The 46,841-nt window shown below is 72.4% G+C and carries 42 protein-coding genes and 3 pseudogenes; 24 read left to right on the top strand and 21 right to left on the bottom strand.

The window, feature by feature from the left end; genetic code table 11:
* Positions 1–66: 66 nt before the first annotated feature.
* The 7 genes from ACFWR9_RS22875 to ACFWR9_RS22845 all read right to left on the bottom strand — a co-directional run bounded on the left by ACFWR9_RS22875 (position 67) and on the right by ACFWR9_RS22845 (position 7,332).
* The gene (locus ACFWR9_RS22875; protein WP_383845125.1) at positions 67–1,005 is read right to left on the bottom strand and encodes a TauD/TfdA dioxygenase family protein; all 939 of its coding nucleotides are present in this window, start codon (positions 1,003–1,005) and stop codon (positions 67–69) included.
* A 302-nt stretch (positions 1,006–1,307) separates the two neighbouring features.
* Positions 1,308–2,150 carry a class II glutamine amidotransferase gene (locus ACFWR9_RS22870; RefSeq protein WP_383845123.1) on the bottom strand — a complete coding sequence of 281 codons (843 nt, stop codon included), beginning with the start codon at positions 2,148–2,150 and terminating at the stop codon, positions 1,308–1,310.
* Positions 2,151–2,173: 23 nt separating this feature from the next.
* The gene (locus ACFWR9_RS22865) at positions 2,174–3,652 is read right to left on the bottom strand and encodes a glutamate-cysteine ligase family protein (RefSeq protein WP_383845121.1); all 1,479 of its coding nucleotides are present in this window, start codon (positions 3,650–3,652) and stop codon (positions 2,174–2,176) included.
* A 136-nt stretch (positions 3,653–3,788) separates the two neighbouring features.
* Positions 3,789–4,292, bottom strand: a complete 504-nt coding sequence (locus tag ACFWR9_RS22860; protein WP_383845119.1) for a peptidylprolyl isomerase — start codon at positions 4,290–4,292, stop codon at positions 3,789–3,791.
* A gap of 49 nt (positions 4,293–4,341) precedes the next feature.
* A complete protein-coding gene (gene gap, locus ACFWR9_RS22855) occupies positions 4,342–5,340 on the bottom strand; it encodes a type I glyceraldehyde-3-phosphate dehydrogenase (protein WP_383845117.1) in 999 nt (332 codons plus the stop codon).
* A 132-nt stretch (positions 5,341–5,472) separates the two neighbouring features.
* Positions 5,473–6,429 (bottom strand): GlxA family transcriptional regulator, encoded by a 957-nt coding sequence (locus tag ACFWR9_RS22850; RefSeq protein ID WP_383845115.1) that lies wholly within the window; start codon positions 6,427–6,429, stop codon positions 5,473–5,475.
* 30 nt (positions 6,430–6,459) lie between these two features.
* The gene (locus ACFWR9_RS22845) at positions 6,460–7,332 is read right to left on the bottom strand and encodes an SGNH/GDSL hydrolase family protein (RefSeq protein ID WP_383845113.1); all 873 of its coding nucleotides are present in this window, start codon (positions 7,330–7,332) and stop codon (positions 6,460–6,462) included.
* Positions 7,333–7,501: 169 nt separating this feature from the next.
* On the opposite strand from ACFWR9_RS22845, the gene ACFWR9_RS22840 reads away from it, so the two are divergent.
* The 4 genes and pseudogenes from ACFWR9_RS22840 to ACFWR9_RS22825 all read left to right on the top strand — a co-directional run bounded on the left by ACFWR9_RS22840 (position 7,502) and on the right by ACFWR9_RS22825 (position 11,546).
* Positions 7,502–7,972, top strand: coding sequence for a DUF2975 domain-containing protein (locus ACFWR9_RS22840; protein WP_383845111.1), 471 nt, complete (start codon positions 7,502–7,504; stop codon positions 7,970–7,972).
* Between the two features lie 137 nt (positions 7,973–8,109).
* A pseudogene (locus ACFWR9_RS22835) lies at positions 8,110–8,364 on the top strand (DUF4303 domain-containing protein); the annotation flags it as partial.
* A 94-nt stretch (positions 8,365–8,458) separates the two neighbouring features.
* The gene (gene htpG, locus ACFWR9_RS22830; protein WP_383845109.1) at positions 8,459–10,360 is read left to right on the top strand and encodes a molecular chaperone HtpG; all 1,902 of its coding nucleotides are present in this window, start codon (positions 8,459–8,461) and stop codon (positions 10,358–10,360) included.
* A gap of 265 nt (positions 10,361–10,625) precedes the next feature.
* On the top strand, positions 10,626–11,546 hold the full coding sequence (locus tag ACFWR9_RS22825; protein WP_383845107.1) for a YeeE/YedE thiosulfate transporter family protein: 921 nt from the start codon (positions 10,626–10,628) through the stop codon (positions 11,544–11,546).
* 48 nt (positions 11,547–11,594) lie between these two features.
* Here the strand turns inward: ACFWR9_RS22825 and ACFWR9_RS22820 are convergent, their stop codons facing one another.
* The 3 genes from ACFWR9_RS22820 to ACFWR9_RS22810 all read right to left on the bottom strand — a co-directional run bounded on the left by ACFWR9_RS22820 (position 11,595) and on the right by ACFWR9_RS22810 (position 14,037).
* A complete protein-coding gene (locus ACFWR9_RS22820) occupies positions 11,595–12,152 on the bottom strand; it encodes a TetR/AcrR family transcriptional regulator (protein WP_383845105.1) in 558 nt (185 codons plus the stop codon).
* Between the two features lie 10 nt (positions 12,153–12,162).
* Positions 12,163–12,744 carry a sugar O-acetyltransferase gene (locus tag ACFWR9_RS22815; protein ID WP_383845103.1) on the bottom strand — a complete coding sequence of 194 codons (582 nt, stop codon included), beginning with the start codon at positions 12,742–12,744 and terminating at the stop codon, positions 12,163–12,165.
* Between the two features lie 84 nt (positions 12,745–12,828).
* A complete protein-coding gene (locus ACFWR9_RS22810) occupies positions 12,829–14,037 on the bottom strand; it encodes an MFS transporter (protein WP_383845099.1) in 1,209 nt (402 codons plus the stop codon).
* A 139-nt stretch (positions 14,038–14,176) separates the two neighbouring features.
* Between ACFWR9_RS22810 and ACFWR9_RS22805 the strand changes: the two genes are divergently transcribed.
* Positions 14,177–14,827, top strand: coding sequence for a CatB-related O-acetyltransferase (locus ACFWR9_RS22805; protein ID WP_383845097.1), 651 nt, complete (start codon positions 14,177–14,179; stop codon positions 14,825–14,827).
* 14 nt (positions 14,828–14,841) lie between these two features.
* Here the strand turns inward: ACFWR9_RS22805 and ligA are convergent, their stop codons facing one another.
* On the bottom strand, positions 14,842–16,932 hold the full coding sequence (gene ligA / locus ACFWR9_RS22800) for an NAD-dependent DNA ligase LigA (protein ID WP_383845095.1): 2,091 nt from the start codon (positions 16,930–16,932) through the stop codon (positions 14,842–14,844).
* A 124-nt stretch (positions 16,933–17,056) separates the two neighbouring features.
* On the opposite strand from ligA, the pseudogene ACFWR9_RS22795 reads away from it, so the two are divergent.
* The 4 genes and pseudogenes from ACFWR9_RS22795 to ACFWR9_RS22780 form a co-directional block, all read left to right on the top strand.
* A pseudogene (locus tag ACFWR9_RS22795) lies at positions 17,057–17,311 on the top strand (ATP-dependent Clp protease ATP-binding subunit); the annotation flags it as partial.
* A 74-nt stretch (positions 17,312–17,385) separates the two neighbouring features.
* Complete coding sequence (locus ACFWR9_RS22790) at positions 17,386–17,904, top strand: SRPBCC family protein (RefSeq protein WP_383845093.1); 519 nt, start codon at positions 17,386–17,388, stop codon at positions 17,902–17,904.
* Between the two features lie 67 nt (positions 17,905–17,971).
* Positions 17,972–20,275 carry an FdhF/YdeP family oxidoreductase gene (locus ACFWR9_RS22785; protein WP_383845092.1) on the top strand — a complete coding sequence of 768 codons (2,304 nt, stop codon included), beginning with the start codon at positions 17,972–17,974 and terminating at the stop codon, positions 20,273–20,275.
* 137 nt (positions 20,276–20,412) lie between these two features.
* The gene (locus tag ACFWR9_RS22780) at positions 20,413–21,624 is read left to right on the top strand and encodes a Cmx/CmrA family chloramphenicol efflux MFS transporter (RefSeq protein ID WP_383845181.1); all 1,212 of its coding nucleotides are present in this window, start codon (positions 20,413–20,415) and stop codon (positions 21,622–21,624) included.
* Between the two features lie 22 nt (positions 21,625–21,646).
* On the opposite strand, the gene ACFWR9_RS22775 is transcribed toward ACFWR9_RS22780, so the two are convergent.
* The gene (locus tag ACFWR9_RS22775; RefSeq protein WP_383845090.1) at positions 21,647–22,684 is read right to left on the bottom strand and encodes a helix-turn-helix transcriptional regulator; all 1,038 of its coding nucleotides are present in this window, start codon (positions 22,682–22,684) and stop codon (positions 21,647–21,649) included.
* Positions 22,685–22,825: 141 nt separating this feature from the next.
* On the opposite strand from ACFWR9_RS22775, the gene ACFWR9_RS22770 reads away from it, so the two are divergent.
* Together ACFWR9_RS22770 and ACFWR9_RS22765 are read left to right on the top strand one after the other, a co-directional pair.
* Positions 22,826–23,248 (top strand): VOC family protein, encoded by a 423-nt coding sequence (locus ACFWR9_RS22770; RefSeq protein WP_383845088.1) that lies wholly within the window; start codon positions 22,826–22,828, stop codon positions 23,246–23,248.
* The gene (locus ACFWR9_RS22765; RefSeq protein WP_383845086.1) at positions 23,245–24,345 is read left to right on the top strand and encodes a winged helix DNA-binding domain-containing protein; all 1,101 of its coding nucleotides are present in this window, start codon (positions 23,245–23,247) and stop codon (positions 24,343–24,345) included. Before ACFWR9_RS22770 ends, ACFWR9_RS22765 begins: the two co-directional genes overlap by 4 nt.
* Positions 24,346–24,387: 42 nt before the next feature.
* Here ACFWR9_RS22765 and ACFWR9_RS22760 read toward each other — a convergent pair whose 3' ends face one another.
* On the bottom strand, positions 24,388–25,473 hold the full coding sequence (locus ACFWR9_RS22760; protein ID WP_383845084.1) for a MerR family transcriptional regulator: 1,086 nt from the start codon (positions 25,471–25,473) through the stop codon (positions 24,388–24,390).
* Between the two features lie 170 nt (positions 25,474–25,643).
* Between ACFWR9_RS22760 and ACFWR9_RS22755 the strand changes: the two genes are divergently transcribed.
* Together ACFWR9_RS22755 and ACFWR9_RS22750 are read left to right on the top strand one after the other, a co-directional pair.
* On the top strand, positions 25,644–26,093 hold the full coding sequence (locus ACFWR9_RS22755) for a hypothetical protein (RefSeq protein WP_383845082.1): 450 nt from the start codon (positions 25,644–25,646) through the stop codon (positions 26,091–26,093).
* Between the two features lie 238 nt (positions 26,094–26,331).
* Positions 26,332–28,551 carry an MMPL family transporter gene (locus ACFWR9_RS22750; RefSeq protein ID WP_383845080.1) on the top strand — a complete coding sequence of 740 codons (2,220 nt, stop codon included), beginning with the start codon at positions 26,332–26,334 and terminating at the stop codon, positions 28,549–28,551.
* A 74-nt stretch (positions 28,552–28,625) separates the two neighbouring features.
* Here the strand turns inward: ACFWR9_RS22750 and ACFWR9_RS22745 are convergent, their stop codons facing one another.
* Positions 28,626–29,939, bottom strand: a complete 1,314-nt coding sequence (locus ACFWR9_RS22745; RefSeq protein ID WP_383845078.1) for an aspartate aminotransferase family protein — start codon at positions 29,937–29,939, stop codon at positions 28,626–28,628.
* Between the two features lie 84 nt (positions 29,940–30,023).
* On the opposite strand from ACFWR9_RS22745, the gene ACFWR9_RS22740 reads away from it, so the two are divergent.
* Positions 30,024–30,965 carry a LysR substrate-binding domain-containing protein gene (locus ACFWR9_RS22740; protein WP_383845076.1) on the top strand — a complete coding sequence of 314 codons (942 nt, stop codon included), beginning with the start codon at positions 30,024–30,026 and terminating at the stop codon, positions 30,963–30,965.
* A 41-nt stretch (positions 30,966–31,006) separates the two neighbouring features.
* On the opposite strand, the gene ACFWR9_RS22735 is transcribed toward ACFWR9_RS22740, so the two are convergent.
* The 4 genes from ACFWR9_RS22735 to ACFWR9_RS22720 form a co-directional block, all read right to left on the bottom strand.
* Positions 31,007–31,738 (bottom strand): TetR/AcrR family transcriptional regulator, encoded by a 732-nt coding sequence (locus tag ACFWR9_RS22735; protein WP_383845075.1) that lies wholly within the window; start codon positions 31,736–31,738, stop codon positions 31,007–31,009.
* 91 nt (positions 31,739–31,829) lie between these two features.
* The gene (locus tag ACFWR9_RS22730) at positions 31,830–32,501 is read right to left on the bottom strand and encodes a CBS domain-containing protein (RefSeq protein WP_383845073.1); all 672 of its coding nucleotides are present in this window, start codon (positions 32,499–32,501) and stop codon (positions 31,830–31,832) included.
* 94 nt (positions 32,502–32,595) lie between these two features.
* Positions 32,596–34,659 (bottom strand): SpoIIE family protein phosphatase, encoded by a 2,064-nt coding sequence (locus tag ACFWR9_RS22725; protein WP_383845071.1) that lies wholly within the window; start codon positions 34,657–34,659, stop codon positions 32,596–32,598.
* A gap of 109 nt (positions 34,660–34,768) precedes the next feature.
* Positions 34,769–36,109 carry a family 43 glycosylhydrolase gene (locus tag ACFWR9_RS22720; protein ID WP_383845069.1) on the bottom strand — a complete coding sequence of 447 codons (1,341 nt, stop codon included), beginning with the start codon at positions 36,107–36,109 and terminating at the stop codon, positions 34,769–34,771.
* A gap of 203 nt (positions 36,110–36,312) precedes the next feature.
* On the opposite strand from ACFWR9_RS22720, the gene ACFWR9_RS22715 reads away from it, so the two are divergent.
* The 6 genes from ACFWR9_RS22715 to ACFWR9_RS22690 are packed head-to-tail and all read left to right on the top strand — an operon-like array spanning position 36,313 to position 42,760.
* Complete coding sequence (locus ACFWR9_RS22715) at positions 36,313–37,578, top strand: ROK family transcriptional regulator (RefSeq protein WP_383845067.1); 1,266 nt, start codon at positions 36,313–36,315, stop codon at positions 37,576–37,578.
* The gene (locus ACFWR9_RS22710) at positions 37,565–38,431 is read left to right on the top strand and encodes an ABC transporter permease (RefSeq protein WP_383845065.1); all 867 of its coding nucleotides are present in this window, start codon (positions 37,565–37,567) and stop codon (positions 38,429–38,431) included. Before ACFWR9_RS22715 ends, ACFWR9_RS22710 begins: the two co-directional genes overlap by 14 nt.
* A complete protein-coding gene (locus ACFWR9_RS22705; protein ID WP_383845063.1) occupies positions 38,428–39,240 on the top strand; it encodes an ABC transporter ATP-binding protein in 813 nt (270 codons plus the stop codon). Before ACFWR9_RS22710 ends, ACFWR9_RS22705 begins: the two co-directional genes overlap by 4 nt.
* A 20-nt stretch (positions 39,241–39,260) precedes the next feature.
* Entirely contained in the window at positions 39,261–40,262 is a 1,002-nt protein-coding gene (locus ACFWR9_RS22700; protein WP_383845061.1) for an aliphatic sulfonate ABC transporter substrate-binding protein, read from the top strand.
* Positions 40,259–41,767 carry a sulfatase-like hydrolase/transferase gene (locus ACFWR9_RS22695; RefSeq protein WP_383845059.1) on the top strand — a complete coding sequence of 503 codons (1,509 nt, stop codon included), beginning with the start codon at positions 40,259–40,261 and terminating at the stop codon, positions 41,765–41,767. Before ACFWR9_RS22700 ends, ACFWR9_RS22695 begins: the two co-directional genes overlap by 4 nt.
* A gap of 27 nt (positions 41,768–41,794) precedes the next feature.
* Positions 41,795–42,760, top strand: a complete 966-nt coding sequence (locus tag ACFWR9_RS22690) for a formylglycine-generating enzyme family protein (protein WP_383845057.1) — start codon at positions 41,795–41,797, stop codon at positions 42,758–42,760.
* On the opposite strand, the gene ACFWR9_RS22685 is transcribed toward ACFWR9_RS22690, so the two are convergent.
* Positions 42,757–43,278, bottom strand: coding sequence for a dihydrodipicolinate synthase family protein (locus ACFWR9_RS22685; RefSeq protein WP_383845179.1), 522 nt, complete (start codon positions 43,276–43,278; stop codon positions 42,757–42,759). The genes ACFWR9_RS22690 and ACFWR9_RS22685 overlap by 4 nt on opposite strands.
* Positions 43,279–43,293: 15 nt before the next feature.
* On the opposite strand from ACFWR9_RS22685, the gene ACFWR9_RS22680 reads away from it, so the two are divergent.
* The 4 genes from ACFWR9_RS22680 to ACFWR9_RS22665 all read left to right on the top strand — a co-directional run bounded on the left by ACFWR9_RS22680 (position 43,294) and on the right by ACFWR9_RS22665 (position 46,259).
* Positions 43,294–43,500, top strand: a complete 207-nt coding sequence (locus ACFWR9_RS22680; protein ID WP_383845187.1) for a hypothetical protein — start codon at positions 43,294–43,296, stop codon at positions 43,498–43,500.
* A gap of 83 nt (positions 43,501–43,583) precedes the next feature.
* The gene (locus tag ACFWR9_RS22675) at positions 43,584–44,510 is read left to right on the top strand and encodes an ABC transporter ATP-binding protein (RefSeq protein WP_383845178.1); all 927 of its coding nucleotides are present in this window, start codon (positions 43,584–43,586) and stop codon (positions 44,508–44,510) included.
* Complete coding sequence (locus ACFWR9_RS22670; protein WP_383845055.1) at positions 44,503–45,546, top strand: ABC transporter ATP-binding protein; 1,044 nt, start codon at positions 44,503–44,505, stop codon at positions 45,544–45,546. Before ACFWR9_RS22675 ends, ACFWR9_RS22670 begins: the two co-directional genes overlap by 8 nt.
* Positions 45,537–46,259, top strand: coding sequence for a sulfite exporter TauE/SafE family protein (locus tag ACFWR9_RS22665; protein ID WP_383845053.1), 723 nt, complete (start codon positions 45,537–45,539; stop codon positions 46,257–46,259). Before ACFWR9_RS22670 ends, ACFWR9_RS22665 begins: the two co-directional genes overlap by 10 nt.
* 16 nt (positions 46,260–46,275) lie before the next feature.
* Here the strand turns inward: ACFWR9_RS22665 and ACFWR9_RS22660 are convergent, their stop codons facing one another.
* Together ACFWR9_RS22660 and ACFWR9_RS22655 are read right to left on the bottom strand one after the other, a co-directional pair.
* Positions 46,276–46,620: a hypothetical protein gene (locus ACFWR9_RS22660; protein WP_383845176.1), complete on the bottom strand. Its 345-nt coding sequence runs from the start codon at positions 46,618–46,620 to the stop codon at positions 46,276–46,278.
* 127 nt (positions 46,621–46,747) lie between these two features.
* A pseudogene (locus ACFWR9_RS22655) lies at positions 46,748–46,841 on the bottom strand (hydrolase); the annotation flags it as partial.

Below are 46,841 nucleotides of genomic sequence, written 5' to 3'. Positions count from 1 at the left end.
TCTCGGGCGTTCGGCGCCGTGGGGGGGTGTGGGGGGCTGCGGGCTCCGCCCCCCCTTCCCCCTTTTTCAGAAGGGGCGGTCGCCCGCGATGGCGACGCGTTCGGCGACCCGGCGCTCGGATCCGTAGTCGCCCACGGCGTAGTGCTGGGTGGCCCGGTTGTCCCAGAAGGCGACGTCGCCCGCCTGCCAGCGGAAGCGCACCTGGTACTCGGGCACATGCGCCTGCTGGAAGAGGAAGCGCAGCAGCCGGTCGCTCTCGGCCCGGTCCATGCCGGTGATGCGGGTGGTGAACGACGTGTTCACGAACAGCATGCGCCGCCCCGTCTCGGGGTGGGTGCGCACGACGGGGTGCTCCACGGGCGGGAAGAGGTCCTGGTGCGGGGCCAGCCGCTCGGGCCCGTAGAACCTGGCGAACCCGGGGATGAAGTCGTGCACGGCGCGGGCGCCCTCGATGCGCTCCTTCACCTCCGGCGGCAGGTTGTCGTAGGCCGCCGCCATGTCCGCCCACATCGTGTCCCCGCCGAACGGGGGGACCTCGCGCAGCTGGAGCACGGCGCCGAGCGCGGGCCGCTCACGGAAGGTGACGTCGGTGTGCCACACGTTCTCGTACGTCGGCGTATCCCCGGCGCCCTTGTCGAACCGGACGACGTCCGCACTGGCACCGGCGGTGAGCAGGGGATTGGTCTCCAGCTCGCCCCAGCGTCCCGCGAAGTCCCGCTGCTCGCCCGAGGTGAGGTGCTGGGCGCGGAAGAAGAGCACCTTCCACTCCAGCAGGGCGCGGTTCAACTCCTCGCGCAGGGGGGCGCCGAGCGGGCGCGAGAGGTCGACGCCCCGGATCTCGGCGCCGATTGTGCGCGCCTGCGAAACGACCTCGAAGTGGTCGTAGGGCCGCTCCCGCCACCCCTCGGGCAGCCGGCGCAGGATGCGCCGGCCCTCGTACATTCCGTCCTCCGGGATGCGCGCTTCGCGCAGGACGGCGCTCGGGCCTGCGGCCGTGACAGTCATGGGAGTCCTCTCCTGGTGCGGTGGTCTGGGCGGTACCGGGCCATGGCGGTACGACGTCACCGCCCGATGGCCGGGAAAATGTGAGGGTTCCGGAGCGTTTCAGCGTTTCGCCGGAACATGTTTCGCCGGACGACGGACCGACAGGGCCCTGACGCGTCGCGCGTCGAGCCTTCGGTGCGGGGGCGGCCGTTATCGGCCGGAGCGCTCACAACCGGTTCGCTCGGGCACGCGGGGACACTCCGCCGTGGTGCCGAACCGGTATGTGGTCATGGCCCCGATTGTGTGATCTTTGGCCGTCCCTGTCAACGGTGCCGGACGGGCCGGGGCACGAACGGGAGCATGTCGTCGCCCTCGGGCCGGACCATGCCGTAGCTGCCCTCGGGCACCTTGTTCCAGACACCGGGCAGGTCGCCCAGGGGCTCCGAGACGATCAGGCGGGTCTCGTCGGACGCCTCCCGCAGGAACGGCAGGTCGGGATGGAGGGCGCGCAGGCTCTCCACCCGTGAGCTGTAGTAGAGCGACCGGGACTCGGCCTGGGTGGAGTAGCGGAACGCCCACAGGCGCCGCCCGTCGGTCACCGCGACGGTCATCTGCAACGGGTACTCCACCCCGTGCTCGTGACCGACCTCCTCCACCAGCCCCGCCATCCGCGCCACGGCCCCCGGCGGGTCCTCCTCCAGGCCGAAGGTGAGGGCCAGGAAGAACATCATCTCCGAGTCCGTCGACCCCTCGATGTCGGGGTAGAGACGCGGGTCGACGGCCAGCGCCAGTTCCCGGCGCAGCTTGTGGAAGTCGGCGATCGCGCCGTTGTGCATCCACATCCAGCGTCCGTGGCGGAACGGATGGCAGTTGGTCTGCTGAACCGCGCTGCCCGTCGACGCCCGGATGTGCGCGAAGAACAGCGGCGAGCGGACATGACCGGCGATCTCCCGCAGGTTTCGGTTGCTCCAGGCGGGCCCGATCTCCCGGACGATCGCGGGCGTCCGCATCTCGGGGCCGAACCAGCCGACGCCGAACCCGTCCCCGTTCGTCGTCTCCACGCCCATCCGGGAGTGCAGGCTCTGGTCGATCAGCGAGTGCTGCGGTTTGTAGAGGATCGTCTCGAGCAGCACGGGTGTCCCCGAGTAGGCGAGCCATCGGCACATCGTCCGCCGCCTCCCTGGCGTCGTCAGTCGACCGGCCAGGTGTGGACCGGGGCGTTGAGATGCATGTAGTCCATGTACTGCTGTGTCATGCGGCGCAGCGCCTCGTGGCGGCTCGGCCGGGCGGAGGCGTCGATGTGGTGGAACATCTCCTTCTGCCAGACCGCGCCGTTGCGGCCGGTGACGCACCGCTGCTCGATGATGCCGAGCAGCGGCTCCCGCCAGGCCGAGTCCATGCCGGACAGTTCCAGTCCCCGGTGCGCCAGCGGCAGCAGCCGCCGCAGCACCAGCTCGGGCACCGTCACCTCGCCCATGCCCGGCCAGTACAGGTAGGCCTCGATGCCGTGCCGGGCGGCGGTGTGCAGGTTGTCCTCGGCGACCGAGAAGGACATCCGCGACCACACCGGCCGCTCCTCCTCCACCAGGGCGCGGGTCAGGCCGTAGTAGAAGGCTCCGTTGGCGAGGGTGTCGGCCACGGTGGGACCGGCGGGCAGGACGCGGTTCTCCACCCGGACGTGCGGTTTGTCGTGGGCGACCGCGTAGACGGGCCGGTTCCAGCGGTAGATGGTGCCGTTGTGCAGGGTCAGCTCGCCCAGCTCGGGGACGTCGCCGCGGTCCAGTGTCTCGGCGGGTTTCTGCTCGTCGCAGAGCGGCAGCAGGGCCGGGAAGTAGCGGAGGTTCTCCTCGAAGAGGTCGAAGACGCTGTTGATCCACCGCTCCCCGAACCACACCCGGGGCCGCACCCCCTGTGCCTTGATCTCCTGCGGCCGGGTGTCGGTGGCCTGCTCGAACAGGGGGATACGGCTCTCGTGCCAGAGTTCCTTGCCGAGCAGGAAGGGCGAGTTCGCCGCCAGGGCGACCTGGACGCCGGCGATCGCCTGTGCCGCGTTCCAGTAGTCGGCGAACTCCTCGGGGGCCACCTGGAGGTGGAACTGCGTGCTGGTGCAGGCGGCCTCGGGCGTGATGGTGTCCGCGTAGGTGCGCAGGCGGTCGACGCCGTCCACCTCGATGTGCAGGTCCTCGCCCCGGGCCGCGAACACCTGGTCGTTGAGCAGCCGGTAGCGCGGGTTCTCCGACAGGGCCGCCTCGCCCACGTCGGACTGGCGCAGCGTGGGCAGGATGCCGACCATGATCAGGTGGGCGCCGACCGACTTGGCGCGGTCCTCGGCGTGGTTCAGAGCGGCCCGGATCTCGGTCTCCCAGGCGTCGGGGCCGCCCGCCGTCAGCCACCGGGGCGGGATGTTGATCTCCAGGTTGAAGCGGCCCAGCTCGGTGGCCCAGGCGGGGTCGGCGATCGCTTCGAGCGCGTCGCTGTTGCGCATCGCCGGTTCGCCCCGGTCGTCGACCAGGTTCAGCTCGATCTCCAGGCCCACCTGGGGCCGCTCGGTCTCGAACCGGGAATCGCGCAGCATCTGCGCGAAGGCCTCCAGGCACTCCTGCATCTTGATCCGGTACCGGCGGCGGTCCTCACGGGTGAAGACCACCGCCGGGACGTCCCGTCCCATCGGCCCTCCCGGGGTTGCCGTCCTCGGGCACCTCTCCACCCCAGCGTCGCACCACCCGGCCCACCCCACCAGACGGGGACGGGGCCCACCGCGCCGTACGCGGTGGGCCCCGTCCCTTCGGGTCTGCTGCGGACGATCAGCCCTCGAAGCGGCCGGACTCCCGCACGCTGATCTTCGCGGAGGTGCTGCCCGACGGGGACGAGCCGTAGGTCTCGATCCGGTCGACCAGGTCCGTGCCGTCCACGACCTTGCCGAAGACGACGTGCTTGCCGTCCAGCCAGGGGGTGGGGACGGTGGTGACGAAGAACTGCGAGCCGTTGGTGTTCGGGCCCGCGTTCGCCATGGAGAGAAGGTAGGGACCGGTGTGCTTCAGCTGGAAGTTCTCGTCCGCGAACTTCTCGCCGTAGATGCTCTTGCCCCCGGTGCCGTCGCCCCTGGTGAAGTCACCGCCCTGGAGCATGAACTGCGGGATCACGCGGTGGAACGGGGAGCCCGCGTAGCCGAAGCCGTGCTCGCCGGTGGCCAGCTCGATGAAGTTCTTGGCGGTCTTGGGGGTGACGTCCTCGAAGAGTTCGAAGACGATGCGGCCCGCATCCTGGCCGTCGATGTCGATGTCGAAGTAAATCTTGGAATTGCTCATCGCACCATTGTGACGTGCGAGGCCCCGTGATGCCGAACCGGCTTCCCCTTCAGCGTGTGGCGAGCAGTTCCAGCGTGTCGATCACGCGGTTCGAGAAGCCCCACTCGTTGTCGTACCAGGCGACGACCTTGACGTGCCGGCCGTCCACGCGGGTCAGGGCCGAGTCGAAGATCGAGGAGGCCGGGTTGCCGGTGATGTCGGAGGAGACCAGCGCGTCCTCCGAGTACTCCAGCACGCCCGCGAGCGGTCCCTCTGCGGCGGTGCGGTAGGCCGCCAGCACGTCCTCGCGGGTCACGTCGCGGGCGACGGTCGTGTTCAGTTCGACGATCGAACCCACCGGGACCGGGACGCGGATCGAGTCGCCCGACAGCCTGCCGTCCAGGTTCGGCAGCACCAGGCCGATCGCCTTGGCCGCGCCCGTGGTGGTCGGCACGATGTTGACCCCGGCGGCGCGGGCGCGGCGCGGGTCGCGGTGCGGGCCGTCCTGGAGGTTCTGCTCCTGCGTGTAGGCGTGCACCGTGGTCATGAAGCCGTGCTCGATGCCGGCCAGCTCGTCGAGCACCGCGGCCAGTGGCGCGAGCGCGTTGGTGGTGCAGGACGCGTTCGAGACGACGGTGTGGGCGGCCGGGTCGTACGCGTCGGTGTTCACGCCGAACGCGAGCGTCACGTCGGCACCGTCCGACGGCGCGCTGACCAGGACCTTCCTCGCGCCCGCGGTGAGGTGGCCGCGGGCGGCGTCGGCGGAGGTGAAGCGGCCGGTGGCCTCCAGCACGATGTCGACGTCGAGTTCGGCCCACGGCAGCCGGGCCGGCTCGCGCTCGGCCAGCACCTTGATCCGGCGGCCGTCGACGACGAGGGTGTCCCCGTCCACGCTCACCGGACGCCCGAGCCGGCCGGACGTCGAGTCGAAGGCGAGCAGCCGTGCCAGGGCGGCCGGCTCCGTGAGGTCGTTGACGGCGACGACCTCGATCTTGGAGTCGCGTTCGAGCAGTGCGCGCAGCACGTTCCGTCCGATGCGGCCGAATCCGTTGATGCCGATGCGCGTCATGAGCGCTGTCCCTTCGTTGCGCGGCCAGGTCCTTCGCCACCAGGCTCGCGCGCCGCGTCCGGGGACGGCAGCGGCGTGAGTGCCACGGTTCGAAAGAATCGCGCCAGGGCCCTGAGCCGGGGAGGGGCGCGGTCAGTCGCCCCGGGCGAAGGTGCGGCGGTACTCGCTGGGAGTGGTGCCGAGGATGTGCTGGAAGTGCAGGCGCAGATTGGCGCCGGTGCCCAGACCGACGTCGGCGGCGATCTGCTCCACGCCGCGTTCCGAGCGTTCGAGCAGCTCACGGGCCATGTCGATGCGGGCCCGCATGATCCATTGCATCGGCGTGTAACCGGTGTCCTCGACGAAACGCCGGGAGAGGGTGCGCGCCGACACCGTCGCGTGCCGGGCCAGGGCCTCCAGGGTGAGCGGCTCGCCGAGGCGGCGCAGTGCCCACTCGCGGGTGGCCGCGAACCGCTCGCCCAGCGGCTCGGGCACGCTGCGCGGCACGTACTGCGCCTGACCGCCGCTGCGGTAGGGGGCCGCGACGAGGCGCCGGGCCGCGTGGTTCGACGCGGCCACCCCGAGGTCGCCGCGCAGGATGTGCAGGCACAGGTCGATGCCGGAGGCGGCGCCCGCGGAGGTGAGCACGCTGCCCTCGTCCACGAAGAGCACGTTCTCGTCCACCCGCACGCGGGGATGTTTCAGGGCGAGCGCCCGTGTGTAGTGCCAGTGCGTCGTGGCGCGCCGGCCGTCGAGCAGTCCCGTCGCCGCCAGCGCGAAGGCGCCGGTGGAGATGGCGGCCAGCCGCGCGCCCCCGCCGTGGGCCTCGGTCAGCGCCTCGACGACGGCCGGCGGCGGGTCGTCGCGGTCGGGGGCCCGGTAGCCGGGGAGGAAGACCACGTCGGCCCACGCCAGCGCGTCCAGGCCGTGGGCCACGTGGTACGACAGGCCGTCACCGCCGGTCACGAGGCCGGGTGCCGCGCCGCACACCCGGACCTCGTACGGCATGCTCGCCCGTGTCGTGAACACCTGCGCCGGGATGCCGACGTCGAGCGGCTTCGCGCCTTCGAGCACGAGGACGGCGACGCGGCGCAGGCGGGAGGACGGCACGGGCCCAGCGTACGGGGGACGGCGGCGGAATCAGCCCAGGCCGAGGGCGTCCATGGTGTGCTCGGCCATGCGCCGCTCACCGAGCGCGTTGGGGTGGACGGGGACGAGGCTGTGCCCGAAGAGGAGCGGCTCGATCCACCGGGTGCCGGGGGCCTCGCAGGCGTCGTGGCCCTCGGAGACCTGGGCGAAGTCCACGAAGGTCGCGCCGGTCTCCTCGGCGGCGCGCTCGACCACGTCGTTGAGGTGGGCCTGGATGCCCCGCAGGTAGGGCACGTCACCGGCGGCGATCGGCAGCTTCAGGAAGCAGGACGGGTCGGCGGCGGCCGGTGTGATCCAGGGGTAACCCAGCGCGGCCACCCGGGCGTTGGGCGCCGCGTCCATGACCTCGCGCAGTGCGGCCTTGAGCGCGGGGTAGGTGTTGTTCTCGATCTGGTCGTCGAAGGACGTGCCGTGCCGGTCCTTGCAGGGGCTGCCCTTGCCGCCGCTGAGGACGCCCGCGGAGCCGCAGGCCGTGATGGCGTTGATGAACGTGCTGTTGTCGTTGCCGCCGATGGTCAGGGTGACCAGGTCCGTGCCGGCGCTCAGCGCGTTCACCTGCGGAGCGACACCGGGGTACTGGGCCTCGGTGAAGTGGGAGGTCTGGGCGGCGCCGCAGGTGACGTCCTTGAGGCGGGCGCCCGTCGAGGCGGCGATGACGTGGGGATAGTTCGCCGTCGAGCGCAGACAGAGGAGGTTGGTGGGGTCGATGGGCAGGACCCCGGAGCCGGCGCTGTAGCTGTCGCCGAGGGCGACGTAGTCGAGGGTGGGGGTGGCGTGCGCGGTGGCGTCGGTGAGGCCGAGGGCCAGCGCGCCGACGGCGGCAGCTGACGCGGTCATGACACGGCTCAGGGCATGCTTCGGCATGTGCTCTCTCTTCTGGAGTGCGGCCGCTGGGTTACTGGTCGGTTCTACTTTTAAGTAATGTGCAGTGCCGTTGACTCCAAGTCAACGTTGTTGACTGAACTTCTTGCAGTGGAACCGCTGTTTGGCAAGGTCGATTGATTTTCGATCGATTCCGATTGAAAATCGATACATGCACCGTCTCTTCATCGCCGCGCTCCAGGCAGGCATCGCCGCCGCGATCCTGCTCGGCCTCTTCGGACAGCTCGTCGTCATACCCACGACCGCGTCCGACGAGGTCGACCGCTTCCCGCCCTACGCCCCCTTCGCCGCGCCCTATGTGACGGTGGCGGTCGTCGGCGTCGTCTGCGTCCAGGTCGCGCTGGCCGCGGTGTGGATGCTGCTCGGCATGGTCGAGCGCGACGCCATCTTCACCCGGCGAGCCTTCCGTTGGGTCGACACCATCTCTGGTAGTCGTCATGCGCAGCCTCCTGCGGAAGGCCACGCGGCTGCAGACCGAGATCGCCGCGGTGGTCTGACGCCGCCTCAGCCGGGCACGGCGTCCCGCTTCCGGTCCGGCGCGGCGAGCCGGGCCCGTCGCGTCCGCGGTCCGAAGAGGCTCAGCACGACGGCGCCGACCAGCCAGGTGCCGGCGATGAAGTAGATGACACTCCGGTAGCCGTGGGTGTTGTAGAGGGCGGGGCCGGCTGTCGAACGCGGCGGGGCCGCTGATCGTGGCGGCCTACTCGCCCGAACTGTTCGACACGCGCGGCCGGTCGCTCGGGAGCCCTCTTCGAGGCCCGTGGCGAACTCTTCGACCTGCCCGACGACGAGGCGGACGCGGAGTTCGCCCTGCGGCTGCGGGCGATGGAGACGGTCATGGCCCGCCTGGACGCCGAGGGACTCTTCGGCCGGGGCGCCGACCGCCACGGCGTCGTCGTCGCCGTCGAGGTCGTGCCGCCCGACACCGGCAACGACGAGCGGGCGCTGCGGCTCAACCCGCCCGAGGCGCTCACGGAGTGGCTGGATGAGGCCGCCGTACTGGAAGACGTCTGACCGGGGCCGATGCTGACCGGTCCGGAAGAACCGGGGCTGCCCTAGAGTGACTTCCGCCCAGTGGCACGACCGACCTGTGAGGTACTCACCAGCCATGACGACCGAAACGTTTGAGTTCCAGGTAGAGGCACGTCAGCTCCTCCAGCTGATGATTCACTCCGTCTACTCGAACAAGGATGTCTTCCTGCGCGAGCTCGTCTCCAACGCCTCGGACGCGCTGGACAAGCTGCGCCTCGCCGCGCTGCGCGACGACGCCCCCGGCGCCGACGTGAGCGATCTGCACGTCGAGTTGGAGATCGACAAGGACGCCCGCACGCTGACCGTGCGGGACAACGGCATCGGCATGTCGTACGACGAGGTCACCCAGCTGATCGGCACCATCGCCAACTCGGGTACCGCCAAGTTCCTCCAGGAGCTGCGCGACGCCAAGGACGCCGCCGGGGCCGACGGACTGATCGGCCAGTTCGGCGTCGGCTTCTACTCGGGCTTCATGGTGGCCGACGAGGTCACCCTGGTCACCCGGCACGCCGGCGAGACCCAGGGCACCCGCTGGACCTCGCGCGGCGAGGGCACGTACACCCTGGAGCGGCTCGACGAGGCCCCGCAGGGGACCGCCGTCACCCTGCACCTCAAGCCGGCCGACTCCGACGACCAGCTCCACGACTACACCTCCGCCTGGAAGATCAGGGAGATCGTCAAGCGGTACTCGGACTTCATCACCTGGCCGGTCCGCATGCTGCCGGAGCAGGGCGAAGACACCGCCGAGGATCGCGAGCCCGAGACGCTCAACTCGATGAAGGCCCTCTGGGCGCGCCCGCGCGACGAGGTGTCCGACGAGGAGTACCACGAGCTGTACAAGCACATCGGCCACGACTGGCGGGACCCGCTGGAGACGATCCGGCTCCAGGCCGAGGGCACCTTCGAGTACCAGGCCCTCCTGTTCATCCCCTCGCACGCCCCGCACGACCTGTCCACCCGGGGCTACCAGCGCGGCGTCCAGCTCTACGTGAAGCGCGTCTTCATCATGGAGGACTGCGAGGAGCTGCTGCCGCCGTACCTCCGCTTCGTCAAGGGCGTCGTCGACGCGCAGGACCTCACGCTCAACGTCTCGCGCGAGATCCTCCAGCAGGACCGCCACATCCGCATGATCCAGCGGCGGCTGACCAAGAAGGTGCTCTCGACCGTCAAGGACCTCGGGACGTCCGCGCCGGACCGTTACGCCACGTTCTGGCGGGAGTTCGGCGCGGTGCTGAAGGAGGGGCTGGTCACCGACTCCGAGAACCGGGACGCGATCCTCGCCGCCTGCTCGTTCGCGACCACGCACGACGCCGACGCGCCGACCACGCTCAAGAGCTACGTGGAGCGGATGAAGGACGGCCAGGACGACGTCTACTTCATGACGGGCGAGTCCCGGCAGGCCATCGAGAACTCCCCGCACATGGAGGCGTTCCGGGCCAAGGGCGTCGAGGTCCTGCTGCTCACCGACCCCGTCGACGAGGTCTGGGTCGACGCGGTGGGGGAGTACGACGGCAAGGCGCTGCGCTCGGTCGCCAAGGGCGACATCGACCTGTCCGGCACCGAGGCGGAGAAGAGCGAGGCCGAGAAGGAGAAGCAGGGCGAGGAGTACGCCGGGCTGCTCGGCTGGATGACGGAGCACCTGGGCGAGGACGTCAAGGAGGTCCGCCTCTCCTCCCGGCTGACGGTGTCGCCGGCCTGCGTCGTCTCCGACTCGGGCGAACTCACGCCCGCTCTGGAGAACATGTACCGGGCGATGGGGCAGGAGGTCCCCGAGGCCAAGCGGATCCTGGAGCTCAACCCGGAGCACCAGCTGGTGAAGACCCTCAACCGGGCCTACGCCGACCGGCAGGACCGTACGGAACTCACCGAGACCGCGGAACTGCTGCACACCCTTGCGGTGCTGGCCGAGGGCGGCCGGCCGAAGGAACCCGCCCGCTTCGTGCAGCTGATGGCGGACCGCCTGGAGCGCACCGTCTAGCCGCGCACCCGGCCCGGGGCGCTCCGGCACGCCTGCCGCCCGCCATCCGCATGGCGAGACGGCATGGCATCCGGAGCGCCCCGGTCCGTATATTCGCACGCATGTATGCATCGGCTCCGCTGCTGTGCCTCGCGCTCTTCGCGTGCTCGGCGTGGTGCGTCGACGACGGCCTCTGTCGCCGCTGAGCCCCGGACCGGCCGGACGATCCGCGCCGCCGGTACGCCAGCCCGCCCGCCGTCCCCGTGTACCACCCCGGAGATCTTCCGTGACCACCGCACCCCCTGCCGGGTCGACCCCGGCCGCGCCGCCGCGCGCGTCGACCTCCCTCTTCGCCCCCGCTCCCACCTCCTCCGCACGGCCCGAGGCGCCGCCCCTGCCGCCGGTGCGGCGGGCGCCCCTCGTGGTGTCCGGGCTGCTCGCCGCCGCCCTGACGGCCTACGTGTGGTCCGCGCACGGCGCCAAGCCCGGCGTGCTGCTCCTGCTCGGCCTCGGTCTGGGTGTGGCCCTCTTCCACTCCCGGTTCGGCTTCACGTCCGCCTGGCGGCAGCTGGTGGCCGTCGGCAACGGCGCCGGGCTGCGCGCCCACGCCCTGCTGCTCGGCACCACGGCCACCCTGTTCGCGCTGCTCATCGGCACCGGGACCGGGCTGTTCGGCTCCCAGCCGACACCGTCCGCCGGACCGATCGGCGTCGGTCTGTTCGCCGGCTCGGCACTCTTCGCGATCGGCATGCAGCTCGGCGGCGCCTGCGCCTCGGGCACCCTCTTCGCCGTCGGCTCGGGGCAGACGTCGATCGTGCTGACCCTCGGCGGCTTCGTCGCGGGCGCCACGCTGGCCGCCTGGCAGTTCGACCTGTGGAAGGACCTCCCGGCCTGGGAGCCCGTCGTGCTGTCCGACCACATCATGATCGGCGCGGCCGTCGCCGCCGCGGTCGGCGGCACCTGGGCGCTGCACCGGGGCATTCCCTGGCGCACGGCGGTCGCGGCGGTGCTCGGCGGTGTGCTGATGGGCATCGGCGCCCGGCTGGCCGGCGGCTGCAACATCGGCGCCTATCTGGCGGGCATCGCGTCGGGCAGCCTCAGCGGCTGGCTGTGGGGCGCCTTCGCCCTGGCCGGCACGTGGGTGGGTCTGAGGCTGCGCCCGCTGTTCGGCCTGGGCAACCCCAAGCCGGGCGACGGCGTCTGCTGAACGGGATGCCCGTGCGGCACAGAGGTCAGGCCTGTGCCGCACGGGCGGCTAGGGGGTGCGCCGGTCCGTGGTCGTGACGCGGGCGACGGCCTCCAGGGTGAGGGCGCGGCCGTGCGGCTCACGGGCCAGGGCGCGGTGCAGGGTGAGGCCCTCGATCAGGGCGTCGAGCTGGCGGGCCGTGTCCGGGTCGAAGTGCTTCTCCAGGTGCACGCGGCTGCGGCGCATCCACTCGTGGGTCAGTTCCCGGTAGGCCGGCTGCCGCGCGGCGAGCGTGTACAGCTCCTGGGTGAGCACCAGGTCCCGCTGGCTGCCCTCCGACAGCTCGTGCACCAGATCGGCCACCGCCGCGCGGGCCTCGTCGCGGTCGGCCGCGGCACCGAGATACGCGTCGAAGACGGCGACGATGTGGTCCGTGAAACGGCCGAACGCCTCCCGCAGCAGCTCCTCGATGCCGCTGAAGTGGTACGTCATCGAGCCCAGGGGGACCCCCGCGCGCGTCGCGATCTTCCGGTGGGAGACGCGCGCGATGCCCTCCTCGGCGATCAGGTCGAGGGTGGCGGCGATGATGCGCTCGCGGCGCTGCGGGTCCGTGTGTCCGGTTGCCATGGGAGCAGGCTTACACGTTCCGCACCGGCCGGGCAGGGTTGCCGACGGCGACGACGTTCGCCGGCACGTCCTTGGTGACGACCGCGCCCGCGCCGATGACGGAGTTGTCCCCGATGGTCACGCCCGGCAGCACGATGGCACCGCCGCCCAGCCAGACGTTGTCGCCGATGGTGATGGGCATCGCCGCCTCCAGCTTGTCCCGCCGGGGCTCCGGCTCCAGCGGGTGGGTGGGGGTGAGCAGCTGCACGTTGGGGCCGATCTGGCAGTCCTCCCCGATGGTGATCGCCGCGACGTCCAGCGCGGTGAGGTTGTAGTTGACGAAGGTGCGCGCACCGATCGTGATGTTGCTGCCGTAGTCGACGTACAGCGGGGGCCGTACGTGCGCCTCGGCGCCGAGCGAGCCGAGCAGCTCCGCGAGGAGCGGCTGCGCGGCCGTGGCGTCCTGCGTGTACGCCGCCTGGTAGCGGGCGGCCAGCCGCACGGCCTGCTGCTGCCTGCGGGCGATCTCCGGGTCGTCGGCGATGTAGAGGTCGCCCGCCTGCATGCGTTCGAGGTTCGTGCGGGAGTCGCCCGCGAAGTGGTCCGTCGGCATGCGCACGATCGTACCCCTGAAGCGTACGAACGTACACTCCTGATCGGTGTGGAGCCCGCAGGCCGACCCGTACGGCGGCACGGCTCAGCGGCGCCGGGGCTGGAGCACTCCGGCGAGCAGCAGCACCAGGAGCCCGGCGAACGGCACCACCAGCAGCCCCACCCGCAGACTCGTCGCGTCGGCGACCAGACCCACGACCGGCGGGGAGAGCAGGAAGCCCAGGCGCATCAGCCAGGAGACGATCGTCAGCCCCGATCCGGGCTTCAGGCCGGGCAGCTCGTCGGCCTCGTGCATCGCCGCCGGGACGAGGGTCGCCACCCCGAACCCGGCCGCGGCGAACCCGAGCACCGTCCCGGGCACCGTGGGCACGGCCAGCGCCAGACCCATGCCGACCGCGGCGATCAGCGCGCCGGAGCGGGCCACGGCGCGCTGGCCGAACCGGTCCACGAGCCGGTCGCCGATGAGCCGGCCGACGAACTGCGCCCCGACCAGGGCGACATAGCCGGAGGCGGCCAGCGCCACCGACGCGTGCAGCGAGTCGGAGAGATAGAGGGTGGCCCACGAACTGCCCGCGTCCTCGACGAGCGTGCCGGCCGTGGCGATGAGGACGAGCGCGGCCAGGACGTAGCGGATCCGCGCACTTGTGCCCGGGGCCGGCGTCGGCCGCGGCGCGCCGGCCCCGGTGTCCGGCTCCTCGGCCGCCTCGGTCTCCGGGCCGGGCAGGCAGAACCGCAGCGCCACACAGGCCGCCACCGCGAACACCACACCGGAGAAGAGCAGGTGCTGGCCCCGGGGCACGCCGAGCGCGATCGCGCCGGCGGCCATGGAGCCGCCGATGACGGCGCCGATGGACCAGATGGCGTGGAAGGAGTTGATGATGGAGCGTCCGTAGCGCCGCTGCACCCGCAGGCCGTGCGCGTTCTGCGCGACGTCGGTGAACGCGTCCATCGCGCCCGCCAGGAACAGCGCACCGGCGAACACCGCGACCGACTCCGCCAGTCCGGCGGCCAGGATCCCCACGCCGGTCAGCAGCGTGCCGCCGACCGCCACCCGCGCCGAACCGAACCGGCGGACGAGTATCCCGGCCGCGAGTCCGGCCGCGATCGCGCCCGCCGGGAACGCCGCCACGGCCAGCCCGTACGCGGCGTTGCCGATCCCGAGGTCCGCCTTGATCTGCGGATAACGCGGCAGCAGGTTGGCGAACAGGGCCCCGTTGGTGAAGAACAGCACGGCGACGGCTACCCGGGCCCGCCGGTCGGACGGCGCGGCCCGGCGCAGTACGTCGACAGTCATGCGCGGAGCTTACAGGCGTAAGCGTACGAACGTACACTCCTGCTCTCCGGCCCGTGCCGAAAACCGGTGTCGTGGCGGGGCCCGTCGCGGCGATCATGGGACCGGTCCGTGCCGTGCCGACCGTGAGGAACCGACCGCCATGCCCGTGCCCGCAGACCCGACGGTGCTCCACCCGATGCCCGAGCACCCGCGGGTGGTGCTCCTCAAACCGCTGGTGACCTCCCCGCTCATCGAGGTGGGGGAGTACTCCTACTACGACGACCCCGACGACGCGACGGCCTTCGAGACCCGCAACGTGCTCTACCACTACGGCCCGGAGAAGCTCGTGATCGGCCGGTTCTGCGCGCTGGGCACCGGCACCCGGTTCCTCATGAACGGCGCCAACCACCGGATGGACGGCCCCTCGACCTTCCCCTTCCCCAGCATGGGCGGCTCCTGGTCCGAGCACTTCGACCTGCTCACCGGCCTGCCGAGCCGGGGCGACACCGTCGTCGGCAACGACGTCTGGTTCGGGCACGGCGCCACCGTCATGCCCGGGGTCCGGATCGGCCACGGCGCGATCATCGGCGCGGGCTCCGTGGTCACCCGGGACGTGCCCGACTACGGCATCGTCGGCGGCAATCCGGCCCGGCTGACGCGCACCCGCTACAGCGACGAGGACGTGGCCCGGCTGCTCGCGGTGGCCTGGTGGGACTGGCCGGCGTCTCTCGTCACCGAGCACGTCCGCACCATCATGTCCGGCACGATCGACGACCTGGAGGCGGCGGCCCCGCGCGGTGGGCACGGATGACCGCGCGCCCGCTCCTAGGCGAGTAGGCCGGCCACCAGGGTGGCGAACTCGTCCGGGGTGGCGAGACGGACGCCGAGCTGCTCCGCCTTGGCCCGCTTCGAGCCGGCGCCCTCGCCCGCGACGACGAGGGTGGTGTTCTTGGAGACGCTGGAGGAGGAGCGTCCGCCGGCCCGCTCGATGAGTTCGTTCATCTCGTTGCGGCTGAGCTTCTCCAGGCTGCCGGTCATGGCGCCGGTGACGACGACCTTCATCCCGGCCAGCGGCAGGTCCTCGGTGTCGACCGACGCCGGCGCCCCGCCCTCGGCCTCGTCGTCGGCCGCCGGGGGCGGGGTCGCGCCGGGCTCGGTCATGGAGACTCCGGCGGCGGTGAGCCGGTCGATGAGCGGGGCGAGTTCGGCGATCTCCGCGACGATCGAGGGGGCCTTCTCCGCGCCGATGCCGTCGACACGCTGCATCGCGGTGGCGTCGGCGGCACGGATGTGGTCCATCGTGGCGAAGTACCGTGCGATGCGCCGGGACATGGAACGGCCGGTGCCGCGCACCCCGAGCGCGCACAGCACCCGCGACAGCGGCTGCTCCTTGGCCGCGGCGATCGCCGCGAGCAGGTTGTCGGTGCTCGTGTCACCCATGCGCTCCAGACCGAGCAACTGCTCGCGCCCCAGGGCGAACAGGTCGGCGAGATCGGTGACGAGACCGGCCTCGACGAGCTGGACGACCCGGGTCTCGCCCAGGCCCTCGATGTCGAGCTGGTCGCGGCCGGCGGCGTAGGCGAGGGAGGCGACCAGGTGGCAGTTGCGGCCCTGGGCGCAGCGCCAGCGCTCCTCGCTCGTGTCGATGTCCGAGCCGCACCGTGGGCACGACGCCGGGAACTCGATGGGCCGCTCCTCGCCCGTCCGCAGATGGGCGACCGGAGCCTCGATGCGGGGAATGACGTCACCCGCGCGGTGCACCATCACGTGGTCGCCCAGACGCAGGCCGCGACGGGTGATGTCGGCCGGGTTGTGCAGGGTGGCGTAGGTGATCGTGGAGCCCTCGATGACGACCGGTTCGAGGACGCCGCGCGGGGCGATGATGCCGGTGCGCCCGACGTTCCACTCCACGTCTACGAGCCGGGTGATCTTCTCGACCGCCGGCAGCTTGTAGGCGACCGCCCACCGGGGCGCCCGGGTGCCGGACCCGGCGGCCCGCCGGTCGGCGGCGAGGTCGGCCTTGACGACGATGCCGTCGATGCCGAAGGGCAGCTCGGCGCGGAGTGCGGCGATCTCCCGCACCCGGGCCACCACCTGCTCGGCCGTCTCGACCACGAGGTCCGGGACCGCGGTGCCGGCGCTGGTGTGCACGCCGAGCGCGGCCGCCTCGGACATCAGGTCGCCGTGCGCCAGCTCGTCGAGCCGTGCGGCGAGCGCGGCGTCGGTGCCGGGCAGGGGCAGCATGCCGTAGCCGAAGAACGTCATCGGGACCGTGTAGGCGCGCTCCTTCGCCCGCAGCGTGCCCGCGGCGGCGTTGCGCGGGTTGGCGAAGGGCTGGCCGCCATGCTGTATGCGCACCTCGTTGGCGTGCTCGAACTGGGCCGTCGTCATCAGGATCTCGCCCCGCACCTCGACGGTGACCGCCTCGGCCAGCCGCTCGGGCAACCCCTCCACGGTGCCGATGGCGTGCGAGACGTCCTCACCCGCCGTGCCGTCACCGCGGGTGATCAGCCGGGTGAGCCGGCCGGCGCTGTAGCGGGCGGCGACGGCGAGGCCGTCCAGCTTGGGCCCCACACTGAAGCGGCCCACCTCGCGGTCGACGCGCCGGGCCAGGGACGCGGTCCAGGCGGTGAACTCCTCCGGCGAGAACACGTTGTCCAGACTGAGCATGGGCACCGTGTGCGGCACGTCGCCCTCGGCCGCGCCGCCGGCGACCTTCCCGGTGGGCGATGCGGGCAGCACCTCATCCGGGTGCTCGGCCTCCCACGCGGCGATCCCTCTCGCCAGCCGGTCGTACGCGTCGTCGTCCAGTGGCGAGGCACCGCCCGCGTAGTAGGCGGCGGCCGCGCGCGTGGCGTCCTCGACCGCCTGGGCGTACGCGGTGGCGTCGACGATCACTGCTGCAGGAGTAGTCATAAGCGGCATCATGCCGCCCACCACTGACAACGGGCCCCGGCCGCCCGGCCGCCGCCGCTCCGCTTGCGGAGCCACCGGCCTCGGGTTTCGGTGGAGAGGTCTCGCCACCGCCCCGGGAGCTGTCATGTCGATGTCGTCGTTCGGTTTCGGCTCGTCCGATCCGTTCAGTGAACTGCTGAACCGCTTCTTCGGCATGTCCCCCGCCTCGTCGCCGCCGGCGGTCCAGCGCGTGCCGATCGGCCGGCTGCTGACCGAGTCCTCCCGGGAACTGCTCAACCTGGCCGGCCGGCGGGCCCTGGAGGACGGGACGTCCGGCCTCGACACCCAGCACCTGCTGTGGGCGGCCACACGCGTCGATCCCGGCGACACCATCGTCGCCGACGTGGTCCAGGACTCCCTCCACTGCACGGTCACCAAGGGCGACGCCGCCGGGGCCGGGAAGGCGGACGACGCATGACCGCCGTCGAGGAGACCATCGAGGTGGCGGTACCGGTGCGGGCTGCCTACGACCAGTGGACCCAGTTCAAGAGCTTCCCGCGGTTCACGGCCACGGTGCTCCGGGTCGAGCAGGTCCGGCCCGCCCTGATCCTGTGGGTCGTCGGCCGCGGACCGGTGCGCCGCGAGTTCGCCACCGAGATCGTCGAGCAGGTCCCCGACTCGCACATCGTCTGGCGCGGTCTCGGGCGCGGGCCCCGCCACCGGGGCGAGGTGCGGTTCCGGGCCGCCGGCGAGGGACGTACGGCCATCACGGTGCGACTGGGGGTCGAGCCGCGCGGCCCCCTCGGCCTGCTCGCCGCCGTCCCCGGAGCGATGCGCCGGGTGGTGCGGCGGGAGCTGGCGAACTTCGGGACGTTCATCGAGGGCCACGGACAGGCCGGCGGGGGCTGGCGGGGAACCATCCGGGGCGGACAGGTCCGGCCGCTGGAGCCGGAACCGCCGAGGAGCCGGGTGGCGGGCTGGCCGGTGGGCTGAACGTCGTACGTCATGGGCTGAACGTCGTACGTCAACGGACGAACAGGGAACGAGAGGCGATCCTCGGATGAAGAAGCCCCCCAGGGAAGACCCCCGGGACGACCTGAAGGTCACGCCCCCCAAGACGTGGGCCGCGGGAGTCCCCGCCGTGGTGCACGCGCTGGAGTACTCCCTGGAGCAGACGAGCCCCCGCGAGACCGCGGTGGACCTGCTGACGATGAACCAGGTCGGCGGCATCGACTGTCCGGGCTGCGCCTGGGCGGATCCGGCCCCCGGCCACCGGCACCGCAACGAGTACTGCGAGAACGGCGCCAAGCACATCAACGACGAGGCGACGACCCGACGGATCACCGCCGGCTTCTTCCGCGAGCACTCGGTCTCCGACCTGGCCGGGCGCTCCGACCTGTGGCTGAACCAGCAGGGGCGGCTCACCGAGCCGATGGTCAAGCGGCCCGGCTCCGACCACTACGAGCCGATCAGCTGGTTCGACGCCCTCGGCCTGCTGGCCGGGGAGCTGAAGACGCTCGGCACCCCCGACGAGGCGGTCTTCTACACCTCGGGCCGGGTCAGCAACGAAGCCGCCTTCGTCCTGCAGTTGTTCGTCCGCGCCTTCGGCACCAACAACCTGCCCGACTGCTCCAACATGTGCCACGAGTCCAGCGGCTTCGCCCTGCACGAGACCCTCGGCACGGGCAAGGGCACGGTAAGCCTCCAGGACCTCCACCACGCCGATCTGATCTTCCTGGTGGGGCAGAACCCCGGAACCAACCACCCACGGCAGCTGTCCGCGCTGGAGGAGGCGAAGCGCAACGGCGCCCGCGTCGTCGCCGTGAACCCGCTGCCCGAGGCCGGGCTGATGCGGTTCAAGAACCCGCAGAAGGCGAGCGGGGTGATCGGACGCGGCGTCGAGATCGCCGACCGCTTCCTGCACATTCGCCCAGGCGGCGACCTGGCCCTGTTCCAGGCGCTGAACCGGCTGCTCCTGGAGGCCGAGGACGCCCGGCCGGGTGAGATCCTCGACCACGACTTCATCCGCGACAGCACCAGTGGCTTCGAGGAGTTCGCCGAGCACGCGCGGGGCGTCTCCTGGGCGGACGTGCTCACCGCGACCGGGCTGAACCGAGCTGAGATCGAGGACGTCCGCGACGACGTCCTGCGCAGCGAACGGGTCGTCGTCTGCTGGGCGATGGGCGTCACCCAGCACAAGCACGGCGTCCCCACCATCCGGGAGATCGTCAACTTCCTGCTGCTGCGCGGCAACCTCGGCCGGGCCGGAACCGGCGCCTGCCCGGTGCGCGGGCACAGCAACGTCCAGGGCGACCGCACCATGGGCATCTGGGAGCAGATGCCCGACTCCTTCCTCGACGCCCTGCGGGACGAGTTCGGCTTCGACCCGCCGCGCGCCCACGGCCTGGACTCGGTGAACACGATCAGGGCGATGCGGGAGGGCAGCATCAAGGTCTTCCTGGGCGTCGCCGGCAACTTCGTCCGCGCCGCCCCGGACAGCGCGGTCACCGAGGACGCGATGCGGCGCTGCCGCCTGACCGCCCACATCTCCACCAAGCTCAACCGGTCCCACGCGGTCTGCGGGGAAACCGCGCTCATCCTGCCGACCCTCGGCCGGACCGAACGCGACCACCAGGCCGGCGGGGAGCAGTTCGTCACCGTGGAGAACTCGATGAGCGAGGTCCACACCTCCCGGGGACGGCTGAAGCCCGCGTCCCCGCTCCTGCTCAGCGAGGTCGCCATCCTGTGCCGGCTCGCCCGCCGCACCCTCGACGACGGCCGCACCGGCCTGCCGTGGGAGGAGTTCGAGGCCGACTACGGCGCCGTCCGCGACCGGATCTCCCGGATCGTGCCGGGCCTGCACGACTTCAACCGGCGCGTGGCCCGCCCCGGCGGCATCAGGCTGCCCAACCCGGTCAACGAGGGCGTGTTCCGCACCGCCACCGGCAAGGCACGCTTCACCGCCAACGCCTGCCAGATGCCGTACGTGCCCGAAGGCCACCTGCTGCTGCAGACCCTGCGCTCCCACGACCAGTGGAACACCGTCCCCTACACGACCGACGACCGCTACCGGGGCATTCACGGCAGCCGCCGCGTGGTGCTCGTCAACCCGGCGGACCTGACCGCCCTCGGCCTGGCCGAGAAGGACCGGGTCGACCTGGTGAGCGTCTGGCACGACGACGCCGAGCGCCGCGCCGAGGGGTTCGAGGTGGTCCCGTACCCGACGGCACGCGGCTCCGCCGCCGCGTACTACCCGGAGACCCAGGTCCTCGTCCCGCTGGACAGCGTGGCCGACATCAGCAACCAGCCCACCTCCAAGGCGGTCCTGGTCAGACTGGAACGGGCGGCACGCGCGGTGCCGTAACACCCCGCAGTGCCGTAGCACCCGCGGTGTCGTAACACCCGCATGCTGAGACGGCCGCCGGTGCGGGAATGGCGGGAAGCACGGCCCCGTTGACACCTGTCATGCCCGTACCTTCCCCACGGACCGCGGCCGCCCGCATGCCGCTCGCCGTCTACATCCTCGGCCTCTCCGTCTTCGCGCTCGGCACCAGTGAGTTCATGCTCTCCGGGCTGCTGCCGCCCATCGCCGACGACATGGACGTGTCGATCCCGCAGGCCGGTCTGCTGATATCGGCGTTCGCGATCGGCATGGTGGTCGGCGCGCCCCTGCTCGCGGTCGCGACCCTGCGGCTGCCGCGGAAGACCACGCTGGTCGCGCTGATCTCGGTGTTCGGCGTCGGCCAGGTCGCGGGCGCGCTCGCGACGTCGTACGAGATCCTGTTCGCCTCCCGGGTGGTGAGCGCGCTCGCCTGCGCCGGTTTCTGGGCCGTGGGCGCCGCCGTCGCCATCGCGATGGTGCCGGTGACCAGCCGGGCCCGCGCGATGGCCGTGATGATCGGCGGACTGTCGATCGCCAACGTCCTCGGCGTCCCCGCGGGCGCCTTCCTCGGCGAGCACCTGGGATGGCGGTCCGCGTTCTGGGCGGTCGGCGCCGCCTCCGCCGTAGCGCTCGTCGGTGTGGTGACCCTCATCCCGCGCATCCCGCTGCCCGAGCGCCGCCCCCGGCTCAAGGGCGAGCTGGCGATCTACCGGGACCGCCAGGTCTGGCTGTCGATCGTGGTGACCGCGCTCGCCGCCGGCGGCGTGTTCTGCGCCTTCTCCTACCTGGCACCGCTGCTCACCGACGTGGCCGGGCTGGCGGACGGGTGGGTGCCCACCGTGCTGGCGCTGTTCGGGGTCGGCGCGCTGATCGGCACCACGATCGGCGGCCGGGTCGCCGACGCGCACCTGTTCGGCGTACTGCTCTCCGGCATCACCGCCTCGACCGTCCTGCTGGCCGCGCTGGCCCTGTTCGCGTCCAGCCCTGCCGCCGTGATCGTCCTGTCGCTGCTGCTCGGCGTCTCCGCGTTCTACACGGCGCCGGCCCTCAACGCGCGCATGTTCAACGTCGCCGGCGCCGCGCCCACCCTCGCGGGCGCGACCACCACCGCCGCGTTCAACCTCGGCAACACCGGCGGCCCCTGGCTCGGCGGCACCGTGATCGACGCCGACTTCGGCTACGCCGCCACCGCCTGGGCGGGCGCCGCCATGACCCTCGTCGCGATCGGCTTCGCCGCCGTCTCGCTGCGCCTGCACAGCAGGTCGCGCATCGTGACGGGCTCCCTGGCCACGGAGCCCGCGGGCGCGGAGCCGAGCCGGCAGCGGGCGTGACCCGCCCGGCCCGTCGCGGAGACTAGAGGCCCTCGTCCCGTCGGGCCGTGGGGTCGCCCGCGGCCCGTGCGCAACGGCCCGCGAGGCGGGCGAACGCCTCCCGGAGCGCGCGCGGCCCGACGGCCTCGATATCCGCGTCGAAGGCACTGAACGCGGCGGCCAGGGCGGGCCACGACCAGGATCCCAGGGTGACCCGGCAGCGGTCCGGGCCGAGTTCCTCGACGGTGCCGTCGGCGACGTGGGAGACCACGGCGGAGGCGGGCAGACCGAGGACCGCAACCCCTCGGCAGGGCCACTCGGGAGAGGTCTCCGAGCCGCGGAACCTGCCCGTCAGAAATGCGGCCACGTCCTCGCCCGGCAGCCGCCTCGGTGTGAAGCGGGGACCGGTGGGCGTCCGCGGGGTGATCCGGTCGGCACGGAAGACGCGCCAGTCCTCCCGGTCGAGGTCCCAGGCGACCAGGTACCAGCGGCCACCGCGAGTGACGAGGTGGTGCGGCTCCACCCGGCGCGGCGGCACCACGGCGGCGCCGATGTCCGCCGGGTACGCCGGGTACGCCGGGTACGCCGGGTACGGCGGGGCGTGGTCGAAGCGCAGCACCTCCCGGGCCCGGACGGCGGCGCTGAGCGCGAGGAGCACGCCGGTGCCCGCCCGCGGGTCCGGTCCGGTCGCGGACCGCTCGACGGCCGTGACGTGGAAGGCGTCGATCCGGTGCCGCAGCCGGGCGGGCATGACCTGGCGCAGGGTGGTCAGGGCGCGGGCCGCACCGTCCTCGATGCCGGCCCCCGCGACGGCGGCCGTGCGCAGGGCGACGGCGAGCGCGACCGCCTGTTCGTCGTCGAACAGCAGCGGAGGCAGTTGTGTGCCGGCGTCCAGCCGGTAGCCGCCGTCGGGGCCCTTGACCGCCACGACGGGGTAGCCCAGCCCGCGGAGCCGGTCCACGTCGCGGCGCAGGGTGCGCGGGCTGATGTCCAGCCGGTCCGCCAGCAGCGCGCCGGGCCAGTCCCGGCGCGCCTGGAGCAGCGAGAGCAGCGAGAGCAGCCGGGCCGAGGTCTTCTGCATGCCCGCCATGCTGCCGCAGGTAGCGGCCACAACCTGACCGCTACCTGATCCAGGGTGGGAACCACGGGGCCGAACGGGCCCCGCGGGCGGCCCACCGACGTGGGGTGTCCGACCGTGTTGACGACAGGCGAGGAGCCCATCGTGTCCGTCAAAGCAGTGACCCACCTGAACTTCCGTGGCGACGCCCGCGCGGCCCTCACCTTCTACGCGTCCGCGTTCGGCGGTGACGTGGCCGTGGTGACGTACAAGGACGCCGGAAGCGTCCAGGACCCCGCCGAGGCGGACCAGGTGATGTGGGGCCAGGTGTCCACCGCCGACGGCCCGCGCGTGATGGCCTACGACGTCCCCTCCGGCCTGCCGTGGAACCAGGGCGAGAACGCCTTCTTCGTCTCGCTCCGGGGCGACCGTGTCGAGGAGATCGGCGCGTACTGGGAGAAGCTGGCCGAGGGCGCGACCGTCCTGCGGCCCCTGGCGCCCGCCGAGTGGGCGCCGCTCTACGGCATGCTGCGCGACCGCTTCGGCGTCACCTGGGTCCTGGACGTCGTGGGCGAGTACCAGGCGTGAGAGTGCTCGACGCCCGGGCACTGGGCCGCGCGACCCTCGCCAGGCAGTTGCTGCTCGACCGTGCGGACGCCCCGGTCCTCGACACCGTCGCGCACCTCGGCGGCCTCCAGGCACAGGAGCCGCAGGAACCGTTCGTGGGGCTCTGGTCGCGGCTGCGAGGCTTCGAACCCACGGCGCTCTCCGACCTGCTGACCGGGCGTCGGGTGGTGCGCACCCACCTCATGCGGCGGACCGTCCACCTCGTCACCGCCGAGGACGCCCTGTCCTGGCGGCCCCGCCACGACGCCATGCTGCGCGGCCGCGTCCTCGGCACCTACCGCCGCGAACTCGAAGGGGTCGACCTGGCCGAGCTGGCGGCGGCGGGGCGGGCCGTGATGGCCGACGGCGAGCCCCGCTCGATGAGTGAACTGGCGCGGGCGCTCGCCGACCGCTGGCCGGAACCGGGACCGCGGGCCCTGGGGGAGATGCTGGTCGCCGCGCTCATCCCGATGGTGCAGCTGCCCCCGCGGGGGCTGTGGCGCACCCGGGCGGGCGTGCGCAACGCCCCGTTCACCGCCTGGCTGGGCCGCGAGCCCGACCCGCCGGCCCCGCCGGGCACCGACCCGGTCGGGGAGACGCTGGTACGGCGCTACCTCGCCGCGTTCGGCCCCGCCGCCTCGGCGGACCTGCGCGCCTGGTGCGGCCTCGCCGGACTGCCGGCCGCGGTCGCCGCCGTACGCGGGGAACTGGTCGCCTTACGCGACGAGCGGGGCCGGGAACTGCTGGACCTCCCCGAGGCCCCGCGCCCCGATCCCGACACCCCCGCCCCGGTGCGGTTCCTGCCGGCGTTCGACAACGTGATCCTCGGCTACCACGACCGGAGCCGGATCATCGACGACGTCCACCGCGGCCTGTCCGTCACCGGAGCCCGGGTCGTCCTGGTCGACGGCCGGGTCGCCGCGACCTGGGTCGTCGAGGACGGCACGGTGAGTGTCACCCCGCTGCGCCGCCTCGCGCGGGCGGACCGCGCGGAGGTCGCCGAGGAGGGGCGGGCCCTTGCGGCCTTCCTCTCCGACGGGGACGGCGACCGGGTCCGGGTCGGCGCGGCACCGCCCTGAGCGGCCGACGGCCGGTGCCGCGCCCGTCGTCCGGCGGTGTGGTCAGGCGTCCACGACGTGGGCGACCACGCAGCTGACGTTGTCGGGACCGCCGGCGCCGTTGGCGAGCGCGACGAGTTCACGCACGGCCTGTCCGGGCTCGCCGGTGCCGGCCAGGACCCGGCGGATCTCCTCGGCCGGGACCACGGTCGACAGGCCGTCGGAGCAGAGCAGGTAGCGGTCCTCGGGCCGGACGTCGTGCAGCCGCATCTCGGCGGTGGCGTCGGCGCCCCGGCCCAGGGCGCGTATCAGCATCGACCGCTGGGGGTGCGAGGCGGCCTCCTCCGGGCTGATGCGGCCCTCGTCGACCATCGACTGCACCACGGTGTGGTCGTGCGTGATCTGGAACAGCTCCCCGTCGCGCAGCAGATGGACGCGGGAGTCGCCGACGTGGACGAGGGCCAGCCGCGACCCGGTCCACAGCATCGCGGTGAGGGTCGTGCCGCCCTCCTCGGAGCCGGAGCCGGAGCCGGAGCCGGTCCGCACGGCGTCGTGCACGGCCCGCTCCGCCCGGTCGAGGGCGTCCGCGAGCACGTCGAGGAGACCGCCCGTCGGCACCTCGTCGCTCTCCAGGTGCTTGAGCGCCTCGACGGCGGCCGCGCTCGCCGGCGCGCCGTCAGCGCCGTAGCCGTCGGCGACGGCGAGCAGGCGCGAACCGGCGTAGGCGGTGTCCTGGTTGGTCCCGCGCACCAGACCGGTGTCGGAGGCGGCGGCGTAACGGATGCTCAGGGCAGGTGCGGTCGAAGTCATGGCGGGGTCCCTTCGGTCCAGGTGGTCGACGAGGAAGGCGGCCAGGTCCCGCCGCGCGGCGGTGTCGGCCTCGACCCGCGCCCAGAAGGCACGGACCTCCTGTGCCGCCGCGCCCGCCTCCAGCGAGCAGACGTGCCGGATGCGGACCAGCGGCATCCCCAGGCGCCGGAGCCAGGCGACGAGCCGGGCCCGCTCCACCTGCTCCGGCGCGTAGAGGCGATAGCCCGTCACCGGGTCGACGCGGGCGGGAGGCAGCAGGCCCAACTCGTCGTAGAGACGCAGTGCCTTCGGCGACAGCCGGGACGCTTTCGCGAACGCCCCGATGGTCAGCAGACCCATGCCCGTTCCTCCTCGTACCGGGCCCGTCGCCCGGCTCCACCGATGCTGTGGCCTCCCCCGAGGTGAAGGTCAACCGCCACTGTGACGTCACTCGCCGGCCGGGACGAAATCCGTGCTGCCGGCCGGGGTGAGACGCGTGATGTCGACCGACCCCGCACCGGTGCGCGGGCATGACCCACCGCCCCGCGCGCCTCGCGAAACGGGCCGCCGCCATCGTCCTGGCCCCGCTGCTCGCCGGCCCCTACGGCATCGAGTCCGTCACCCGCAGGACGGACGGCCCGCTCGGCCCGCCGCAGGCACTCGGCCTCCTCCTCGACGGGCCCACCCGGGCCGAGCGCGAGCGCGGCCTGAGCTCCCAGGTGCCCCCCATGGACGGCCGGCTGACGGCCACCGCGAGCGACGGCGCCGTCGACGTCCTCGTGCCCGTCCAGGTCAGCACCGGCGAACTCGACGTGACGGCGGTCAGCCAACTCGCCTGCACGGCCGCCCACGCCGACGTCCCCGGCGGCAGGCCCGCCACCGAGGTCGACATCCGGATCCACGAGAACCTGGAGCGCACCGGGACCCCCTGGACGGTCCGCTGCGGTCCGGGCGGCAACGCGACACCGGTGACCGGCTGACGGACATCGGCTGCCCGCGGCAACGGAATGCGGCGTACACCGATCACCGTGATCTACACCCGGGGGAGAGGAGCACGGGGGCGCACTACACCCGTCGCAGTACGCCGGTCCAGCCCCAGGGTCGGATCAATTCCGAAAATCCCCGGGCGAGCATGGATGAGTACCCCGGTCAGCGCCTCGGCCTTCCCCCCATGTGCCGGGTCTTCGTCCTGCTCGTAACCCGACGGATTGGTCTCAGGTGGCTACGTTTCTCTATCGACTCGGCCGAAGGGCGTTCCGGCGCCGCGGCCTCGTCGCCCTGCTGTGGGTGGCCATACTCGTGGGCGCCGGTGTCGCGGCGTCCACCGCGCCCGCCCCGCCCGAAGACTCCTTCTCCATGCCCGGCACCGAGTCGCAGAAGGCGTTCGACCTGCTCGACGAGCAGTTCCCGGCCGCCAGTGCCGAGGGCGCCACCGCGCGGGTCGTGATCCGCGCCCCCGACGGCGGGAAGATATCCGGCCCGGCCGGCAAGGCCCAGGTCGGGGAACTGGTCGCCGCTCTCGGGGACGGCCCGCAGGTCGCCTCGGTCGACGACCCGTTCAAGGCGGACGCCGTCAGCGAGGACGGCACCACGGCGTACGCCTCCGTGACCTACAAGGTCAACGCCATGGAGCTGACCGACCAGGCCAGGGACGCGCTCACCACCGCCACCGACGACGCGCGCGAGGGCGGGTTCACCGTCGAGACCGGCGGCGACGCGGTCATGGCCGAGCAGGAGATGGGCGGCACCGCCGAACTGATCGGCATCGGCGTCGCCGCGATCGTGCTCCTGCTGACCTTCGGCTCACTGGTCGCGGCCGGCATGCCGCTGCTCTCGGCGATCATCGGGGTCGGGATCGGCATCTCCGCCATCGGGGCGCTCGGCAGCACGCTGGAGCTGTCGGCCACCACCTCCACCCTCGCCATGATGATCGGCCTCGCGGTCGCCATCGACTACGCCCTGTTCATCGTCTCGCGCTACCGCGCGGAGATCGCCGAGGGCCGCACCCCCGAGGATGCCGCGGGACGCGCCGTCGGCACCGCGGGTTCCGCCGTGGTCTTCGCCGGACTCACCGTCGTCGTGGCCCTGGCCGGCCTCGCGGTCGTCAACATCCCGATCCTCACCAAGATGGGCCTGGCCGCCGCCGGCACCGTCGGCATCGCCGTACTGATCGCGCTCACCCTCACCCCGGCGCTGCTCGGCTTCGCCGGCCGCAAGGCACTCAGCCGCAAGGACCGCAAGGCGTCCGCCACGGAGCGGAGCGCCCCCGCCAAGCCGAAGCTCGGCACCCGCTGGGCGCGGTTCGTCCTGCGGCGTCCGGTGACCGTGCTGCTGACCGCGGTCCTCGGCCTCGGCGTGATCGCCGTGCCGGCCGCCGGCATGGAGCTGGGCCTGCCCGACGAGGGCAGTTCGGCGCCGGACACCACGCAGCGCAAGGCCTACGACATGCTGTCCGACTCCTTCGGCGCCGGATTCAACGGCCCGCTGATGGTCACCGTCGACGCCCGGGAGGCCGACGACCCGAAGGCCGCCGCCGACAGTGTCGGTGACCGGATCACCGGCCTCGACGAGGCCGCGGCCGTCACCCCGGCCAACTTCAACAAGCAGGGCGACACCGCCGTCCTCACCGTGGTGCCCAAGACCGGCCCGAGCGACGCCGCCACGGAATCGCTGGTCCGGGACATCCGCTCGCTGTCCGGCGACATCAGGGCCGACACGGGCGCGACGATGCTCGTCACCGGCGCGACCGCGATGACGATCGACTTCTCGCAGACCCTGGACGACGCGCTCATCCCGTACCTGGCGCTGGTCGTCGGACTCGCCTTCCTGCTCCTGATGCTGGTGTTCCGCTCGGTCCTCGTCCCGCTCAAGGCCGCCCTGGGCTTCCTGCTGTCGGTGGCCGCGGCGCTCGGCGCGGTGGTCGCGGTCTTCCAGTGGGGCTGGCTCGCGGACGTCTTCGGGGTGGACCAGCCGGGCCCGATCATGTCGATGATGCCCATCTTCATGATCGGCGTGGTCTTCGGCCTCGCCATGGACTACGAGGTCTTCCTCGTGACCCGCATGCGGGAGGCGTACGTCCACGGATCGTCCGCCTCCGACTCCGTCACCACCGGCTTCACCCACGGCGGCCGGGTGGTCGCGGCGGCCGCGATCATCATGATCAGCGTCTTCTCCGGCTTCATCATGGAGAACGACGACATGATCAAGATGATGGGCTTCGGCCTCGCCGTCGCCGTGCTCTTCGACGCCTTCGTGGTCCGCATGGCCATCGTGCCCGCCGTGCTCGCCCTGCTCGGCACCAAGGCGTGGTGGCTGCCCAAGTGGCTGGACCGCCTGATGCCGAACGTCGACGTGGAGGGCGAGAAGCTGCACAAGGAGCTGGGCGACACACCGCCGCCCGCGGAGCCCGCGCGCGAGCCGGAGACGGCCGGGGTCTGACCCCGCGCACACCGCGCACCCCGCGCACGGCCCCGGTGCCTGGACGTCCAGGGCACCGGGGCCTTCGCGTCACGTCAGAGGTCCCGGGCGGCGTCGGTGAGCGCCTCGTCGAGGACGGCGACGCCCCGGGCGATCTCCTCGTCGCTCGCGGTCAGCGGCGGCGCGATACGGAAGATGCCGCCCATTCCCGGGAGTTGGACGATGTTCATGTGCAGCCCCAGCTCGTAGCAGCGCCGGGTGACGGCGGCGCCCAGCCGGTCGGCGCCGCCGTCACCGAGCACGTCGTCCCCGACCAGTTCCATGCCCAGGAGCAGCCCCCGGCCGCGGACGTCGCCGACCACCTTGTGCCGCTCGGCCAGCCGGTCGAGACCGTCCCGCAGTACGCCGCCGAGCCGCCGCGCGCGCTCGTCGAGCCGGTCGCGCACCAGGATGTCGAGGACGGTGTTGCCGACGGCGGCCGGCAGCGGGTCGTTGACGTGGGTGGTGAAGAACAGGAACCCGCGTTCGTGCGCCCGCCGCTCGATCTCCGCGCTGGTCAGCACGGCGGCCAGCGGCAGCCCCGCGCCGAGCGTCTTGGACAGCGTCAGAATGTCCGGCACCACGCCGTCGTGCTGGAAGGCGTACCAGTCGCCGGTGCGGCACAGCCCGGTCTGCGCCTCGTCGAGGATCAGCAGCATGCCGCGCTCCCGGCACTTGTCCGCCAGCGCGGCGAGATAGCCCGGCGGGAGTTCGACGACGCCGCCCGAGGACAGGATCGGCTCGACCAGGCACGCCGCGAGACTGCCGACCGACTGGGCGTCGATCATCTCGAAGCCCAGGTCGAGCTGGCGGCGCCAGTCCAGCTCGCCGTCCGCGTCCACGACGGAGGGGCGGTGGCGGTCCGGTACCGGGAGCGCGAAGTTGCCGGGTGCCGCCGGGCCGTAGCCCTTGCGGCCGGCGCTGTAGGTGGCGTTCGCGGCGGCCTGGGTCATGCCGTGCCAGGACCGGGCGAAGGAGACGATCTCGTGTCGGCCGGTGACGAGCTTCGCCATCCGTACGGCGGCCTCGTTCGCCTCCGCCCCGGTGGTCAGCAGCAGCGCCTTCTCCAGCGGCTCGGGCAGGGTGCCCGCCAGCCGCCGGGCCAGCTCGACGACGGGCCGGCTGAGCATGCCGCTGTGCAGGTGGTCGAGGTGGGCGACCTGCTCGCGCACGGTCGAGACGATCGCCGGGTGGGAGTGGCCGAGGATGGCACTCATCTGACCCGAGGTGAAGTCGAGCAGTTCACGACCGCTCTCGGTGAAGACGGAGGTGCCCGCGGCCCGGACGACGACCTCCGGCGAGAACGGTGCGTGGCCGGAGTAGCGGATGAGGTGGCGCCCCGGATCGGTGCCGGGAGTCTCGGAAGGCATGCGACCGACGGTAGGGACCCACCGCTGCGCGTGTCCATCGCACAGTTTCGATGCTGCTGTACGCCATCGCCGTACAATCACGGCGTGCTCAACTCCGGACGACTGCATCTCCTCGGCCTGCTGGACACGCTCGGTACGGTCCGCGCGGTCGCCGACACGCTGCATCTGAGCGCCTCGACGGTCTCCCAGCAGCTGGCGGTGCTGGAGACGGAGACCCGGTGCCGGCTGATCGAGCGGACGGGGCGGCGGGTGCGGCTGACGCCGGCCGGACTGCTGCTGGCCCGCCGGGGCCGGGAGATCCTCGACCGGATGGCCGAGGCCGAGGCGGAACTGCGCGCCCTGAACGACGAGCCCATCGGCACCGTCCGGCTCGGTGTGTTCCAGAGCGCGATCTACAGCCTCGCGGTCCCGGCGGCGACCCGCCTGGCCACCACCCACCCGCACCTGCACGTCGAACTCGTCGAGATGGAGCCGCACGAGAGCGGACCCGCCCTGCGCTCGGGCGAGGCGGACGTCATCGTCACCACCACCGACTACACCGGCCTCTCCTGGGGCGCGGACCTCGACATCGTCTCGCTGGGCAGCGACTCGGTCGTGCTGGTACTGCCCCGCGGCCACCCGCTGGCCTCCCGTACGGCGGTGAACCTCGCGGCCTGCAAGGAGGAGACCTGGGCGTGCGACCGGCCCCAGTCGTACATGGCGGACCTGACCCTGCGGCTGTGCCGCGAGGCGGGGTTCGAACCCCGGGTGGCCTGCCGCTTCAGCAACTACCTGATGCTGCTGCGGCACGTCGAGACGACGGGTTCGATCGCTCTGCTGCCGGCCCTGGCCGTCACACCGGAACACGCCGTCCTCACCCGGCGGCTCAGCCCGGCGGTGCACCGCAACGTCGTCGTCGTGGTACGCCGGGGCACCCCTCGGCGCGCGGCGGTCGGCGCGGTCATCGCCGCGCTCCGCGACCACCCCGAGATCTCCGCCCTCGCCGCCCCGGAACCCGTCCCTGAGCGCCGCTACGACCGCCCCTGAGCGCCGCGACGACCGCCCGTGAAGGCCCCGCGCTCACCTGGTCACGCGGCGGGTATCCGGCGGTGGATGTCCTCGATCATCATCCGTATCGAGGAGCGGAAGACCTCGGCCTGATACGCGCCGAGGAAGCCGGTGTGTCCGAACACCTCCAGAACGACCAGGCCGTGCAGGTGCCCCCACGCGCTCAGGAAGAGTGACGCCGCGGCGGGCGGCAGGTCCCCCTGGGCGCTCGCGGGGAGGAGGGCCAGCCGCTCCTCGAAGGGGGAGGAGAGCGGTGGGGTGTCGGCCGCCGCCAGCTGCGCCTCGGTGAAGCCGCGGAACAGCTCACGCTGGAAGATCGCGCCCATCCGGCGGACCGCCTGGGTGGTCGGACCCTCGGCCGGTGCGACGTAGTACCTGAGCGGCGTCCCGTAGAGGAGTTGGAAACGCTCGGGATGGGCGATGCCCCAGTCCCGGTACGCCCCGGCCACCACCAGCAGGCGCGGGGTGGACGGGTCCTCGGCCTCGCTGTCGGCGGTGGCCTGCAAGGCGTCGGCCAGATCGTCGTAGGCCTTGGCGATGAGGGCCGTCACGAGGGCGTCCCGGTTCGGGAAGTAATGGTAGAGCGCCTGCACGGTCATGCCGAGACTGCGGGCGACCGCCCGCAGGGACAGGGCCGCGGGTCCGTGCAGGCCGATGTGCTCCTCGGCGGCGTCCAGGATCTCCCGGGCCGCCGCGGCCCGGCGCCGCTCGCGCAGGGAGAGGGAGGGCGGTGTGGGTCGCTCGGTGGGCATGGGGCGACCCTATGGCGCCGATACCTGATGGCACATCAAGAAGTCGAACACTGTCAGGGAGATCTCTAGCTGCCAAGCCCCGGACCGCCGGTCAGGAACCCACGGAGGCGGCCCCCTCGGCGCCGGTCTCCCCGGCCGGCCGGAACTCCACGGCGACGACGCCGTCGACGCTCCTGCAGTGCTCCTCCAGCGCCGGGGCGGACACATGGCCCGGCAGCCGGCCGCTGAGCACGACGTGCCCGTGTGTCACGTCCACCTGCACCGACGACGGGGCCAGACCGAGGGCCTTGACCAGGGCCTCTTCGATGATCTCGGTGCGGATGGCCCGGTCCGCCCGCAGGAAGACCCGCAGCAGGTCACTCCTGCTCACCACCCCGATCAGCCGTCCGTCGGCGTCGACGACCAGCAGCCGCTTGATGCCGTGCCGGGCCATCACCCGGGCGGCGTCGACGACGCTCCAGTCCTCCCGTGCGCACACCGGGGGAGAGGTCATCAGCCCCGCCGCGTCGGTGGCGGACGCCTTGCGCCCCGCCGACCGGGACCACTCCTCGTACTCGGGGGAGCCGTCGGGTTCCGCGCCCCACATCTTCTGGAGGAGGTCCGCCTCCGACACCACCCCCACGGGACGGTTCTCGTCGTCGACCACCGGGACGGCCGTGATGTCGTACTCCAGCAGCAGGTGGGCGATCTCCTTGAACGGTGTGCCGTGCTGGACGCGGATCACGGCGTCGCTCATCAGATCGCGCACCTTCTGGTGTTTCATGAAGGGTCTTCTCCTCCGCTGCCGGCCCGTGTCGACCGGCGTCCGTCCTTCTTACCTGTGCGAACGTGCCGCCCGCCGCCTAAGTGCCCTCCCCTCAGGCACGGGGACTGATCAGGAGCAGGGCGATGTCGTCGTCGGGGGCCGGCGCGTGCCGTATGAGGGTGTCGGCCATCTCGTCGAGGTCGGCCGGGTCGCCGGCTTCGAGGAGCCCGGCGAGGGCGGCTATCGCGTCGTCGAGGTCGACTCCGGGAGCCTCGACGAGCCCGTCCGTGTAGAGCGCGAGCACGCTGCCCGGCGGGAGATCGAACTCCAGCGACGCGTAGAGGGTGTCCGGCTCGATGCCGAGCAGCAGGCCCGGCGGCACCCGCAGCGGTTCCATGCGCCCGTCGGCGTGGCGTATCAGGGGCGGCGGGTGACCGGCCAGGGCCACACAGGCGCGGTGCGTGGCGAGGTCGAGGTGGACGTAGGCACAGCTGGTGAACAGGCCGGGGTCCAGGTCGGTGAGCAGCCGGTTGGTGCGGGCCAGCACGTCGTCGGGGCGCGCCCCCGCGGTGGCGTGGGCGTGCACGGCCGTGCGGACCTGTCCCATGAGCGCGGCGGCGTCCACGTTGTGGCCCTGTACGTCGCCGATGGTGGCACCCGCCGTGTGCTCGTCGAGGCGGATGAGGTCGTAGAAGTCGCCGCCGACGCCCAGGCCACTGGCGGCCGGAAGGTAGCGGGCGGCGACGTTCAGCCGTGGCACGCGGGGCAGGGTGTGCGGCAGCAGGGCGGACTGGAGGCGGTGGGCGAGATGGTGCTTGGCGTCGTAGAGACGGGCGCGGTCCAGGGCCTGCCCGACCAGCCCCGCGAGCGAGGTGAGCGCGGCCCGTTCACCGGGCGGGAAGACGTGCGGCCGTACGTAGGCGAGGAGCAGGGACCCGATGGGGCGGCCGGACGCGATCAGCGGCAGTACGGCCCACGCGGCCATCCCGTCCTCGTGCACGCTGGCCGGGTACGCCTCGTGGAGTTCGTCGAAGGTCGTCCAGAACCCCGGGACACCGGTGGCCACGACGTCGACTCCGGGAAGGGCCGAGTCGAGCGGGGCCGCGTCGTAGTGCTCCAGGAGGTCGGGGCTGTATCCGCGGTAGCCGACGATCTTCAGTCGGCCGTCCTCCGGAGCCATCACCACCATGGCCTGGGCGCCCAGGGCCGGCAGCAACTGGTCCGCGGTCTGCTCGACCACGTCCTGCACCCCCACGGCCTCGGTCAGGGTGGAGGCCAGGTGCATCAGGTGGTAGAGCACGGTGGCGCGGCTGGGCCCGGCGGTCGGCACGGACCGGGCCTCGGGGCCCTCCTCGCCCGGGGCGCCCCGGGCGATGCGGACGCTGAGCCCGGTGGCGTCCGGGTACAGCTCGAAGGCCAGCCAGGTGTCCGGCGGCCGCAGCACGGTGAAGGCCTGCGGACGGCGGCTGACCAGCGCGGCCCGGTAGCGGTCCTCGACGTGGGGGACGTCCATCCAGGGCAGCGCCTCCCACGGCAGGGCGCCCACCAGGCCGGTCCGGTCGGCGCCGAGCAGCGCCGCCGCGCCCGGGGTGACGAAGGTGACGCGCCCGTCCAGGTCCAGCGCGCAGGACCCGCCCGGCAGCCGGTCCACGAAGGCGGACAGGGCCGCCGCCTCGAACGGGGAGGGCGTGCGGGGTCTCGGCGGCGGGAGCGTCCGGGGCCGGTCCCCGGTCAGCAGCGGCCCGTCACGGGTCACCACCCCCTCCACGATCCCGCCCAGACGACGGCAGCCCTCCTCGATGACCTCGCGTTCCCCCGTGGTCAGCCGCGCCCCGTGGTCTGCGGGCCACAGCAGCACAAGACCGCCCCGGACGGCGGTCTCCGAGACGATTGGGGCTGCCGCGAGCGCGAAGTCGTAGGGCAGGACGAGCGCGACCCGCGGATACTGGCGGGCCATCTCCTCCCGCCCGTTGCCCCACACCAGGCGCCGCTCGCGGACGGCATCCGCCACGGGCATCGGATCGGCCAGTCCGACCCGCCGCCACGGAGCGGCCACCTCCTGGGGGACCCCCGCCACCAGAACCTGCCACAGGGCGTTGTCGCCCGGCGGCAGTACGTACAGCAGTCCCCCGAAGGCGCCGCTCTCCCGCACCACGGCGGCCATCGCGGAGTCCATCAGCCGTCCGCCCGGACCCACCACCGCGGGACCGCCCGACGCCGGCCGGACCGCACATCACGCATACGAGGACACTACGCCCGTACCGCCGCGACGGCATGCGAGACGGTCAGTGGCCGTGCCCGTGCCCCCGGGACCGGCGCTTCACGTACAGGCGGCCGTCCCTCGGCCCGGTCCACTCCAGGCGCACCACCCCGGGCACGGCGGCGTCGTCGACGCGCGACGGGTCGGCCCAGTACCCGAAGTTGGGATTGCGGAAGAACGTCGCCCACAGGTCTCCGCGGCGGTCGGTGAAGAAGTTGTTGTGCCCCGCGCCCACCCCCGCGGTCCACCGCTCGGAGTACGGCCCCTCGAAGTGGTCCGAGACGGCGACGACCGCGTCGTACTGGTACTGCGTGCGGCCCGTGCCGGGCGGGTCGTAGGCGTACCGCGTGCTGCCGTCGGGGTTGCGCGACGTACGGTCCCACGCGGCGTGGACCAGGTAGTACCTGCCCCGGTGCTTGAACACGTACGCGCCTTCGAGGTACGGCTCGGGGGAGTAGGGCGTCTGCCGGAACCGCGGCAGGTCCGTGGCCGGGACGATGTCCTCCATGTCGTCCCGGAACCTGGCGTACAGGTCGTTGTGGAGGACGAGCCACGCGTCGTCCCCCTCGGAGTAGAGACTGCCGTCGATGTGGTGGTAGGCGCCGGGCTCGATGAACGAGGGGCCGCCGATGAACGAGTCGCCGAAGGGCTTCTCCAGATTGCCCTCGACCAGCCGGTACGGGCCCTCCACGCCACCCTCGCTGACCAGCATGAACGAGCCGACCTTGCGGGAGTGGTCGCCCATGCAGGCGACGATGTACCAGGTCCCGCGGAAGTAGTGCAGCTCCGGGGCCCAGGCCTGGCCGCGCTTGCCGAACCGGTCGTCGTGCCAGTACTCCTGCCACGGGGCCACGACGGTGCGCCCGGGCCGGTTCTCCCCGGCGAACTCCGGCGACCACACCTTGCCCTTCTCGGCGCCCGGCCGGATGCCGGTCGTGTCGGCGAGGCGCCACGGGCCCCTGAGGGACGGGGCCAGCCACACGAAGATCCCGTCGTTCCACGGGGCGGCGGCCTCCAGTCCGGGCACCCGGGTGGTGCCGGTGGCCACGTAGACCGTACGGCCGCCGACGTCGAAGCAGTTGACGTACGTGTCCCGCATCCAGACCGTGCCGCGCTCCTCGTCGCGGGGACGCGGCTCCAGCGGGAGGACGAACGAGTTGTCCTCCCGCGGCCACAGGTCCTCCCTGGTGTCCGCGAGGCCGTACGGCGCGGGGTCGGGCCAGTTCGGCGGATACCGCCGCGCCGCGCCGTGCGCTGTGCCCGGGGCCGCCTGCGCGGCGCCGGCGGGCAGGGCGAACGCCGCCCCGAGACCGGCGGCGCCGGCCAGCAGGGAACGTCGGTTCGGGCCGTTCTCGGCATGGGTCATCAGTGGCGCTCTCCTTCGTCGTCCCCGTCCGGGGAGGTGCGGCACAGCATGCGAACACCCGCGCATTTACGTCAACAGGGCGGACGAATAATGCGCGAAGGGGTGCCCGTGCAGGCGTTGCCCCACCAGGGATTGTGAACGCTTCATTTCCTCTTTCTGTCGGAGTGTTGACGGAATAATCTGGCCTCCCTACGTTGACCGGCATGCAGATGCCCAGCGGAGTGCACGCACTGGTCAGGCGGACCCACGAAGAGCGCGTGATGCGTGCGCTGCAGGAGAACGGCGCCATGAGCCGCGGCGAGATCGCCCGGGTCGTGGGCCTGTCCCGCACCACCCTGTCCGAGATCACCGGCCACCTCCTGCAACGGGGCGCCATCGTCGTCGTGGACACCGACGCCTCCCGGCGCGAGGGCAGCGGCCGGCCGGCCGAGCGCCTCGCCCTCGATCCGGCGTCGGCCCAGTTCATGGGCGTCGACTTCGGGCACCGGCGGGTGCACGTCGTCGTCGCCGACGCCTCGCACGAGATCATGGTCTCGGGCTCCGTCCGGTACGAGGACACCGCGACCTGGCGGACCCGGACCGAGCTGGCCCTGGCGCTGGTCGACCGGCTGAGCAGCGAGGCCGGGGTGCACTACGGCGCGTTGCAGGGCATCGGCATCGGCGTGCCGGGCCCCTACCCGGCGCCCGACGGTGCCGCCTGGCCGCGCGCCACCTCCGGCACCACGGTGCTCCGGCCCGCCCCGGAGGGCGTCGACATGGCCTTCGCCGAACGCTTCGACGCACCCGTGATCGTCGACAACAACACCCGCCTCGCCGCCCTCGCCGAGGCGATCAGCGGCGCCGACAGCGTCGCCGACCTGGTGTACGTCCGTCTGTCGGACGGCGTCGGCGGCGGCCTGGTCGTCGGCGGCCAGCTGGTGACCGGCTCCTCCGGGCTGGCCGGCGAGCTGGGACACGTGACCGTGGAACCGGCGGGCCGGCCCTGCCGGTGCGGCAAGCGCGGCTGTCTGGAGACCGTGGCCTCGGTGCCCGGCATCCTCGCCGCCTGCTGGGAGTTCGGCCTGCGGCTGGAGAACCTCGACGACCTGGCGGACGCCGTGAGCCGCGCCCACCCCGTCGTGGACCGGGTGCTGCGGGAGGCCGCGGGCGCGCTGGGCCGGGTCGTCGGCGCGGCCACCATGATGCTGAACCCGGCGAAGGTGGTCGTCGGCGGCGAGATCACCCGGCTGGCGCCCGTGATCGTCGAGCAGGTCGCCGCCACCCTCGCCGCCGAGATCTTCCCGACCGCCTCGGCCGGCCCGGTCGTCGCCGCGGCCCGGCTGTCGGACGACGACGGTGCCCTCGGCGCGCTCGCCGCGGTCTTCCACAGCTCTCCCCTCCTGGCGAGGTATCCCGAAACCGCCGACGTGAAGGGCCGTTCCGATGCAGCCGACTCCGCCACCGAAGGAGCCGCCCATGTCCGTCCTTGACAAGCGGGGCGCCGACCCGGGACACCCCCCGCCCGGGCAGCGGCCCGCAGCCCCGCCCGGCGCCGGCACGGAGGCCACCGGGGCCGCGCCCGGACGCGCGCGCACCGGCCGGCGCGGCCTGCCCCTCGTCCTGAACGCCGTGTCCGTCGCGGCGGGCATCGCGATCTGGTGGGCCGCGGCGTCGGCCGGCTTCAAACTGCCCACCCCGCCGGAGGTCGTCACCCGGGCCGGGACGCTGATCGGCGACGGAACCCTGGCCGAGGACGCCCTGGCCAGCCTGACGCGGGTATTGACCGGCTTCGCCCTCGGCACGGCCGTCGCCGTACCGGTGGGCTTCCTGATGGGCTGGTACGGCATCGTGCGCGGCCTGATCGAACCCTGGATCCAGTTCTTCCGCACCATCCCGCCCCTGGCGATCATCCCGCTGGCCGTGGTCGCCATGGGCATCGACGAGACCCCGAAGATCTTCGTCATCTTCCTCGCCGCGTTCCTGGCCTGCGTGATCTCGACCTTCCAGGGCGTGGTGAACGTCGACCGCACGTTGATCGACGCCGCCCGGGTGCTGGGTGCCAAGGACGCAACGATCTTCGCCCGCGTCGTCGTGCCGGCCTCCACGCCCTTCATCCTCGTCGGCATGCGGGTCGGGCTGGGCTCGGCCTGGGCCACCCTGGTCGCCGCGGAACTGATCGCCGCCCAGCAGGGCCTCGGCTACCGCATGCAGAACGCCCAGCTCTACTACGACCTCCCGACCATCTTCGTCGGACTCATCTCGATCGGGATCCTCGGTCTCCTCATGGACCGCGTCCTCCTCCTCGCCGAACGCAGGCTCACCCGATGGCAGGAACGCCGATGACCAGCAAGCCGGCCAAGATATCCGTCCAGGGCGTCACCAAGACCTTCGCACTGGGCCGGGAGACCTTCACCGCCCTCGACGACGTCTCGATCGACATCGCCGACCACGAGTTCGTCACCGTCGTCGGCCCCTCCGGCTGCGGCAAGAGCACCCTGATGAACATCCTCGCCGGCCTGGAGACCCCCACGGCGGGCCGCGCCCTGGTCGACGGGGCGCCCGTCGCCGGGCCCGGACCCGAACGCGGCGTCATCTTCCAGCAGTACGCCCTCTTCCCCTGGCTGACCGTGCGGCAGAACGTCGAGTTCGGCTTCCGGACCACGGGCGTCCCCAAACGCGAACGGCGCGCCCGGGCCGAGCACTTCATCGAACTGGTCGGCCTGGAACGCTTCGCCGACGCGCTCCCCAAGACGCTGTCCGGAGGCATGCGCCAGCGCTGCGCCATCGCCCGCGCCTACGCCGTCGACCCCTCGATCCTGCTGATGGACGAACCCTTCGGCGCCCTCGACGCGCTCACCCGGGTCAAACTCCAGGAGCAACTGCTGCGGACCTGGAGCCAGGACAAGCGCACGGTGCTGTTCATCACCCACGACGTCGACGAGGCCGTGTTCCTGGCCAACCGCGTGATCGTCATGGCGGCCCGTCCCGGGCGCGTCTACGACGTCATCGAGGTCGACCCCGCCGTCGTGCGCGACGAGGCGTTCCGGCTCAGCCCCGAGTTCGCCGCCCTGCGCAACCGGGTGTGGCACTCCGTCTACCACCAGGAAGGCCGCACCGCCGCCCTTTCCGGTGCCCACTCCCCGACCTCATGACCCGGAAGGGACGCACCGCCATGCCCACCACACCCACCCGCAGGCGCCTCACCGCCACCCTGGCCGGCGCGGCCGCGCTGACGCTGCTCGCCGCGTGCGGCGACGGATCGTCCTCCGGCGCCTCGGGCGACAAGGTCCGCTTCGGCTACATCAACGACTTCAACGGCGCCAGTCTGATCGCCATCGCCGAGGCCAAGGGCCTGTGGAAGAAGCACGGCCTGTCCGCGGAGAGCAAGGTCTTCACCAACGGGCCCCTCCAGATCCAGGCCCTCGGCACGGACAACCTCGACTTCGGCTACATAGGCCCCGGCGCCATGTGGCTGCCCGCCTCCGGCCAGGCCAAGGTCGTCGCCATCAACACGCTCGGCAACTCCGACCGGGTCCTCGCCCAGCCGGGCATCACGTCGATGCGGCAGCTCGAGGGCAAGACCGTCGCCGTGCCCGAGGGCACCTCCGGCGACATGATCCTCTCCCTCGCCCTGGAGAAGGCCGGGATGACCAAGGAGGACCTGAAGGTCGTCCCCATGGACCCGTCCACCATCGTCTCCGCCTTCTCCTCCCAGCAGATCGACGCGGCGGGCTTCTGGTACCCCGCCGCCGCGACCATCAAGAAGCAGGTGCCCGACCTGGTCGAACTCGCCAAGAACGCCGACTTCGAGCAGGACATCTCCTTCCCCACCGCGTTCGTGGCGAACAACAAGCTGGTCGCCGAACAGCCGGACAGGACCAAGAAGGTCCTCGCCGTGCTTCGCGAGGCCATGGCCTTCCGCGCCGACCACCCCGACGAGGCGATCCAACTCACCGCGGACAAACTGAAGATCCCCGCCGACCAGGTCGAGGCCGACGCCGCGAACAACAAGGTGCTCGGCGTCGCGGAACTGGACAAGCTGACCCGGGACGGCACCGTCGCCAAGTGGCTGCAGGGCATGAACGACTACTTCGTCGGCACCGGCAAGCTGAAGAAGCCCGTCGACCCGAAGACCTACTACACCGGCGACCTCTTCACGGGAGCGGGCAAGTGACCCAGGCCGGCACGGACCGGAAGAACATCCTCTTCCTCATGACCGACCAGCACCGGACGGACACGCTCGGCGCCTACGGCAACCGGCTGGCGCACACCCCCGCGCTCGACGAACTGGCCGCCACCGGAACCCGGTTCGACCGCTGGTACACGCCCACCGCGATCTGCACCCCGGCCCGCGCCAGTCTGCTGACCGGCCAGGCGCCCTTCCGCCACAAGCTCCTGGCCAACCACGAACGCAACGTCGGCTACCTGGAGGACCTGGCCGAGGAGCAGTTCACCTTCTCCGGGGCGCTGCGCGAGCGGGGCTACAACTGCGGCCTCATCGGCAAGTGGCACGCCGGCAACCGGCGCACCGCCGCCGACTACGGCTTCGACGGCCCCGAACTCCCCGGCTGGCACAACCCCGTGGACAACCCCGACTACCTCGCCTACCTCGCCGAACGCGGACTGCCGCCGTACGAGATCGGCGACCGGATCCGCGGCACCCTGCCCAACGGCGGCCCCGGCAACCTGCTGGCGGCCCGGCTGCACCAGCCGGTCGAGGCCACCTTCGAGCACTACCTCGCCACCCGCGCCATCGAGACGCTGGAACGGTACGCGGCGGACACCCGCGAGCACGACCGGCCGTTCTTCCTGGCCCTGCACTTCTTCGGCCCCCACCTGCCGTACATCCTGCCGGACGAGTACTTCGACCTGGTCGACCCCGCCGACGTGGAGCTGCCGCGGTCCGTGGCCGAGACGTTCGAGGGCAAGCCCCCGGTCCAGCGCAACTACAGCGCGCACTGGACCTTCGACACGATGCCGATCGAGACCACCCGCAAACTCATCGCGGTCTACTGGGGTTACGTGGCGCTCATCGACATGGAGATCGGCCGGGTCGTGGCGGCCATGGAGCGGCTCGGGCTGGTGGACGACACGGCGGTGTTCTTCACCTGCGACCACGGGGAGTTCACCGGCGCGCACCGGCTGCACGACAAGGGCCCGGCGATGTACGAGGACATCTACCGCACCCCCGGCCTGGTCCGGGTGCCGGGCGCGCCCGCCGGCCAGGTCCGCGACGAGTTCGTCAGCCTCCTCGACTGCACCGCCACCATCCTCGAACTGGCGGGCGCAGACCCGAAACCCGCCGTCGACTCGCGCAGCCTGCTGCCCCTGGTGCGGGGCGAGACGGTGGACTGGGCCGAGGACATCGTCTGCGAGTTCCACGGCCACCACTTCCCCTACCCGCAGCGCATGCTGCGCGAGGACCGGTACAAACTCGTCGTCAACCCCGACTCCGTCAACGAGCTGTACGACCTGCGCACCGACCCGGACGAACTCCAGAACGTCTACGCCCACCCCGAACAGGCCGAGGTCCGCACCCGCATGCTGCGCCGGCTCTACGGCGTACTGCGCGAGCGGGGTGACAACTTCCACCACTGGATGACGTCGATGTACGACGTGGGCGAGGTCGCGCACGACCCGACCCTGAGCGGGCTCGACGAGTCCACGTACCGGGCATAGCCAGGCCCGCGACCCCTTCGAGGAACCATGACCAGCGCCCACCGCCCGTGCTGCACCCCCGCCGCCGCACCCGCCGCCGTCCCGGGCGCCCCGCCCGCCCCCGGGCAGGCCGACCGGGCGCGCTCGACGCGGGGGCAGGTGCTGCTGCCGGGCGGTGCGTTCGCGATGGGGGACGCCTTCGGGGAGGGATACCCGGCCGACGGCGAGACACCGGTTCACACCGTGCGTCTGCCGCCCTTCCACATCGACGAGACCGCCGTCACCAACGCCCGCTTCGCCGCCTTCGTCAAGGCGACGGGGTACGTGACCGACGCGGAAACCTACGGGTCCTCCGCGGTCTTCCACCTCGTGGTCGCCGCCGCGTCCGCGGACGTCCTCGGCAGCGCCGCGGGAGCCCCCTGGTGGATCAACGTGCGGGGCGCGCACTGGCGCCGCCCCGAGGGTGCCCGCTCCGACATCAGCACCCGGCAGAACCATCCCGTCGTCCACATCTCCTGGAACGACGCCACCGCCTACGCCCGGTGGGCCGGCAAACGCCTGCCCACCGAGGCCGAGTGGGAGTACGCCGCGCGCGGCGGTCGGGGCGGGCGACGCTACCCCTGGGGCGACGACCTGACCCCCGGCGGCCACTGGCGCTGCAACATCTGGCAGGGCAGGTTCCCGCACGTCAACACCGAGGACGACGGTCACCTGACCACGGCACCGGTCAGGTCCTACCGGGCCAACGGCTTCGGGCTGTGGAACACCGCGGGCAACGTGTGGGAGTGGTGCGCCGACTGGTTCTCGCCCACCTACTACGCCCGGTCGCCCGCGTCGGACCCGCACGGCCCGGAGACCGGGACCGCACGGGTTCTGCGCGGCGGCTCCTACCTGTGCCACGACTCCTACTGCAACCGCTACCGGGTCGCCGCACGGTCCTCCAACACCCCGGAGTCCTCGTCCGGCAACCTCGGCTTCCGCTGCGCCAACGACGGCGCCCGGGCGGCCTCCTAGGCGATGGCGGCCCGTGCCCCGGCGACGAGGGCCGCCAGCTCCTCGGTCTCGTCCGCGGTGAGCGACGTCAGCGGGGGACGGACCGGTCCCGCCTTGAGGCCGGACAGGGTCACCCCGGCCTTCACCAGCGACACCGCGTACCCCGGGACGCGCCGGCGCAGCCGGACCAGGGGATGGAAGAACGTCCGCTGCAGTGTGTCGATCCTCGCGGTGTCGCCCTCCTCGACCGCGCGGTGGAAGGCGAGGGAGAGGTCCGGCGCGAACGCGAAGGCGGCCGAGGAGTACAGCTCGACGCCCAGTGCCCGGTAGGCCAGTTGGCTCGCCTCGGCGGTGGGCATGCCGTTGAAGAACTGGAAGTCCTTGCCCGACCCGTCGAGGGCCGCGCGTACGGCGGGGACGATGCGCGCGACCAGGTCGAGGTCGCCGGTGCCGTCCTTGAGACCCGCCACGGTCGGCAGCTGCGCGACCTCGGCCGCCGCGTGCTCGTCGAAGCGGGCGTTGGCCCGGCTGTAGACGATCAGCGGGGGGGCCTCATGGTGGCCCAGGGCCGGCAGTACCTCCAGACCGCCTGGTGGATCACCGTGCTGCCCGGCCTCGCCATCGTCCTGACGACCGTGTCCGCGACGGTGCTCGCCGCCTGGGCCCGCATCGCCACCGACCCGGCCCAGCGCTGGCGGCTGACGCTGCCCAGGAAGCGCCGCCCCGTCCAGGCCCCCGTACCGCCGGAGATGATCCCGTGACGACCACCGCCAGTGCCGCACCGACCGGCACCGACACCCCCGCCCTCGACGTCGAGGGCCTGTGCGTGGACCTGACCACACCCATGGGGACCGTACGGGCCGTCGACGGCGTCAGCTTCAGCGTCCACCGCGGCCGCACCCTGGCCCTCCTGGGCGAGTCCGGCTGCGGCAAGTCCATGACCGCCCTCTCCGTCGTCGGACTGCTGGACCCGGCGGCGGAGGTGACCGGCGGCGCCGTACGCGTCAGGGGCGACGACACGCTCCGCATGAGCCCGGCGGAACGCCGCAGGCTGGCCGGGCCCGTCCTCTCCATCGTCTTCCAGGACGCCCTCACCGCACTCAACCCCGTGCAGCCCGTGGGCCGGCAGATCGGTGAACCCTTCCGCATCCACCGGAAACTCTCCCGCCGCCAGGCGCGGGAGCAGGCGATCGAGCTGATGACCCGGGTGGGCATCCCCGAACCGAGGCAGCGGGCCCGGTCCTACCCCCACCAGTTCTCCGGCGGCATGCGGCAACGGCTGCTCATCGCGATGGCCGTCGCCCTCGCGCCCGACGTGCTCATCGCCGACGAACCCACCACGGCCCTCGACGTGACCGTGCAGGCCCAGATCATGCGGCTGCTGCGCGACCTCCAGGACGAACGGGAGATGGCCGTCGTCCTGATCACCCACGACCTCGCCGTGGTTGTCCAGCGCGCCGACGACGTGGTCGTGATGTACGCCGGCACGGTCGTGGAGAACGGACCCGTACGCGACGTCTTCTCCGCACCCCGCCACCCCTACACGCGGGGCCTGCTCGACTCGGTGCCCGAGGACAGCGTGCGCGGACGGCCGCTGCCCGCCGTTCCCGGCAGCCCGCCCGAGCTGAGCGCGGTGCCCTCCGGCTGCGTCTTCCAGGCCCGCTGCCCGCTGGTACGGGAGCGCTGCGTCCGGGAACGGCCGTCCCTGCGCCCGTCCGGCGAGGGCCGTTCGGCCGCCTGTCACTTCTCCGAGGAGCTCGACCGTGCCTGACTCCCGCGCCACCACCGCCACCCCCGGGCCCGGTCCGCAGAAGGACGCGCCGCTGCTGGAGGTACGAGGGATCCGCAAGACCTTCGGCAGCGGCCGGCGCCGGCTGACCGCCCTGGACGGGGTGGACGTAAGGATCGGCCGGGGCCAGACCCTCGGACTCGTCGGCGAGTCGGGGTGCGGCAAGTCGACCCTGGCCAGGGTGCTGCTCGGACTGGAGCGCCCGGACGCGGGCACCGTCCGGTTCGACGGCACCGACCCCTTCGCCCTGCGCGGCAGGGAACTGCTGGCCTGGCGGCGCCGGGTGCAGATGGTCTTCCAGGACCCCTTCGCCTCGCTCAACGCGCGCATGTCGGCGGCCGACCTGATCGGCGAACCCTGGCGCACCCACCGGGACGTCGTGCCGGACGCCAAGGCCCGCGAGAAGCGGATCCGTGAACTGCTCTCCCTGGTCGGGCTGCGGGCGAGCGACGCGCACCGCCATCCCAACGAGTTCTCCGGTGGACAGCGCCAGCGCATCGGCATCGCCCGCGCGCTGGCCCTGGACCCCGACCTCATCGTGTGCGACGAACCCGTCTCCGCGCTCGACCTGTCCGTGCAGGCGCAGGTCCTGAACGTACTCTCCGACCTGCGGACCCGCCTCGGCGTCACCTACGTGTTCATCTCCCACGACCTCTCCGTGGTGCGCTACATCTCCGACCGGGTGTCGGTGATGTACCTGGGCAAGGTCGTCGAACACGGGGACACGGACGACGTCTTCGAGAACCCCCAGCACCCCTACACGGCCGCGCTGATGTCGGCGGCCCCCGTCCTCGACCCCGGCCGCGACGCCCGCCGCCAGGAGATCCAGCTCCAGGGCGAGATCCCCTCGCCCTTCGACATCCCCTCCGGCTGCCGCTTCCGCACCCGGTGCGGGCGGGCCGAGGACCGGTGCGCGACCGAGGCCCCACCCGTCGTGGCCCGGGAGACGGCGGTCGGGGCCGAACCTCACACGGGCCTGTGTCACTTCCCCCTGGAGGCGGCGTCCTCGTGGGCCTGACCGGCCCGGAGTTCGTCCTGCTCTCGGTCACGGTGGGGCTGGGCGCCCTGCTCCAGGTCTCCATCGGCTTCGGCCTCGGCATGATCGCCGCGCCGGTCTTCTCCCTCGTGGACCCCGTGCTCGCCCCGACGGCGGTCCTGCTGCTCGCCACCGGGGTCACCGCGGCGGTGCTCGTGCGCGAGCGCGGCCGGGCCGACCTGCGCGGCTGCGGCTGGGCACTGGCCGGCCGGCTGCCGGGCGTCCTGGCAGGCGCCCTGCTCGTGGTGGCCCTCCCCGCCCGTCACCTCGCCCTGCTCGTCGCCGCGGTGGTCCTCGTCGGCGGCACGGTGAGCGTGGCGGGCTACGTGCCGCGGCAGCGGCGCTCCTCGGTGGTCCTGGCCGGGATGGCCTCGGGCCTGATGGGCACGGCGACCTCCATCGGCGGGCCGCCCATGGCGATGGTGTGGCAGCGGCTCGGCGGACGGGAACTGCGCGCCACGATGAGCGCCTTCTTCCTCGCCGGCTCCCTGATGAGCCTCGCCGCGCTGACCGCGGCCGGCACGGTCGGCTCCCACGCGCTGCGGGGCACCGTCCTGCTCACCCCCGCCGCCGTGGCCGGGGTACTGCTCGCCGGGCCGCTGACCCGGCGGCTGAACGTCCGGCGCACCCGCGCGGCGGCCACGGCACTCGCGGTCGCGGGTGCCGTGGTCCTCGTCCTCCAGCAGTTCCTCTGACCGTCGGGCCGTTCCGCTACGTGCGCAGCAGTCGCTGGGTGATCTCCCGGTACTGCCTCAGCGCGAGCCGGAGTTCTTCGGACCGCGTCTCGGGGTCCCGGTCCTGCCAGCTCTCGTGCAGGACCCGGCGTCGCTCCGCGAGCGCGTCCACGAGGTGGGCGACGGCGTCGTCGTAGGCGCCCTCCGCCTCCTCAAGCGCTTCGCACGGAGTGTCGGCGAAGCTGTTGATGGCCTTGCGGAGGCGGGCCAGGACCGCGTCCCGCTCGTCCGACGGCAGCAGCGCGTCCGGTGCCGCGGAGTGGTGCTCGGGGCGACGCGAGGGCTGGTCCGACGGCTGCTGTGCGCGCGTCTGGTCGTACATCATCGTATGCCGCTTTCCTGGGTTGCTTGGGTCACCGGATTCCCCGGAGCGGCATGGCTCTGCGCCGTGCGGACAGTCAACGCCCGACGCCGGTGCGTGTCAAAGCAACGGCTTCCTGACGCCCCGCTCAGCGCTGGGTGAGGGTCTGGGGGTAGTCGGTGATGATGCCGTCGACGCCGAGGGCGAGCATGTTGCGGATGGCGCCGGGTTCGTCGACGGTC

The sequence above is a fragment of the Streptomyces sp. NPDC058534 genome, from assembly GCF_042717365.1.
Taxonomy (GTDB): domain Bacteria; phylum Actinomycetota; class Actinomycetes; order Streptomycetales; family Streptomycetaceae; genus Streptomyces.
This window is presented reverse-complemented; position numbering and strand designations above follow the sequence as displayed.

Excerpts from the sequence above, each read along its gene's own strand:
- ACFWR9_RS22875 (WP_383845125.1), bottom strand. The coding sequence starts at position 1,005 with ATGACTGTCACGGCCGCAGGCCCGAGCGCCGTCCTGCGCGAAGCGCGC.
- ACFWR9_RS22870 (WP_383845123.1), bottom strand. The coding sequence starts at position 2,150 with ATGTGCCGATGGCTCGCCTACTCGGGGACACCCGTGCTGCTCGAGACG.
- ACFWR9_RS22865 (WP_383845121.1), bottom strand. The coding sequence starts at position 3,652 with ATGGGACGGGACGTCCCGGCGGTGGTCTTCACCCGTGAGGACCGCCGC.
- ACFWR9_RS22860 (WP_383845119.1), bottom strand. The coding sequence starts at position 4,292 with ATGAGCAATTCCAAGATTTACTTCGACATCGACATCGACGGCCAGGAT.
- gap (WP_383845117.1), bottom strand. The coding sequence starts at position 5,340 with ATGACGCGCATCGGCATCAACGGATTCGGCCGCATCGGACGGAACGTG.
- ACFWR9_RS22845 (WP_383845113.1), bottom strand. The coding sequence starts at position 7,332 with ATGCCGAAGCATGCCCTGAGCCGTGTCATGACCGCGTCAGCTGCCGCC.
- ACFWR9_RS22840 (WP_383845111.1), top strand. The coding sequence starts at position 7,502 with ATGCACCGTCTCTTCATCGCCGCGCTCCAGGCAGGCATCGCCGCCGCG.
- htpG (WP_383845109.1), top strand. The coding sequence starts at position 8,459 with ATGACGACCGAAACGTTTGAGTTCCAGGTAGAGGCACGTCAGCTCCTC.
- ACFWR9_RS22820 (WP_383845105.1), bottom strand. The coding sequence starts at position 12,152 with ATGGCAACCGGACACACGGACCCGCAGCGCCGCGAGCGCATCATCGCC.
- ACFWR9_RS22815 (WP_383845103.1), bottom strand. The coding sequence starts at position 12,744 with ATGCCGACGGACCACTTCGCGGGCGACTCCCGCACGAACCTCGAACGC.
- ACFWR9_RS22810 (WP_383845099.1), bottom strand. The coding sequence starts at position 14,037 with ATGACTGTCGACGTACTGCGCCGGGCCGCGCCGTCCGACCGGCGGGCC.
- ACFWR9_RS22805 (WP_383845097.1), top strand. The coding sequence starts at position 14,177 with ATGCCCGTGCCCGCAGACCCGACGGTGCTCCACCCGATGCCCGAGCAC.
- ligA (WP_383845095.1), bottom strand. The coding sequence starts at position 16,932 with ATGACTACTCCTGCAGCAGTGATCGTCGACGCCACCGCGTACGCCCAG.
- ACFWR9_RS22790 (WP_383845093.1), top strand. The coding sequence starts at position 17,386 with ATGACCGCCGTCGAGGAGACCATCGAGGTGGCGGTACCGGTGCGGGCT.
- ACFWR9_RS22785 (WP_383845092.1), top strand. The coding sequence starts at position 17,972 with ATGAAGAAGCCCCCCAGGGAAGACCCCCGGGACGACCTGAAGGTCACG.
- ACFWR9_RS22780 (WP_383845181.1), top strand. The coding sequence starts at position 20,413 with ATGCCGCTCGCCGTCTACATCCTCGGCCTCTCCGTCTTCGCGCTCGGC.
- ACFWR9_RS22775 (WP_383845090.1), bottom strand. The coding sequence starts at position 22,684 with ATGCAGAAGACCTCGGCCCGGCTGCTCTCGCTGCTCTCGCTGCTCCAG.
- ACFWR9_RS22760 (WP_383845084.1), bottom strand. The coding sequence starts at position 25,473 with ATGGGTCTGCTGACCATCGGGGCGTTCGCGAAAGCGTCCCGGCTGTCG.
- ACFWR9_RS22755 (WP_383845082.1), top strand. The coding sequence starts at position 25,644 with ATGACCCACCGCCCCGCGCGCCTCGCGAAACGGGCCGCCGCCATCGTC.
- ACFWR9_RS22745 (WP_383845078.1), bottom strand. The coding sequence starts at position 29,939 with ATGCCTTCCGAGACTCCCGGCACCGATCCGGGGCGCCACCTCATCCGC.
- ACFWR9_RS22735 (WP_383845075.1), bottom strand. The coding sequence starts at position 31,738 with ATGCCCACCGAGCGACCCACACCGCCCTCCCTCTCCCTGCGCGAGCGG.
- ACFWR9_RS22730 (WP_383845073.1), bottom strand. The coding sequence starts at position 32,501 with ATGAAACACCAGAAGGTGCGCGATCTGATGAGCGACGCCGTGATCCGC.
- ACFWR9_RS22725 (WP_383845071.1), bottom strand. The coding sequence starts at position 34,659 with ATGGACTCCGCGATGGCCGCCGTGGTGCGGGAGAGCGGCGCCTTCGGG.
- ACFWR9_RS22720 (WP_383845069.1), bottom strand. The coding sequence starts at position 36,109 with ATGACCCATGCCGAGAACGGCCCGAACCGACGTTCCCTGCTGGCCGGC.
- ACFWR9_RS22715 (WP_383845067.1), top strand. The coding sequence starts at position 36,313 with ATGCAGATGCCCAGCGGAGTGCACGCACTGGTCAGGCGGACCCACGAA.
- ACFWR9_RS22710 (WP_383845065.1), top strand. The coding sequence starts at position 37,565 with ATGTCCGTCCTTGACAAGCGGGGCGCCGACCCGGGACACCCCCCGCCC.
- ACFWR9_RS22705 (WP_383845063.1), top strand. The coding sequence starts at position 38,428 with ATGACCAGCAAGCCGGCCAAGATATCCGTCCAGGGCGTCACCAAGACC.
- ACFWR9_RS22700 (WP_383845061.1), top strand. The coding sequence starts at position 39,261 with ATGCCCACCACACCCACCCGCAGGCGCCTCACCGCCACCCTGGCCGGC.
- ACFWR9_RS22690 (WP_383845057.1), top strand. The coding sequence starts at position 41,795 with ATGACCAGCGCCCACCGCCCGTGCTGCACCCCCGCCGCCGCACCCGCC.
- ACFWR9_RS22680 (WP_383845187.1), top strand. The coding sequence starts at position 43,294 with ATGGTGGCCCAGGGCCGGCAGTACCTCCAGACCGCCTGGTGGATCACC.
- ACFWR9_RS22675 (WP_383845178.1), top strand. The coding sequence starts at position 43,584 with ATGGGGACCGTACGGGCCGTCGACGGCGTCAGCTTCAGCGTCCACCGC.
- ACFWR9_RS22660 (WP_383845176.1), bottom strand. The coding sequence starts at position 46,620 with ATGTACGACCAGACGCGCGCACAGCAGCCGTCGGACCAGCCCTCGCGT.